This window comes from Marinibactrum halimedae, from assembly GCF_021234875.1.
Classification (GTDB): Bacteria; Pseudomonadota; Gammaproteobacteria; order Pseudomonadales; family Cellvibrionaceae; genus Marinibactrum; species Marinibactrum halimedae.
Map to the genome: position 1 here is coordinate 1 of NZ_JAJQVM010000018.1, position 57,671 is coordinate 57,671.

The following is a 57,671-nucleotide window of genomic DNA, read 5'->3' on the forward strand; positions in this document are numbered from 1 at the left end:
CGAAAGAAAGCTCAAGCAAAGCAAGCTTTTGCAACCGTGGTCGTACAACCCCATAAAGAACCCACACAGCCCCAGCCCTTGGACAAGCTCATCATAGAAATAGGCCAATGCAAAAGAAATTTAGCTTACGTGGAAAAACCAAAGTGAATGGCCAGTGGCAGCTCTTTTGTCTGGTGCATAATATGGAGAAGCTGGTAAATTATGGGAATCTTAAGCCCTAACGGCCCAAATTGCCGTCATTTCGACAAATTGACCGATTGAATAGCTTGTTTGTTGATCAGTTTGTAAAGTGGTGCCAGAATTTTAGTAGTGCTTGACTTTTTTGGCGCAAAAATAAACAAGTTTTGAGAGATGTAGGGGAAGTGTGATTTGGGTTTTTCTACAGTCTTTTTAGGTGAGGGGCAAGGTATGAGTCTTATTTCTAATTTTTGGACAATTCATCAGAGTAAGTTAACTGAGCTTCTGGAAAGCAGTAAGCCTCACGAAAAGAAAATTGGGAAACCGCCCATTTTACCTTTTATCAAACAGAAGTATGAAACAGTATATCCTTGGTATGAATATCTAGAAGCTAATGCACAGAAAGAAATAGAATACAACTATTCAGGTATGGTAATGACGGATTTTGATCTTATTCTGCGAGAGTCGTCCTCTTCAATATTTGATAAAGCTCTGCCGGAATCAGATCTATATTCGGGCTATTGTGGCGGTAGTGCTGCTATTGTAAATCATGAAATTGCCCAAAATATTTTAGACTGTATCTATAAACTAAGCCTTTCAGAAAGTGACGTTGTAGCATTTTACGACGCAGATGAAAAGCCTAGCGAATGGCGGTTTAAATCAGCAGACATTTTAAGTACCTCTGAGCACGTATGGTGTTGGCTTGGTAAAGTCACGGAAGAGAAACTCGGTATTTTAGTAATAGGTTAATTTGCGGGTAATCATATAATAGCTATATGATCGGAATTGTAAAAGAACAATAAAGTACAATGCCACTTATTTTAAATGGCACATTTCAATTTTCCATTCCATTTTTTTGCTGAATGCTTACGATAATTTCAGAATTTAGTTTGAATGACTGCACCAAACACCTATTGAAGGTCTGTTTCATTTGATATTAAATTATGAGAAAAATGACATAGAATTGTGAATACTTGCGGAAATGTGTCACATATAGTGTCAAGAGTTTATTAAAAGTTTAAGGCGGTGTCTTGCCGCAGGCTACTCACTCTTGATTGGAATGGTACTATAATGAATATCTTCCGAAGCTTAATGACGTTGTTTTCCGCAGGGGCTGTTGTTCTTTTGCTGCTGGTGGTTTTGCTGGCTGTTTCATTGGATTTTTCCAGCAATTTGCAATTGCGCTACGCCAATTGGCAGGCCAGTGTCAGTAAAGTTCAAAAGGATTTCGATTCACTCAATCAACAAGCCCAGCATTATAAGCTGAACGCCCCCAGAGACTTCGAAAGTTATAATCGTGATTTAGCGGTTTTTTATACGCAGTTTCAGGAGTTATTGGAGCAAATTGATAAAGAAATTTCCAATAGCGCCGTTTCTGCTCAGAACGTCAATACAAATTTTGGTGGCGATTTGTTGCTGTTACAATCTAACCCTTCATTAACTGAGGCGCTTACCGCTCAAGATGGGGTTGTTGCCGCTTGGAGCTCTTTTAGCCAAGCATTGAGGGATACGTTAGGCGACCCCAAAGAGCCTCGATTGGAATGGGGGGCAGAATATATCATTAAGGAACAACCAGAAATCGCCATATTGGCTGAGCAACTTCGCTCTGAGTTAGCTTTTGCTAAAGTGCAATCTCAACAATTGATAGAGAGAGGCTTATGGTGTTTATTAGGGTTGATAGGCATCTATATTGTTGCTGCGATTACGTTGATTGTGGTGAAAGTGATACGGCCGGTTGTGATTACGACGAAAGCTTGCGAGAAAATTGCGGCAGGGGATTATGGCCTTACTATTGATTTAAATGGCGCAGGTGAAACTCGACGTTTGCAACAAGCGTTTAATGAATTATCTGGTCGCTCTCAGTTAATTATGGATACGCTTGGGTACATTAGCCAGTTAGATAAAACAGACGATAAATTACAGGCAATTCTGAATAGTGGACAAAAAGCGCTCGCGCTGGGTTGGGTTGGTTTGATGAGGGTCGAACGAGAAAGCATTGTATTGACGCATTCAGCACCGAGTGCATTGCATAAACAGTTTCGCCACAAAGATTTCCCAACACAAAAAAGTTTAGGAAAAGCATTAAAACAAAGTTTTGATGAGGGGTGGTTTGAGTTAGATAACATGAGAGATCTTTCTCTGACTCGTTTTGATGAGCGTTTTTTGCGGGAACTACAACGTATTACAGTTGCGACACATTTAGTGGGTTATCCGTTTAAAGGAGAAAATAACCAATATTATGTGTTACTGTTTACCACTAGCCAGCTAGGGGGATTTAGTGCTCAGCAACTTCAGCTCATTCAAGCCCTTGGACGTTTGATGAGTGACTCTATTGCCTTGGATGAGCCTGTTGTTACAGCGCTTAGGCAGGCGGCTGTGTAATGGAATTTAATAAAATTGTATTATTTGGCAGATAAAAAGTGTTAGGTAATGGTTTCCAATATCTTGAACAGATAGTTTCGGAAGAGGAATTACATGCTTCTCGCAAAGCCAAAAAACCTTTTCAACGACGTATACTGCATCTAGAGTACAGCAGTTATGCATTACCTGAGGGCGTTTGTTGGTCATAGCCCTTCCTGCTACCTCCTAGGCCTATTTAAGCCGACTTTTCCCCTCCTATTCATTTTCTTGTTGTGCTGGATCAATATTGAGTATTGGCTCGTGTAGGAAGATAGTAAGAGAACGGCAGTCCGTTAGTTTGACAACAATGGTAAAATATCGATATTGATGTGGGGAAAATGAATTGTCCAGGTTGTTGAACGCTTGGATAGAGAGTAGAGAGGTATTTTATGGTTACACGGCGACAATTGGTTAAGAGTTCGGCTGCGCTGGCATTTATTGGTTTGGCTCAGAGTACATTGGGTAAAACACCTGGTAAAAGCACATTGAGTAAAACGCAGGCGTTGGATGCCAAAGGCCCTCCTTTACGTTCAGTGCAGGGTTATGGATCGCTTATTGCTGACCCGAATAAACTGTTAGACCTTCCTGCAGGTTTTCAGTATGACGTGATTTCGCAATTGGGCGATAAGATGGACGATGGTTTAACGGTGCCGAATCGGGCCGATGGTATGGGGTGTTTCGCATTGGATGAGCATCGTGTTGCGTTGGTGCGAAATCACGAGCTTGATCCATCCCATTTTTCGAAGATTTCAAAAGATTGGCAAACCTTTACCTCCGAACATGCGTTCGATTCCTTCCAGCATCGCTCTCAGTCGGATTCTGAATCTCATCAGAGGGTGGCGTTGCCCGGAGGAACAACCACCATTGTTTACAATACTAAGGATCAAAAACGAGAGAAGGAGTTTGTGAGTTTAACGGGCACGATTCGTAACTGTTCTGGTGGTGTTACGCCTTGGGGCTCTTGGCTGACTTGTGAGGAGTCGGTGGAGACATCAAAGACGACTAAAGGCAAGATTGGTAAGTCGCACGGTTATGTTTTTGAGGTGCCCGCCGATGCTTCTGGCCCGGTTAAACCGGTTCCGTTAAAAGCCATGGGTCGTTTTAATCATGAAGCAGTAGTGGTAGACCCTCGGACTGGCATTGCGTATTTGACGGAAGATCGAAATGACAGTTTATTGTATCGGTTTATCCCTAAAGAGAACGGAAAGTTGTCGTTAGGTGGCCAATTGCAAGCTTTGGTGATTAAAAATACCCCACAATTCGATACTCGCAATTGGTCTGTCGTTAAGATGGCGGTTTCTCAATGGTATGAAACCGAGTGGGTGGATTTGAGTAACCCAGAAAGCCCTGAAGATGATTTGCGCTTGCGTGGTTATCAAAAAGGTGCGGCGGTATTTGCGCGGGGAGAGGGCATTCATTGGGCCGATGATGAGCTGTACTTTTGTTGTACCAGTGGCGGGAAGAAAAAGCTTGGCCAAATTATGCGGTATAGGCCATCTAAATACGAAGGTAGCAATAATGAAGCGAAGGGGCCGGGGCAGCTTCAGTTGTTTTTGGAGAGTACCGATCCATCGTTATACAATTTTGGTGATAATTTAACAGTGACTCCCCAAAATCATCTTTTGGTCTGCGAAGATCAATACACGGACGTGGTCGATAACTACTTGCGTGGCGTAACGCCGAGCGGTGAGGTGTATGCCTTTGCACGATTGCATGAGCAAACGGAATTGGCTGGCGCGTGTTTTTCTCCTGATGGTTCTACGTTATTTGTGAATGTGTATTCTCCGGCAAAGACTTTGGCAATTCGTGGACCATGGGAAAAGTTTATGGTTTAACGTCTTGGTGCCGGTTAACACTAATGCCAATAGGGTTAGTGTTAACCGGCAGCGGTACTCGTCAGACTTCCATTTTATAGCCTGCCTCAGATGTAATCTCTTATCACACTTAAACCCTACTGAAACGGAATTATACCTGCAACTTTCATATCTGAATTCCAGTATAAACAAATAGGCAGTACTGCAGAGTAGATAGGTGATAAGCCTAATTTGGGGCGCATCTTCTTAAAACCCACGAATTTTGAAGTTTATGAAATTAGGGGCTGCCAGAGCTAAATTAAAAAAGCCACTCTTATACGTAAGAGCGGCGTCAATGGGGAGTTTTCTGTGGAAGCTACACATTGATTTGGTTTACGCAGGGGTGTAGGTATTCGGATTCAAGGGAGTCTATCAATGAGCTTAAAAGAATGGATATTCAATATATTAGTTGCTATCGATAAGTTGTGTAACACTTTATGCCGGGGCAGTCATGAAGTCACTGTCTCAGCCCGTATCGGGCATTTTGCTAATCTAGATGGCTTCAGATATCGAGCATACTGGAAGTTGTTAGAGTGGATAATAGACTTTTCGTTTTATCCAGTTGAAGGACCAGGTCACTGCATACAGGCACGAGATACGAATACGCACAAGAAATATGAATTGGGCAATGACATCATGCGAGGTGTATTCGCAATTGCGGTGATTATTGTCTGCACGCTCATATCCATAGTGACGTGGACGCTGTATGCGTTACGTTTGGTAAGGCCAGATTAGGGCCTGTCACCGTTAGTAGCTGTTCTTGTTTGTGCATTTTTGAGAATTAGCGCGTCACATGCACCGCCCGAAATCGTGCTCGATAACTATTGGGTGAGAAATTGGTTTTTCGTTTAAATAATCGAATGAATGAGCTAATGTCTTCATAGCCGACAGCATGGGTAATTTCTTCGATGGTTTTGTTGGTTTTAATTAATAGTTGACTGGCTGCATCCAGGCGCACTTCTTGTAGATAATTTAAAGGTGTGATGCCGGTGGCAAGTTTAAAGCGTCTAACCAGCGAACGATGAGATAAACTAAATTGCGTGCTCATTGCTACGATGGATATTTCATCGCTGTAGTGAGTTTCCATCCAGTGTTGTACCGCTAAAATAACGCGATCACTATGATGCTTTTTACTGGCCAAAGGGGTAAAAGAGCGTTGTGATGAGCGCTCTAGGTCGACCATAAAATATTTTGCTGTATCCATTGCGGTTTGGTGGTCGCAAAATAATTCAATTAAATATAATCCTAAATCAAACCAAGATGTTCCTCCTGCATCACATAAAATATTTCCGTCATGAATAAATAATTGGTCCGTTTGTAAATCAATATCCGGGTAACGAGCGCGAAATAAATTGGCATTGTTCCAAAATGTAGTGGCTTTTTTATTTTGTAATAGTCCTGCTTCAGCCAAGAAAAAGGAACCGTTGCTGTTACTGCCAATTAAACTGTTAGTTTGGTTGGCTTGTTGTAATGTGCGGATTAACCAGAGATTGTCTGCCAATGTTTGTTCTACATCCCCGGCGATGGTGGGGACCAGATAGATGTCACTGCTTTGGATATCGTTAATGCCACAGTGGGGGGTAATGGTCAGTTGGTTCATGGTGTTGACGGGTTTGCTGTCTTTACTGGCCAGTTGTATGCGAAAGCGAGGGGCGGACTCGTTCGGTCGAGCTCGTTGGTAGATGTGACCGGCGAAGTATAAGAGATCATTAATACTCATGACGGCTGCAGCCAATACGTAGTCGTAGACTAAAATTGTCACGTTAATCATGCTGATTCACCTTTCGTGAAAGAATAAGAACAGTATATGGCTAGGTTAACGAAGTGAAATGGCGTAAATCACCAATTTTATGTCTTTTGTTACAATTACACATCGTGCCGCAAGCTGCCAGAATTTTCTGTCTAATAACAATAATTTGATGTAACAACCGTTTAATAAGAGAGTTCGGGCATGAGTGAGATTAAAACCCATTACAGAACCTGTAATATCTGTGAAGCCATGTGTGGCATTGAAGTGAAATACCAAGGTGAAGAGGTGATTTCCATCAAGCCAGATAAGGAAGACCCCTTCAGCCGAGGACACATTTGCCCTAAAGCCGTTGCACTGCAAGATTTTTATCAAGACCCAGAGCGCCTGAAAAAACCTTTGCGTAAAAAGGGTGAGGGCTGGGAAGAAATCAGCTGGGTAGAAGCGTTTGACGAAATTGGCGCCAAAATGCGTCAAGTACAAACCCAGTATGGCTCAGACAGTGTCGGTATTTATTTGGGCAACCCGAATGCCCATAATTTTGGCAACGCAATTTTTTTACCGCAATTTTTTAAAGCCCTTGGCAGTAAGAGTCGCTTTAGCTCTGCCTCCGCAGATCAGTTACCCCATCATGTTGCGGCCAATTATATGTTTGGTGCTGGTATGGCCATTTCTGTTCCAGACATTAATCGCACTGATTTCATGTTGATCATCGGCGGTAATCCGGTGGTCTCCAATGGCAGCATGATGAGCGGCGCGGGTATGCCCGGTCGTATTAAAGATATTCAAAAACGCGGTGGACGAGTAGTGGTGGTAGATCCCCGTCGTACCGAGACGGCAAAAATCGCCAGTGACCATTATTTTATTCGGCCAGAAAAAGACGCTTTATTCTTGATGGCGATGATTCATACGGTGATCAAAGAAGGGCAGATTAAGCTAGGCCATCTTGCCGAGATGATCGATGGCGTTGAAGCGGTGGTGAGTGTCGCGGAACACTTTTCACCGGAAACGGTATCGGAAGCCGTGGGCATTATGGCTTCGGATATCCGCCAGTTAGCTTTAGATTTTGCGAACGCGCCGTCGGCGGTGTGTTATGGACGCATGGGGGTTTCAACGCAATCTTTTGGCGGTTTGTGTCAGTGGTTAATGTTGGTGCTGAATATTCTCACGGGCAATTTTGATCGCGAGGGTGGGGCGATGTTTCCGCAGCCGGCCTTTGATTTATTACGCACTGTGCAGCCCGGTAAACCGAGTTCTTATGGACGCTTTGAATCTCGTGTCAGCGACCTCCCGTTTTTTAATGGCGAATTTCCCATTGCCACCTTAGCCGATGAAATTGAAACAGAAGGTGAGGGCCAAATTAGAGCCATGTTCACCATTGCGGGCAACCCGGTGTTGTCGGCTCCCAACGGTGATCGGTTGGATAAGGCATTTGAGCAACTGGATTTTATGGTATCGGTGGACATTTACCTTAATGAAACCACCAAACACGCGGATATTATTTTACCGGCAACGACCGGGTTAGAAGTCGCCCATTACGATGTGTTTTTTAACAGTTTTGCCGTGAGCAATACCGCTAAATATTCTTCCCCCTTGTTTGAGAAAAAAGAATATCAAAAACACGATTGGGAGATTTTAAAAGGGTTAATCAGTGCGCTTACTGGCAAGCCCGATAATGGCATCACCCCTCAATCCATATTGGATGACACCTTACGCTCTGGGCATTACAAAAAACAGGGTATGAGCTTGCAAAGGCTATTGGATAATCCTCATGGTGTGGATTTGGGCCCGCTTCAACCTTGTATTAGTGAACGGCTGCGTACAGGAGATGGCAGAATTCAGTTGGCACCAGATATTTACCTACAAGATATTCCTCGTTTACAAGCGGCAATTAATGACGATGCCGAGATTAAAAAACAATTTCCTTTCGATATGATCAGTCGTCGTTTGGTCAGAAACCATAACACCTGGACTCATAATTCTTATCGATTAATTAAAGGAAAAAACCCTGTTACTTTACAATTGCATTCCAGTGATGCCAAAGCGCTGGGAGTGGAAGCGGGTCAAACAGTGATTGTGCGTTCTGCTACAGGCCAAGTTGATATCGAGGTGGAAATTAATGATGATATTTTTCCTGGTGTAGTGAGTATTCCTCAAGGGTGGGGGCACAATCATAAAAAGACGGCCATGAGTGTGGCGGCTAAACAACCTGGTATTAGCATTAATAGTTTAACGGATGATCGTCGAGTAGATCCGCTTACCGGAAATGCCGCGTTCAATGGTACGCCGGTTGCTATTGAGGTAGTAGAAGCTGAAATGACGACATTGGCCATTTAGCAAAGAGGCGCTGGGTTATGGGATATATAACGCCTTTATTGCCGTACTTGGCAGGTTGGTTATTGTTGATGTTTACGCCTCCATTTTTTGAATTGGGGTGGGTGAATGGGGTCGGACAATTGACCTTATTCGCGTTTGTGGTGTGCCTACCTGCCTGGAAAACAGGACGATTATCTTATGTAGATATCGGGTGGCCATTGGGGTTGGCTATTATTGGTTTAGTGGCTCTCTTGTTGGCTGAAGGAAATATCTTACGCCAATCTATCATTGGGTTGGTGTATGTCTTTATTGGTTTGCGCATGGGGTTGGTGGCCATCAAATTATGGCGATTGGGTGTATTTCAAAATGAATTTCCCCGTTATCAGTACCAGCGTTTGCGTTGGCAAGAAAAGGGCATCAAAAACATTCCCCTAATGATACAGGTGGAAGCCGTGTTGCAAGGGGTGGCGAATATGTCATTTCTGGCATTTCCGGCGTTTGTGATTGCCGTGAACCCTGTAAGCCAAATTCATATGTTGGAAATGTTTGGACTTTTGATTTGGGTGGGTGCTTTTGCTATGGAAACCATCGCGGACAATCAAAAACGTGTCTTTTTAAAGGAGATGAAAAAGCAGGGCTTAAAAAATCAGGTGTGCAATGTTGGCTTGTGGCGTTACAGTCGTCACCCCAACTATTTCGCAGAATGGATGGTATGGAACGCTTTAGTTATTGCCGCGTTGCCGTCATGGTGGGTGCTTCAAGCACAAATAAATACCGTGTTGTGGTTACTTATTGGCTTGGGGGTGCTTAATGCTTCGAGAGTGATGTATGTTACTTTGGTAGACTATACGGGCGCGAAACCTGCTGAATATTTTTCGGTTCAAAAGAGGCCAAAATACAAAACCTATCAACAAACCACCAACCAGTTCTTCCCAGGCCCCTTTAAATCTGCCAAATAAAAAATACCACTCTCATGAAGGGCTTTCATCGAGAGTGGTATAAGCTAGGCACTAAAAGCAAATTCAAATTTAACGTCAGAGAATATCGATCCTTTCTCAATGAATACATGGCAATCAATACTGCCCAGTCCTTGGGCGTAGTGAGTTAACTGGAGAGATAGCAACTCACAAATCCTGGTCTGATTGCTTGCGTTCATCGATTGCTGTATCGATGGAAATCATTATCGCTTTATTCCCGCAGCGGTGTACATAATCCTAGTGGCCACTTTTTATTTTTCCACGGTGTTTATGCCTAGTACTAAAGGTGTAGATAACGTGAAAACAGTCGATTGTTCGTACAGAAGAAAAGCATTTTATTAACCGGACACTCTTTCTTTAAGCGGACACTTTTTTGTCCGCCGGACACTTTTCTTTTGTTTTTCCTCCCAGTAAATCGGACACTTATTAAAAAATCTTTTTATATCAATGGCTTAGAGTTTTGGCATGGCTTTTGATTAGAATGGGATTGTTGACGAAAGTCATGGGTGTTTAACAATAAAATGAGGAAGTTATGTCCATTCGCGATACGTCCGCTCAGGACACTGTGATAACTCAAAAAAGTTCCAAGCGCTGGTGGCGTGTTGCTGGTGTGGCTTTGGTTGCCGTCTCTGTAATGTCCATCATTGGTATTGTTGGTTTCGATGCGGAGGCTTCGATTAATCGTACTAATCTGCGAACCGCTGTAGTGGAAAGGGGGTTGTTTGTCCGAGATGTGAATGTCACCGGTAGAGTTGTTGCCGCCAATGCGCCCAGAGTATATAGCGCTGCAAAAGGGACGGTGCATATTTTAAAACAACCGGGTGAAACCGTATTGGAAGGGGAAAAAATTGCAGCGCTCCATAGCCCTGAATTAGAAAATCAACTTCAGCAAGCCCAAACAGTACTACAAAGCGAGGAGTTGGAGTTATCTCGTTTGAAATTACAAGGTGAGCAACAAGCATTAAGTTTGAAAAAAAGTGCCGATATGGCTCGAGTGAATCATTTGGCTGCACAGCGAGAATTACGGCGAGCTCAGCAATCGTTTGCCATGAAAGTCATCTCTGATTTGGACTTTGCTAAGGCAAAAGACGATTTAACCACCGCTGAACTGGAGTTGGATAATGCTGAGCAAGAGCGTTCCCTTGCCCTACGAATGGCGGATTTTGAAGTAAAAACCAAACAAGTCGCTATTGCCCGACAACAATTAATTGTGAATGAACTTCAGCGAAAATTTGAACAGTTGGATATCGTCTCTCCGGTGGAGGGCATTATGGGTAATTGGTTGATTGAGCAAGATAGTTCGGTAGAAGAAAACACCGCATTGCTGGTAGTAGTGGATTTGAATGCGTTTGAAGGTGAGGTAGATATTCCTCAGTCTTACGCCAATGAGTTGGCTTCTGGTATGTCCGTCGCTATTCGCCTGGGTACTGAACATTTTTCAGGTGTTCTAAAATCGGTGTCTCCAGAGGTGGATGGTAATATCGTGCGCGGGCGTATTGCGTTTGAAGCTCCAGAGGGAATATCACTACGACAAAAGCAGAATTTATCCGTTCGTATTTTATTGGATGAAAAAGACAACGTGTTGTTTGTGAATCGAGGGCGTAATACGAATTCTCAAAATGAGATATATCGTGTGATTGACGGTATGGCCAAAAGACATCATGTTGAATTTGGAAGTCAGAGTATTAATCAAATTGAAGTGGTTTCGGGTCTGTCTTTGGGGGATGAAATTGTAATCTCCGATATGTCAGATTTTAATGGCCGCGAATTTGTTCGTATAAATAATTAATTTTTGCCTGAATGATTTTTTTAGAATATTACAATGTAGCTAACAATGCGGCTAAAAACAGGAGAGTTTTCGATGTTAAAAATGAAGGGTGTGAATAAAGTCTATACCACAGATATGATTGAAACACATGCGTTACGTGAGTTTGATCTTTCGGTTGAATCTGGTGAGTTTGTTACTGTGACGGGGCCATCGGGTTCGGGTAAAACCACGTTTTTAAATATTGCAGGATTATTGGAAACAGCAACCTCTGGTAGCTATGAATTAGATGGAGTTGATATTTTAGGGCTCAGTGACAGTCAGCGTTCGGTATTAAGAAATCAAAAAGTCGGGTTTATTTTTCAGGGGTTTAATTTAATTCCAGATTTAAACTTATTTGATAATGTGGATGTGCCTCTGCGTTATCGTGGCCTTTCGGCGAAAGAAAGAAAAGCACGTATTGAGGAAGCATTGGCGAGGGTGGGTTTAGCGGCCCGAGCCAAACACGTTCCTTCACAGCTTTCCGGTGGACAACAGCAGCGAGTTGCCATTGCGCGTGCACTGGCCGGAAAACCAAAATTCCTTTTGGCGGATGAGCCTACGGGTAACTTAGATTCCCTTATGGCACGACAGGTCATGGAATTACTGGAAGAAATTAATACTGAAGGCACAACGATTGTGATGGTGACTCATGATCCTGAATTGGCCGCTCGCTCGAAGAGAAATATCCAAATTGTGGATGGTCAGGTGTGTGATATGAATTCTTATTCAGTTTCGTCGACATCTATAGCCACACAGAAAGAATCCACATTGGCTTAATTTCATGATTTGATTTCAGAAATAAGGGGTGAACATGTTTGCATATTATATTCATTTAAGCCTACGGCAGCTGCGGGCTATGCCGGTATTGAATGGGTTTATCGCATTGGCCATTGCCTTAGGTATTGGTGTATCGATGACGATGATGACGCTCTACCAAGCATTGAGCCATAATCCGGCTGGAGATAAAAGCTCAGTGTTATTCAATGTGCAGTTGGCGGCTTATGGGGCCGAGCTGGAGACGTGGGGGGGGCATGATGGTTTGCCCGATCAAATTACGTATCAGGATGCCAAAAATTTACGAAATGCGGATTTACCGTTTAAAAGTTCACCGATGTATGCAATCGGTGAAGTAATAGAAAAGAGTACAGGTACAAAGCGGTTAAGTAATCACTATAAAGGGAGGTTTATCGATTCAGATTTTTTCTCTATGTTCGAATTGGAGTTTATTTATGGCCAGCCTTGGTCTTCTTCTGTTGATGAGCACCCAGAGCGTTTGATTGTGATTGATGAAAATCTTAATCAGTGGGCATTTAATGGCAAGAATAGTGTGGGAGAAACGTTACGCGTCAAAGAAAATCAATTTACCGTAGTGGGAGTGGTAAAAGAGTGGCGGCCTTTGCCTCAATTTCATCATCTAGGCAGTCGTAGCGCTTTTTCACGTAACTTTGATAATTATTTCTTACCCTTTAGCTTGGTGCCGGAGTTAGAGTTGTATGGTCAAGGAAGTATTAATGGTTGGAAGTCAGAATCCATTGTAGAGTTTAAGGACTTTCTTCAGTCAGAATTAATCTGGATGGCCTACTGGGTTGAGTTACCCACCAAAGATGCCGTGAGTGATTATCAAAATTTTCTATCAGCATACGTATCCGAACAACAATCTCTAGGGCGATTTACCCACCCACAAGCCCGTGGTCGTTTACGAGATGTTGCCGAATGGTTGTCCTACAAGGCCGTAGTCAATGAAGATAATCGAATTCTTGTTGGACTTAGTCTGTTGTTTTTGCTGGTGTGTATGGTCAATGCCGTTGCATTGTTGCTGGCAAAATTTATGCGAAAAGCAAACGAAGCTGGAGTACGTCGTGCGCTGGGAGCACGCAGAATCGATATTTTTCAGCAATTTTTATCGGATGTCTCTGTCTTGGGGGGTATTGGAGGTATTGCTGGGTTAATGCTTTCGGTACTGGGCTTATGGGCATTAAGAGTGCTATATCCAGAGTTTCAGAATATTGCCCACTTGGACTTCGGCATGGCTCTAGTTACCTTAGCCGTATCCATGGGAGCAGCCATTATTTCGGGAATATACCCCGCATATCGGGTATGTAAAGCACAGCCATCTCTATTTTTAAAAGCGCAATAGGGGGGAAGTATGACATCACCACAAGAATCATTAAGTATGAATAAGCAAGGCTTCAGTTGGTCTGTTGGCCCTATTTCTCGCAGTCTTCTTAAAAATCCGGTCAGCGCTATTCTGATTATTCTTCAGGTGGCGCTCACCTTATCCATTGTCAGTAATAGCTTATTTATTATTGATGCAAGAATTGAAAAAATGAATCGACCTACCGGTGTGGTAGAGGACGAACTTTTATTTGTTCACCCTTTGTATTTGGGTGAGAAACAAGATCGATTGTTTCAAAGAGATGAAGATTTAGCGGCACTGCGTGCTTTGCCTGGTGTGAAGTCAGTCATGCAAATAAATGCTTCACCATTAGGTGGTAGCAACAATAGTAATACCATTTGTGAGTCAGAAATAGAAAGTACATCGACTTGTCACACGGATGCCAGTTTATTTATGGGTGGGGGGAAAGTCATTCAGTCTTATGGATTAACCTTGCTTGAGGGGCGTGAATTTTTTGAAGAAGAAATCGAAGATGGCCGTTTAATGGGGGGGCTGAAAACCAGTACCTTGATTATTACCAAAGCATTAGCGGAGGCTTTATTCCCAGGTGAAAGTGCCATTGGGAAAGTGGTGTATATGTCTGAAAAGGCTCAAACCATTGTTGGAGTTGTGGAAAGATTACAGCGGCCGGGAGCATTAATTGATGACGATGAGTTTGAATTTTCTGCCATTTTACCGATGAAGCCGTCATCTTATGCGCCGCTTGTGGTTCGTGCAGAGGCTGAGTCGATACCTGAACTGGCGTCTACGGTAAAAAGCGTATTAGAAGCCGAGAATTCAGGGCGGCTCATTAATCATGTGATCACCATGAAAGAACAACGTAAACAAGGGTATGGCGATGATTTTGCTATGACATTAATTTTATCTCTAACGATTGTCTTATTGGTTATTGTGACGGCGTTGGGAATTACCGGCTTGGTGAGTTTTAGTGTTGGCAGCCGTACTAAGCAAATCGGCATTCGTCGGGCATTGGGTGCGCGCAAGGTGGATGTGTTATGTCATTTCTTATTAGAGAATGGCCTTATTGTTATCGTTGGTATTATATTGGGGTTTGCATTGTCTTATGTCTTGAATCAACAGTTGATGACATTCTATGAGCTGTCTAAGCTTGAGGGTGTTTTTGTGCTCGCTAGTGCTCTTTTGGTCTTGATGATTGCTCAATTGGCAACCTTCTTCCCGGCATTGAAAGCCAGTCGAATTTCACCCGCAATTGCGACACGTACCGTGTAGAGTGAAAATAAGCAGCCTATTGGGCTGCTTTTGCACAAATAAACATCGGTATATAAAACAAGCCTATAAAATAGGCATATAAAGCAGAGGTAAAAGGGTGAACAGTAATGGAGCGATTTCTTTGTGATACTGTTGGTTGATGATAATCCGGCTATATTAGAGGCGTTGAGCTTATTATTGGAAATTCATGGTTATGAAGTGTGTACCGCTTCAGGGCCTGAGTCTGCGCTTAAGCGGGTTCAGAGCCAGGAAATTCATTTAGTGATTTCAGATATGAATTTTCAATCTGAAACGACTTCTGGTCGTGAAGGGCGTCAATTATTCTATCAATTGAGAGAATTAAACCCGAATTTGCCTATTATTTTGATGACGGCTTGGGCAAATTTAGAAATGGCTGTGGAATTGGTCAAATCCGGTGCGGCGGATTATCTTTCGAAACCTTGGGAAGATCAAAAATTACTTATTGCTGTTCAAAATTTGTTATCGCTGGGTGAATTAAGTACAGAAAATCAGCGGTTACAACATGTGGAATCTCGCCGATTGGCCATGAAGTTTTCAACGGAAGCCAATTACGACCTCTGTAATACGGTTTTTTTGAGCCCGATGATGCAGCGAGTGGTGGATATGGCGGTGCATGTCGCTCCTGCGGATGTACCGGTGTTAATAACAGGCCCTAATGGTGCAGGTAAAGAAAAAATAGCCGAAATTATCCAAGCTAATTCACGTCGAAAAAGTCAGCCCTTTATTAAAGTGAATGTGGGTGCATTGCCGGCGGATTTACTGGAAGCAGAACTGTTTGGAGCAGAAAAGGGTGCATTTACCGGGAGTGATAAACGGAGAGTCGGTCGATTTGAAGCGGCTAACGGAGGTACTTTATTTCTTGATGAAATGGGAAATCTGTCCCTTGAGGGGCAGCATAAATTACTGCGAGTTTTGCAATCCGGTGAATTTGAGCGTGTTGGTAGCTCACAAACCCAAAAAGTGGATGTGAGAATTATTGCTGCAACCAATGAAAACCTACCAAAAGCGATTGCTGAGCAGCGGTTTCGAGAAGATTTATATTATCGCCTAAATGTCATTGAATTAAATGTTCCACCTTTAAAAGATCGCCCGGAAGATATATTGCCTTTGGCTGAATTTTTTCTATCTCAATCTTCTTCGGCACCGAAAGGCGCATCGGAGAAGTCTTCTGTGAACGCACCCGCTAAATCATTAAGTCGTCAAGCAATATTGAAAATGGAGGCATATCATTGGCCTGGAAATGTGCGAGAGCTACACAATTGCATACAACGAGCCTGTTTATTAAGCCAAGCCAATGAAATCTCCAGTGAGGACTTGGGGCTCACCTTATTGGAGTCACCTTCTTTTTGTGTTGACGGTATAACCAGAGAGGAGGCAAGCCATAATTCTCTTAAACGCAGCTCTGATAATGCTGCGTCTTCTAATCTCCATTTATCTTCTGGTCACAGTCCATCTAAAGACCTTTTATTTAAAGGCAATTTAGCTAAAGGTAATTCACCTAAAGTCAACTCAGCTAAAGGTAAATGCTCAAAAGAAGAAAAACAGGACGTGACACTTGAAGACATTCAACACGCCTTGGATCAAAATGGTGGGGTAGTGGCGCGTGCGGCACGCCAATTAGGGATTAGTCGCCAAGCGCTTTATCGTCGTCTCGCCAAATACGAAGGAGAGAGTGAGTGACTGCTTCTACATCCCTTCAGCGTCGCTTTGCGATCCTTTTTCTGGCCCTTTCTTTACTGTCATCGTTGATTACAGCCTTCATTTTTTTTACTTTTTCTGATCTCAGTATGGATTTATTCACCCGTCACTCTATGGTCTTGCTTATTGCGGCAATATCTTTTGGCATGTTGATCAGTTCTGTTTTAGGAGTATGGCTGGCGGGTATATTAAGCAAAAATATCAAAGCGCTTGAAGTGGCGTTATTTAATCTTAGTGATCAAAACTTCAGTGTGTCTCTTGCGCCACCGAGTCTCGGTGAATTTACCCGAGTTGTTGAGAAAATGAATGAAACCTTCTCTGAACTTCGAGTGGAGCGGCAAAGAATTTATCAAAAAGAGTTAATGCTCGATAAGCTAATGCAAAGTTCTCCCATGGCTGCTGTATTGGTGAACAGTAATGGCCGCGTGATTTACAGCAATCATGCTGCTAGTCGGTTACTGAATTCTGGTCAATCACTTAATGGTTGTGAATTTTTCGAAAGCTTAAAGTGTGTGCCAAGTGTTTTTTATGATTGTGTCAAAAATCAAAAAGAGACATTTTTTCAAGTGGGGTATGGGGATGAGCTTTGCTCTTATCACTACACAATGTCTCGCTTTGAATTGCAGGGGCAGAGGCATACTTTGCATTTGTTTAATGATATTTCGAGAGAGTTAAATCGACAAGAAGCCGCGACTTGGAAGAAAGTTATTAGAGTGATTACTCATGAGTTAAATAATTCGCTTGCACCGATTTCATCGATGGCCCATTCTGCCAAAGTGTTGGCGGATAAGCAGCGAATGGAAATGCTTCAAAAAGTACTGATCCGCATTGAGGATAATGTTAAAAATTTGCATGAGTTTATTCAAAAATACGCTGAATTTTCTCGTTTGCCTATTCCACAAAAAACCAATATCGATTGGCTTGCAATGATGGCTGTATTGCAAGAGCAGTACTCATTTTCGCTCACGGTAGAAGATGATTTACCTGAAATAAACGCTGATCCAATACAGATTCAGCAAGTTATGATTAACCTGTTAAAAAATGCCTATGAATCCTGTGCCGATGAAAGTTCGGTATCTGTAATTTTAAAAAATACTGGGAAGACCTTGCTCGATGTTAGTCAAGCTAACGGCAATGAGGTTGAGGCACAGGGCGGTGTTAAAGTGGAAGTGTTAGATAAGGGGCCAGGAATGACCGCAGATGTGATGAAAAATGCGTTAACGCCTTTTTATTCAACGAAGGCGCTGGGTTCTGGTATTGGCTTGGCTTTATGCAAGGAAATTATTGAGGCTCATGATGGGCGTTTACAGTTAGAGAACCGGCCAACGGGAGGGTTGGCCGTCTCTTTTACGCTATAGGCTTGCGCAACACTGCTTTTAAAAATTCCAACGAGCACCTAAGGACACATTGGATACATCATAGTCATCCGTTTCAGCCGGATTCATTTCCGTTAGCATATATTCAAATGACAAAGAAAAATTATCGCTTAGATGGGCAGTGGCGCCAGCACCTAGGCTAAGATCTGAGCCGCTGTTATCGATTTCAATACTTGACATAAAGTTGCCATCAATGGAGCGACTGTCTAATGAAGTTCGCCAGTGGGTAACGCCAGCTTTAGCAAATAATTCAAATGAATCAGATAGAGGCAAAATTCCTACCGCAGAGAGGTTAATCAATCTGACATCGATTTGGGCTTCTTCCTCAAAGTTTTCGTCAGAGAAAGAAGCTTCAAATTCACCTAGGTCAGAATAGGCAACCTCAACAGCAAAATAATCTGAGAATTTTTTTCCAAGGCTTAGAGTGAATGACGTCTCATCGTCGAATTCACTGATATCAATGCTGGATTGTCCAGCAGATAATCCGAAATACATGCCTTCTGCATGAGTGATACTGGTTGCCATTGCAATGGTTGCGGCCATCAATGCCTTTTTAAACATAGTCTTTTCCTTTCTTTAATGGTTTATTGCTTTTGAGTTCATGAACATGAATTCAATAGGGAGTAACAAGGGTCAACTCTGAACATAGAGTTTATCACTTTCTGGTTTTTATAGAGTCGGTATGACTACCGACGCTATAGAAATGGAGAATTATTGATTTCCGCCTTTCTTAATTTCTTCGGCAAGTGCTTTGGCTACCTCTTTAATGGCATACACTAGGCCAATTTCTTTTTGAGAGGGGTTTGTGCTAAAGCCCGCAATAGAGAAATTGCTTCTGACCTTGTCTGGGGTATCACCTACTTTGCGTTTGATCTCGATAATTGGAGTGTTTGAAGCAATATTGTGCATTGTGAAGGTGTCTACCGTGACACGGTATTTTTCGAAGCTGAACGTTCCCATGATGCTGGATGTTTTACCTGGGGCTAACAATGAGTCCATAAAGATAATGGAGTCTACATTCAAGCTTTTTATCAATTTATCTTTTTGAGCTTTGGTTAACTCACGCATTGGCTTTGCTGGGGCAATACCTTCGGTGGTGACACTACGGCCATTAATCAGTCGAGTTTTGGTTTTTCCTCGAGCAGATTGATATAATTCTTGGTAATAGGGGTTACCTTTCACGCTGTCAATTGAAAGCACTTGCCAACCCATCTCTTTGCCTAGTTGATCACCTAGTGCGATGTAGAATTTTTCACCAAGATTAGAGATGGACTCTTTTGATTTTGTCATATCCATAATTGCGCCTATGGATAATCCTTCACCTGAGGACATTTTGAAAGTGTCAAAACCCACGATAGCGACTCTATTAATACTATTAACTTGTTCTGTATTGATAGAGGCAGACATACAACCTGCTAATGTGAGTAGGCAAAGAATGGGTAATAGGTATTTCGAGTACATAAATTAATCTTCCTGAAGTGTGTGTATTGTTAATATAACGAATTAAATATTAATCCGGTATTTTTGGGCGTCTGATTTTAGAGTTTTTTGTCGTATCCTAAAATATAATTTAGAGACGAAAAAAAGAAGAAATGGCAAAAATTTGCAACTGTTTGATCCTATTTTTTTGGTTTACCATTGATAGTTAAGCCCGGCTGAGATCACTTGAAAGTTAACCAATCCTGGATTTTCCGAACGTGTTCGTTTGTGTGACCAGTTGCGATCTGATTCATAATGTTCGGCGCTTATATTTAATAGCCAATTCTGCCAGGTTTTTTGGACAGAAAGTGTGGTTGAGATAGAGCCAAACGCGGAGAGTCGATAATCACTGGAATGATGTTCTGTAGAGTCATCCGTGAAATAAATACTGTAGAAATCCGCCCGACTCTGGCTGTAAAGCCGAACATTCCCAGACACTTGCCATTCGTTAGGTAGGTTTTGATATAAACCGAGGTTAAATGTGTGGGCATCAATACCCCAGTCATCGGAAAAATAACGATAGTCCGCATGAAGGGTGGAGTTTGTATTGGCCAAATGATGGCGTAAGCGCAAAGATTGCGTGAATTGATCTCTTTTCTCCGGCCTTGAATCGGCAACGGGGGCATTACCGACCCAGACTAATTTATAGGGGTCAGATAAAAAACCTGCATTATGGGTATAACCTAAGTTGGCCTGAATCACCGTGTTTTTGCTTAAAATCTCTGTCCAGCCAATATGAGATTTAATGCTGCTTCGGTCATCGGATTCAATTCGATAAGAAAACTGATCTGTGTCAACGGGCTCTACCGTATCGTCAGAGTAACCGACACCGATGCTGAAGGTACGCATTTTATTCTTTGATTCAATATCAAAACTGGAACTGAGGGTGCGAGAAGTGTAGTCGTCTTCTTGGGAATAGGCGACGCCAATGGCCGTTTTGGTTCGCCCATTATAGATGCCAACCGTTGAGCTGATGTCGGTACGTTGTTCTTCAATGCTGGCACCGCTCATGACTTGGATCGCTTCTCCATCTGCTCCTGGGGCAATAAACCAGGGGCTGGCTCCCGAAAGCACTTCGTGACTGGTTTTAATCGAAAGATCAAGGTTGTCATTAATGCGGGTAGTCATATCCAGTTGACTGATGTCAATGGACATGCGACCGCCTTCACTAATATTCTCACCTACACTGTTAACGTAATTTTTTTGATCCCCTTCAACGTAACGGCTTTGCTGGAACGCAACGGTTGTTCCTTCTGTTGGCTCAATAGCAAGGCAATTATCCATTCCGGGTAAAGCCAATGCTGCTGCCGTTAACGCTGCTAGAGAATGAGAGGTGTTTTTTGTCCTGCTTTGTTTTTTATTTTTAGGTGCTGGATTATCCAATTTAGGCTGTTCAGAAAATGTGTTTTTAGCATATGAGTCATTCATGAGAGTACCAATTTTTATGTCCATTACATGGTTTTATCAAGGGGTAGGTCGTGCCTGCGTAATTGATTAATTACAACCGCAACCGCCTCCACCGCTTCCTTTTCCACCGCTTGCCGCTTCTTTACTGTAATAAATGTGATCATTCAGTGCAGCAGCTTGCTGGTTGACATCCCATGCCATTTCAGATTTGGCAAGATTGCCACGTTGCCATGGTTTCACTTCTTTAACGGAACAGCCTGTTGTGAACAGGGCAAAAAGCGTTAAGGTAAATGTAATTTTCAAAGATCGTTTGATTTTCATAATCCTTTTAATGCCTCTTTGATGTGATAACGAACCACCGATTTATCGTTGTCTTTCATGCCTTTATGGATAAGCCATATTTTTCCCTGAGCATCGATGATAAAACTGGTCGGCATGGCTTCTACGCCGTATTTTTGGGGCAGGTTACTGTCTGCTCCGGCGTACAAAATGGGATAGTTGGTGTTGATTTTTTTTAGGAAATCTTTTCCGTCTTCAGCGCTTTCATCCAGGTTAATTGCCAATATTTCAAAGGGTTTATTCGCGTGTTCTTTTTTTAAATCAGTGAAAAACGGTAAGCTTTTTCGACAGGGGCCACACCATGATGCCCAAAAATCCACAAGAACGATTTTCCCTTTATAGGAATCTAACGTAATTGAGGTGGATTGATGAATATCGGGTAATGTAAATTTGGGTGCTGTCTCGCCCACTTCAACGCCGTGGGTGTAAGGTAAAAAACAACTGCTCAATGCCAATAATATTGTCCGTATTTTTCTTTTTGAATAAAACATCGCATTAAGTCCCTTTTTGGATTTTTGCTTTGGTTTTTAAGGAAAGTGGTCTTTCCGTAGATGCGATGTATTTTTGAACAATATTGCGGGGTGATCAATTAGGCAAAAGGGTAAATTGGTACTAGATGATGGCCTAAGCCATTGGTTGTAGATGGGGCTTGCCCAACAGGCTTATGGTCTTCCTATTGTCCTCTGCATAGAATTTTATTAATTCAGTGTGGAATGGAATAGGTGCAGTATGCTGTCAAAAATTGGATTGAGCGTGACCTTCTTTAAATGTGTTTCCTTAGGAATAATTCTGGCCAGTCTGGTTGCTTGTGGCGGTATAGAGGATGATGTGCCTACGAGTTCATCATCGGATGTGACGCCTGAGGTAATACCGGAAGAGCAGCCAGAGATTGGACCGGAGGTTGAGATTTTTAATGGAAAGGACTTGGAAGGGTGGAGTACATCCGTACAGAGTGACGATATTACGCTTGCACAATCTGACATTTGGTCTGTGACTGAAAAGGGAGAAATTCAAGCAGTAACGGTTGATACCAGAAATAAGGGGCGCATAAACAGCAGCTTATCTACCCTCCGCGATGATTATCAAAACTACGAACTAACGTTCGAATATCAATTCACGGAATCCCACGCTTCCCTCGACAGTGGTGTCTGGTTGCTCGGTGGCCGTGATATGACCGAGCAAGGGGGAATTTATCCAGCCTCCATTCAATTACAGCTTAAGCCTGGCGAAGAAGGGGATTTATTATTGCAATCTGTGGGTATTCTTCCAGAACCAGGCTGCGAGAGCGTCTCTGGTGAGGCGGGAGAAATGGCTCGTGTTCTACGTAGGGTTGATCCAGCTGTTACCCCAACTGGGCGTTGGAATAAGGTAAAAATCATTAGTGAATTGACCGAATTTCAAGGCAGTACAATCAGTGTTTGGATTAATGATGTCTTCGTGAATAGAGGTATTTACGCAGACCATGAAAGGGGCCGAATTACGTTAGGGTATCATGGTTGGGGAATTAAATTTCGCCATTTAACGATGAAAAGTTATCGAGCTGGCGATAACACGCGTGGCAATGGTTGTATGGCTCCCCCGAATGATGGAATTCAAGAAGATGATAATGGTGGTAATACGGATCAAGAGCCTGTACCTGCCGATGAAGCTAAAGGCGATATTAACCGGGGGGCTGACCTTTATACCGAACAGTGTGTATCTTGCCATGGCGAGCAAGGGCGTGGTGGGCCCGGGCGATTTGGTGGGGTATTATTGAATTGTCAATCGTGTAATTCATTTGATGAATTAGCCGGAGTGATAAGAGAGACGATGCCAACAGGCGCTTCGGATTTATGTGGTGAAGAATGTTCCAATGATATTACTGCATTTATGTTTAATGATTACGAGCGAGTTGCCATTATAAATCCGGCTCCGACGCCAACTCCGGCTCCGACGCCAACTCCGGCTCCGACGCCAACTCCGTCTCCGACGCCAACTCCGTCTCCGACGCCAACTCCGGCTCCGACGCCGACGCCGGCTCCGACACCAACGCCGACACCAACGCCGCCCCCTGAATTTGGTGATATTAATCGTGGTGCAGGACTTTACAAGGCGCAATGTATCTCGTGTCATGGAGAAAAAGGTGAAGGGCCTTTACCGTTACAAGCATGCAAAACCTGTGGAAGTTTTGATGTGTTAGCGGAAAGAATTCGCGTTGATATGCCACCTGCAAATACAACTCAGTGTGATGCAGAATGCGCGGCGGATATTGCGATGTTTATTCTCAATGACTTTGATGTGGTAACCGACAACCCCGACCCCACTCCCCCAGACGACACTGAAAAAGTGTCTTTTGAGTTGAAGAGTTATCCAGAAACCCTAAGAAAATTTGCGTTATCTGTCATTGGTCGTGCTCCAACAGATTCTGAATATGCGCAGGCTCAAACCGAAGCTGGTTATGATCAGGTTGTTCTGAATATGATGAATGAATCAGAGTCTGGTTTTGCGCAATGGGTGAAGTTTACATTCAATGATGTGCTGTTAACCGATAAATTTCGAGAAGGCACTACACACAATGCCATTGAGATGCTTGATGTTCAGCGTAATTATTCCAGCGATATGCCGATTGAAGAAGACGGCCCAATGATTGATAAAGCGAACCCCTACTGTATACGTGGCTTAAGAAAGCGAGCCATCGCACAAGAGCCATTAGAATTGATTCGTTTTATCGCAGAGAACGATCGTCCTATCCAAGAAATATTGACGGCCAAATACAAAATGGTGAATAAATATTCACAGGATTATTATCGTGGGGTTCCACTGAATAATGATCGCAGTCAGCCGATACCGTTTAAAAGAAAATTATTTAATAAAGGATGGGATTGCTCGGGCTATCATAAGCCAGATTATAATAAACCGATTCAAGAAAATCTGGCGGATTACATCGCCATTAATGATTACCCAGAAGATCAACGTTGGTATCATGACCCTGATCATTTTATTCCGGTCATTATTCCGCAGTCCGTAACCGGTGTGGAAGGGCGACCAATGAAATACGTTTATGATCGAAATAAACCGTTGCCTTTGGCTGGTGTACTGACTTCAGAAATGTTTTTAGAGCGTTATCCCACCAATGACTCTAACCGTAATCGTACTCGTGCGGTAAATGTATTAAAGGCTTTTTTAGATATTGATATTGGTGCAAGTCAGGTAGACAGCTTTGACTCAGAGGGATATGAACATCCAGAATTGCAAGACCCAAATTGTACGGGTTGTCATGATGTACTCGATCCTGTGGCATCTTCTTTCCGAAATTGGACAGCAACCGGCGATTATTACCCGCTTACGTTTGAGTTTAATGTGGATTCTGGTCAAAGGAAGAGACATGTAGATCAATTCCCACTTTGGAAGGCCGAAGGAATTAAAGCGCCGGGTTTATATATACCCAATGTGTTCAATCAAGACGTTCCGGAATCAGAGCTTGAGACATCATTACAATGGCTGGCGAAAAGTATTGTCAGTAATGAGCGCCTTTATATAGCGGCCATTATTCGCACTTTATACAGTGGGTTGATCGGGGAATATGAAAACCCTGAGTATTATCGTGGTTTGTACGATCAGTTTAAACAAGAAGGCGTGAATACATCAGCAATCAAAAGTCTGGTATTAGCATTAAGTAAGCTCAATGATTACCGCATTGTCGGTGTAAAAGGGTTGAGTGAAAGTGGCCAAGAGCACGTTAATGTTAGGCCGGTTCGTAGATTGTCTCCTGAGCTGTTACAAAGAAAAATCGTGACGTTAATGTCAGTACCTTGGCCTGCGCTATTCAATAAAGAAACACAAGTGTTGGCCGGAGGAATGGATTCCGACTCTTATATAACTCGATCAACCACATTAAATGGGGTGTCAAGTGTGTTAATCGAAGGAATGGCAAATGAAATGACGTGCTCCAGTGTCGCTAATGATTTTATTAAGCCTCGTGATGATCGATTGTTGTTTCCTTTTGTGAACTTAAATACCACACCAACCAGCAGTGCTAATGAACTAGAAATCAAAAATAATATTGTCCATCTGCATAAATGGCTGTTAGGTGAGAATCTTACTGTGAATTCACCAGAAGTAGACGCAAGTTATGAACTTTTCTTGCAGGCATATCAATGGAGTGTGCAAAAAAACAACCGAAATCTACCTGGTCAATGTCAGGCTATTTATGACAAAAGTTGGGCCATGTATCGAGGAAAATATCGAGTGCCTTTGCCTGGTAACCGTCAAATCCAAAGAGACGATCATATGACCATAAAACCATGGATGGCAGTAGTGAATTATTTAATGCTGGATTATAAATTTATTTATGAATAAGCGTTCAGTGGATGAGTTTGTCAAATTGCGGAGAGGGTAAGGAAAGTGAAGAGAAGACAATTTATTAAGTTATTGGCAGCATCGGGTTTTGGCGCGGCTTTACCGGTCGCGGCTGTGAAAGCGAACGCTGCTCCCGGAGCTGGAAATTATCGTTATTTTGTTGCCATCGCCGCAGATGGTGGCTGGGACAGTACATGTTTATTTGACCCTAAAGGGAAAGCCAATGAAATAAATAAAGTTGCATTGGATAATTCATTGAAAACGCCCGAAGGACTTCAATGGAGTGCGGTTCCGGATGTGAAAGATAAGGCCATTATTGAAAACCAATATCGTCAATTTTTTACACGTTATGGAAATAGAATAACGGCCATTCGGGGTGTTGATTCCTTAACAAGCAGTCATCTACTTGGGGCGAAATCCGTTTGGAGTGGGAACTTCGGGACTAACCCTTCTATTGCGGCGTTACACAGTGCGGTTCATGGTCGTAACTTACCGTTACCGTATATTACTTTTGGTGGTCATTACGGTGGAAGTGACTACACTGCAGACCTTGGTGTAGAAAAAGCGCGTTTGGGTGGGGGTGGGTTATTGAAGTTAATGGGTAACCCTGGAGGCAGTCAGGAGTCTGGACTCTATGGCATGATTAAAAATGCCCATCAGGATCGGTTGTCTCGTCAAATTATGGAAGAAAATGGACTGGACTATCGCCTTTCGTCTAGAAGCAAGGGGCTCGATAATTTATTGAATTACCGACTGTCAGAAAATAGATTTGAACAGTTGCATGATAATTTAGCGCAATTAGAAGGGGTGCCTGATTTTAAAGGCGATTGGAACTCAGGTCGTATGCAACATTTTAAATTGCAAGCACGTTTAACGGCAGCCAGTTTTGCCACCGGTACGTCAAATGCGGCCAGTTTAAGTCAGTGGGGGTTTGACACTCATGGTAATAACAATGATCAATATCCTGCATTGGGGAATTTACTGGAAGGCATTCACTATTTGATTGAAGCATTAACTTTTTTTGGCATTGCTGATCAAACAGTGATTATGGTGGCATCGGATATTGGTCGCCGGGCTTTGCATAATGGATCAGGTGGAAAAGATCACCACAATGTAACCGGGCAGATGATCATTCACCCTGAAGGTTCTGGGTCGGGAGGAAAGTATTTTGGGGAAACAACCGATCGCTATGAACAAGTTAAACTCAATCTAGAAACGGGTAAAGCCGATAGAAATGGAACGAACCTAACCATTCGCCACACCCTTTATGGAATGCGTGAGTACTTAGGCCTCAATGATAGTGAACAAGCAAAACGATTTCCTTTAGGGGAAAATTTAATTATGCCTAACTTGTTTTCATGAGTAATAAGATAAAAATAGGTAACAATGAAACATAGAAGGCGCCTTATGGAGAGGGCGTCTAATTGTATTAATCCGATAAAATTTTTTATTGTTTTTTTGACGAAAGCCTTCTTTCCAACGGCATAGTGACTCGATAATTCTCTTGGTGCCATTGTGAGCTCTTTTTTATGTACGCTCTCCTTTTTATGTGCTCTCTTCGCTGGCGTTTGCCCTCGTAAATGTTATGTTATAACATAATAATATTTTTCATTGGTATTTATTAGAGGTTCGCGCGGACATGAAGCATGCTTTTTTTCAGTCGATTGAACATTGCCCGCACAATTCAACGTTACCGTTAGAAGAGATTGTGTCGCAGCTGGCCTTCAATAGTGATGGGTTAATCCCGGTGATTACCCAAGATGCCCAATCGAAAGACGTTTTAATGATGGCTTGGATGAATGAAACCGCCTTAAGGCAAACGTTAACAACCCAGCGAGTGACCTATTGGTCTCGATCGCGTCAGGCACTTTGGGTGAAAGGGGAAACCAGCGGGCATACCCAGTCATTAGTTCAATTGTCGTTCGATTGTGATGGTGATGCCATTTTGTGTTTGGTAACTCAAGAAGGGCCTGCGTGTCATACCGGGCGACCGAATTGTTTTTACCTTCAAGTCAATGAAGAGGGCACCCACGTTGTCGTCAATGGGGACAGCGCTTAATCGTGCCTAAAAAACAACGTGCATAAAGAACGGCGCATAAAGAAAGGTGGTGAAAAGCGTGATGAAGCGGGTTTTGATCAAAAATGCCATTCTGGTCAATGAAGGCAGCGTAAAAGAGGGGGATATTCGTCTTTCTGGAGACCGTATTGATAAAATTGCGGCGGAGATTTCGGCAGAGACGAATGATCAGGTCATCGATGCCCAAGGCGCTTGGCTCTTGCCGGGAATGATTGACGATCAAGTACATTTTCGTGAGCCGGGGTTGGAGCACAAAGGGCGAATTGCGACGGAGTCGTTAGCGGCTGTGGCCGGTGGTATTACCAGTTTTATGGAAATGCCAAATGTAAAACCGTCCACCACAACCGCAGAGGCCTTGGAACATAAGTTTGGGATTGCCGAGGCTTGCTCGGCGGCAAACTATTCGTTTTATCTTGGTGCCACCGAGGACAATCTAGACGAGATTAAAGCACTCAACCCCTCTAGGGTGTGTGGCGTTAAAGTCTTTATGGGTGCCTCTACTGGGGATTTGTTGGTAGAAAATCCACAGGCGCTGGAGAATATCTTTCGTGAAAGCCCAGTCTTGATTGTGACCCATTGTGAGCATGGCAGTGTCTTAAACCGCAACCTTCAGGTTTATCGAGACGCAGGAAAAACGCCTTCTATTATTGATCACCCTAAAATTCGAAACGTAGAGGCCTGCTATGCCTCTTCTTCGCTGGCGGTGGGGCTTGCGCGTAAACACGGCAGCCAATTGCATGTCTTACACATTACCACAGAAAAAGAGCTGAGCTTGTTTGAGGCTGGGCCTGTTGCGAATAAGCAAATTACCGCAGAAGCGTGTGTGCACCATTTATGGTTCAGTGAAGAAGATTACCCCCGTCTGGGTAATTTAATTAAATGTAACCCTTCAATTAAAGCCCCCAGTGATCGTGCTGCTTTGATAAATGCGTTGCACACGCAGCAGATTGATATCGTTGCCACCGATCATGCTCCTCATACCTGGGATGAAAAACAACAAGACTACGAGAACGCACCGGCGGGTTTGCCACTGGTACAACATGCGTTGTTAAGTATGTTAGATCACGTTCATCATCAGCGCTTGTCGATTGAGCAAGTGGTGGAGAAGACGGCGCATAACCCGGCCATTCGTTACGGTGTTCGTGAGCGAGGCTTTCTCCGTGAAGGGTATTTTGCTGATGTCGTGCTGGTCGACCCTGCACAATCGACACCGGTATCTCACGAGAATACCTATTACCACTGCAAATGGACGCCGTTTGATGGGCATTCTTTCTCGTCACAAATAAAAAGTACTTGGGTAAATGGTGTGCAGGTTTTTGATGGATCATCACTTATTACCGGTGTGCATCCCGGAGCGGCATTAATTTTTGATCGCTAAACGCACCCGTTACGTTAATTTTTTGAGCAGTGATTAATATGAATCAAGCAGTATCTCCAACCGACTTTCCATTACCCGATGTGACATCAGAAGAAAGTGGAGAGTTTTCTCATACGTTAAATTGGGTTGGCATGGAGCGTATTGCGCTTCCTTTGCGGTTTCCCGTTTCCCCTTTTGAGTCGGCGAGTTCAGAGTGTCGTGCTGAGCCGATTTCTGCGATGGCGGATGTGTTTGTCGGCTTGGATAAGCCGTCGGTAAAAGGCATTCACATGTCGCGATTGTATTTGATCTTAAACAACATGTTGGCACATCAAGAACTCAATCAATCTAGTATTGAGCGAGTTTTGGCAAGCCTCATTGAATCCCAGCAAGGCATTAGCCGCAGTGCGAAATTGTGTTTGCGTTTTGAGGTTACCTTAAAAAAGCCGGCATTATTGAGTGAGCAATTTGGGTATCAATCTTATCCTGTGCAATGGATTTTTACTCAAAAAGGCGATCAAATTTCAACACAACTTGAACTGACCGTACCTTATTCGAGCACATGCCCGTGTTCGGCGTCTTTATCACGCCAGTTGATGAAACAAGCGATGGATCGCCAATTTACGGGTGAATCCGTGAATAAAGCAGAAGTTTTGAATTGGGTTGAGTCATTGGCTGGTAGCATCGCCACACCACACAGCCAGCGTTCTTACGCGTATCTAAAATTGGATTTTACCTCGGGTGCATTAGCCGATATCACCCAACTCATCAAATCCATTGAAACGGCCATTGGTACGCCGGTGCAAACGGCGGTAAAGCGTCAAGATGAGCAAGCGTTTGCGCAATTAAATGCCGAAAATCTTTTATTTTGTGAAGATGCTGCACGTCGAGTGAAGGCCGCCTTAGAAGCGATGGATAACCTCTCTCACTATTGGTTTAAGGTTGAGCATCAAGAAAGTTTGCATGCGCATAATGCGGTTGTTATAGATCAAAAATCATAAATGTCATCGCCACCTTTTAATCGATTTTTTCTAATAATGAATTCTTTGTCAGAGAAAAATATTTTATTTTATGAACAGTGAAAATAGCCTGATTACAATAACGTTACCAGACGGCTCTCAAAGAGAGTACCCAGCACCGACTTCCATTGCCGATATTGCTGCCTCCATCGGTCCAGGCCTTGCCAAAAATACCATTGCCGGTTGGGTTGATGAGCAACAAGTGGATGCTCATGACCCTATTAATCATGATGCACACATAAAGATTATTACCCCCAATGATGAGGCCGGGGTAGAGATTATTCGCCATTCGTGCGCCCACTTGATCGGCCATGCGGTAAAACAATTGTACCCTACGGCAAAGATGGTGATTGGCCCGGTGATTGAAAATGGATTTTATTACGACATCGCTTACGAAAGAGCGTTTACGGCAGACGACCTCAAAGCGATCGAAGGTCGAATGAAAGAATTAATCGCGAAGAATTATACGGTCGTAAAAAAAATGACGCCCCGTGATGAAGTGATTCAATGCTTCCAAGAAAGAGGGGAGGAATACAAGCTTCGTTTGATTGATGACATGCCGGATGAAACGACCATGGGCTTGTATCACCATGAAGAGTATGTCGATATGTGTCGTGGTCCTCATGTAACCAACACACGATTTTTAAAGCACTTTAAGCTCACAAAGTTGTCAGGAGCGTATTGGCGCGGTGATGCGAAAAATGAGCAGTTACAGCGAATTTATGGCACGGCTTGGGCGACCAAAAAAGATTTGCAGGCTTATATAAAGCGTATTGAAGAGGCGGAAAAGCGCGATCATCGTCGTTTGGGTAAAGAGTTGGATCTTTTTCATTTCCACGAAGATGCACCCGGTTCGGTATTTTGGCACCCTCGCGGCTGGAAAGTATTCCAAGAGTTGATTGCCTATATGCGTCGACGCCAGCAAGCCGCTGACTACGTAGAAGTGAATACGCCGGATTTGATGGATAGAAATTTATGGGAAATTTCTGGCCATTGGCAAAACTACCGTGAAAATATGTTCACTACCACCACAGAAGATGAGCGCACATTGGCATTGAAGCCGATGAATTGCCCCGGTGGTGTCTTGATGTATCGTCACGGGCTGAAAAGCTATCGTGATTTACCGATCCGAATCGCGGAATTTGGCAAAGTTCATCGTTATGAGCCCTCAGGGTCGCTCCATGGGTTAATGCGTGTACGCCACTTTACCCAAGACGATGCCCATATCTTTTGTACCACTGGGCAAATGCAGGAAGAGTGTCGCCGAGTGATTGAACTGGTGTTGGATATTTACGAGCAGTTTGGTTTTGACGATGTTCGGATTAAATTATCGACTCGCCCAGAAAATCGAATGGGCAGCGATGAGGTATGGGACCTTTTAGAAGGAGCTCTAACAGAATCATTGCAGAGCTTGTCGTTGGAGTACGGCGTGAACCCTGGTGAGGGTGCCTTCTATGGGCCGAAGCTGGAATTTGTCCTTCGCGATTCCATTGGTCGAGATTGGCAGTGTGGTACCTTGCAGGTGGACATGAATTTGCCCGAGCGATTTGGTTTGGAGTATGTGGACGAACAAGGTCAGCGTCAGCGTCCAGTGATGTTGCATCGAGCGTTATTTGGCTCTCTAGAGCGTTTTACGGGTATTCTTATCGAGCATCATGCCGGTAAATTGCCACCGTGGTTATCACCCACTCAAGCCATTGTATTGCCCATTTCAGAGCCGTTTAATGACTATGCCACAGAAGTAAAAGCCTTATTAGAAGGGGAAGGCCTTCGTGTGAATACCGATTTAAGTAATGAAAAAATCGGGTATAAAATTCGTCAGCAAACGTTAAATCGCGTTCCCTTTATGCTTATTGCTGGGGGCAAAGAAGCAGAAAGTGGTCAAGTCACCATTCGTTCTCTTAGCGGGGAAGATTTGGGGTGTATGAGTGTGTTTAACGCGATCAGCCTATTAAAAGAAAAGGCGCAAGCGCCGGACAGGGCGATGAGATATATTCGTACCGAGCAGTTGCGAAAACGCTTTCAAGAGAAGTTAGAACCTGCTAATCCACAAGATGCGTCAAGCATGGTCGAAAATTGAATACTTTATGTGTAAATGAGTAAAGTAGAGCGAGCACGCGTAACGGCGTGTTTGATTCAACAAAGGAGTACTTCGGTGCTCCTTTTTTGTTAAAAAAATCTTTTCTATCGTTTCTTCGTATCCTTTTTCTACAAATCTGTCTGCGACGTAGATTGCAGTGTACTGCTTACTTATCTGAAAAATGGCCTAGCCCATTGGTCGTATTCCTAAGCCAAGGCATGGAGTGTATTGTTCTTATGAAGTAGCCTTTATGATTTAGTCTTTATGATTTAGTCTTTATGAATTAGTTTTTATGGTCGAAAAGAGCGTTTTGATTATTTTTGAATAATGGAGATGAAAAACAAGATTTTGAATTATAAGTTGTTCTTTGTTTATTTTTATGTCGTTTTTTGTGTGTATTGAAATTATCTATATGATTTAGGGATAAGGCAATAATGGTTGCCAACTTTTTTCGCCAATCTTCATGATTTCGCCTATTTATAAGAGTAATGCATAGGTTTAGGGATTAACACAATCTAAATAAGACGCTACATTGTACGACGGCAGCCAAATAGTGTCTTTTATGGAGAAGAGAGTCTTTTGAAGTATTTTTTTTGGTTTTTCCTTTTTTTTATACCGTTTCTTTGCTTTGCGCAACATAACATAGATCCCCGAGTCAAGGATATTGTTGTTAATGTCAATACGATTTCTATATCCGGTACGGCCAATACATTAACTGACGATTTGTCATTAGAGTCGATGATGCAATTGGCAAATCGCCTGCGTCAGAAATATCCGGCTAAAATGCGTTTTGATCAAATCCAAGAAATATCAGACACCTTAACGCTGCACTTACGTGATGCCGGTTATAAATTTCATTATGCGTATATCCCTCCTCAAAAACCGCACGAAGGTAATATTACGATATTTATTGCTGAAATTGTATTAAGCGATATTAGCGTGATGAATGATACGTTTTATTCCAGTGATCATATTCAAAAGCAATTTAAAACCCTTTTGAATGAACCTTTGTATCAGCCACGCATTGACCGAGTGTTGCATTCGTTAAAAAACATCGGCTCGATGAATGTTTTTGCCTACTACTCCCGAGGCAGTAAACCAAATTCTGTACGACTGAATTTAAAAGTGTCTGCCAGTGAGCGATGGAATATGTCGGTTTCTTTCGATAATTATGGCCCTGTCGAATCAGGTGGAGAGAGAGGCTTGGCGCAATTTACAATGAACGATCCACTTAATCGCTTTGATCGTTTGGGCTTGGGGGTGTTGCAGTCTTACGGTGAAGAAAAAAATCAGTATGGCTATTTGTTTTATCAAACACCGATAGGCAATTTGCACCACGAATTGGGGCTGTATTTAAGTAATAGTGCATTTGAGATTGGGGGTGAGTTCGCCAACTTAGAGTTAGAGGGTGAGGCATCATTTGAAGAAGTCAGTTATACCAATTACGTGTATTACAGCCAATATACCAAACATTTTTTCGAGTTAACGTATGCGGATAAAGCCAATGATTTTTCATCGGTGTTTGAGAGTGATGATGTTGAGCCCGATGAAAGTACAACGGTAACGGGAATTTCATGGAATACACAATATTCTGGGAAACGCAGCTATCACCGATTTCTCGGGCGTTGGAATTCGGGTGACTTCTCACTTAATGGCTATGTGGACAGCGAAACTGGCGACACGACGGTGTTTGAATCTGACTTCGACTATTTTAATCTTTTTTATCAATATTACCGCCGCTTTACTTTGGCTTCCACTGCTTGGGCATTGGAAGGCGAATTGCGTGCCCAAGCTAGTAGTAACACGCGTTTACCTTCGTTTGAACGAATGTCTCTAACGGGAGCCCGAGGCATTCGAGGATTTGAGGCGGGACAATTTTCTGCGGATGATGCGGTTATTTCTTCTTTTGCACTTCATTTACCTCGATATCAGTTTGGTGGAGGCGAAACGAATAAACCCTTTTCGATAAATACTCAGTTATTTGTGGAAGGTGCTACAGGTGCTCAGTTTGATTTGGACGGAAATGAAGTCAATAACGCTCAGTTTATTGGTGCTGGTGCCGAATTGTCTGTTTTTTGGCAACAACACTTGGGGTTAACCGTTACCTATGCTTTTCCCGTGAGTTCGTCCTCTGATTTACCCATTGAATTTAAGGAGCAACCCTTAACTTTTTCGTTAACCGCTAAATGGTAAGGATGTTGAGAAGAATGAATTATTTAGATTGCATAAAATATAGCGGTTGCTTTTTCTTGGGTGGTTTTATTGTTGTTAATACCAAAGCATTACCTCAAGGGCATCAAGTTGTTGTAGGGGATGTTCAAGTTACTATGCAACAAAATCAAATGCAGGTTGAGCAGTCGTCTCAACATGGCATCATTGAATTTACTGACTTTGATATTGCGGAAAACGAACTGGTTCGATTTCAACAACCGAATAGCCAGGCGATTACATTAAATCGCGTAGTAGGAAATAGCCCCTCAGATATTTTGGGACAACTGCAATCCAATGGGCAAATTTTATTGGTCAATCCAAATGGCGTGTTTTTTTCAGAAACCGCTCAGCTAGATGTAGGCAGTTTAATTACCTCTACCTTGGATATTCGTAACGATGACTTCCTTCAAAATCAGTTAACCTTCGAAGGTGATGCTACGGCCACTATTGAAAACCGAGGTGTTATCCGTACTCGAGGTGAAGGGTTTATTGCGCTTGTGAGTAATAACATCCACAACTCAGGCGAGTTGCAAGCCGAACGGGGTTCTGTTGGTTTGCTGGCGGGGGAGCGTGTTGTTGTGGGGTTTGAGGGGGAGTCGGTGGCATTTGATGTTACGGCTGCATCCACTACGGCGGATATTCACAATACCGGCAATGTGATTGGTGGGGTAGGGGTGACGGTTGATGCGAACTCTTTCGATGCCATTGAAAATGTCGTTATTAATAATGAAGGCGTTATTCAAGCAACGGGGTTTGAAGTACACAATGGCGAAATTGTCATTTCTTCCAGTGCCGGCGCGATTATTAATTCCGGTGTTGTGAGTGCAGATGGGGATGCGCTGACACAAACATCGACAGGTGTGATTGATATTGATTCGGAGCGTTTTGCCAATCTGGGGGAGATTACTGCAGATGCACAGGGTAATGGTGCGGGTGGAAATATTGATATTTATACCACCGATGCCTTGTATTTGGCGGATGGGTCATTGACCTCTGCAAATGGCGCTGGTTTTGGTGATGGTGGAAGAGTTATTCAATACTCTGAGGGTGCTGCTTGGTTTGCACCAGAGGCATATTCAACCGCTATGGCTGGTACTGAAGGTGGGAATGGTGGTTTTATTGAAGTCTCTGGTCGGCAGTTTGTAAGCTTTGAAGGAATGATAGATACCACTTCCGAGAATGGTGAGAATGGTACGGTATTTATTGATCCTGTGGATATTTCTATTATGTCAGCTGGTATATCAACAACTCCGCCGGCTATCCCTGGTGGAACGATAGAGTTGCCAATTGCAACTTCTTTTCCAGGAATCACAACGATATCTCCCGGTAGTTTAAATAGATTATTAAGTGGCGGTAGTAATGTGATTATATCTACGGCCGTTGTGGATGTGGCGGGCAATTCAGGGGTCTTATCAATTGACGAAGATATTGACCTAACTGGCATTTCCGGCCAAACACTGACCTTTCAATCTAACGGTGATATGAATATTAACGCCAATATTTGTGAAGTGGCTGCAGGCGGCGGATGTGCTCGTGGTGGGGATAATGTCAATTTATTTTTTGAAACGATTGCTGGGGATGGTGGGTCTATTTCGGTAGCTGATGGTACTTTGATTCTTTCTGATGGCGGTACCATTGATTTTAACTCCGATGCTGATATCACACTGGGAAGAAATTCACTGATCTCGTCGGCTGGCGGAAATCTTAACTTTACCGCAAACAATACCCTAACGTGGTCAGAAACGGGAAACGCCTCGTTGGCAGATTTAACCATTCGTGCCGGTGACCTTAGAGATGCTTCGGATCGTCTATTAAACATAATTTCTAACTCGATCGACATTGCCCTTAGTAACCCGTCGGCAGACCTTTCTATACAAGGCTCCACGGATGACCTGAATGTTTCTTTTGGTGTAGATCGTAATTTTACTTTTTTTTATATACCGGCATTTTTAAGTACGGGTAATACTTTTAATCTAAATAATATTGATTTGGCCGGTGGTGATTTTTCTGCTTTTATCACCCCAACGGCTGGTATTGGTACATCTGATTTTAATTTGGTAAATGTGAGTAACGTTACCAATCTGAGTTTAATTAATTCTAGTGATTCAGGCAGTATCTTCCTACCGGGTGGAATCAGTGTTCCGGGTGATGTGGTGCTGCAAAGTGCGGCAATACAAAATGCGAACATTGCAGGTTCAAGGTCGTATTTTGTTCAAGCCGATTCTCTTGACTTAACAACCCAATCCTTAAATGGGCAAGAAATTGCCTCCTTAAATGTTAATGAGCTTGCTTTGAATTTTAGCGCAGCGGCTATAGCTGATCGGCTTGTAATTAATGAAGCCAACGACATTGTTATAATCGGGCTTGTGCAAGACGGTGTAAATGATTTAAGTATTAACGCCACTGGGGATATTACGTTTGCTACCCAAGTAGATTTAAGTAACGTCGGTGATGCGGCGGTATCTCACCGTTTTTCCGTAGAGAGTACATCAGGCTCTATTTTTATGAACGCCGACTTAGCGGATACATCGGCGACTCAAAATACCAATACAGAAATTACCTTAGACGCTGCAAATAATGTGGTCATTTCGGACAATGTGAATGTAGATTCTGGAGGCGCTTCTATTGAGGTAACCTCCGGTGGGGATTTATCGATAGGTCAAAATGCATTAATCGATTCTGGCGATGCGGTGCAATCATTAACGGCAAATCGTATTGTTAATAATGGAACCCTACGAACCGCTGCGACGGATGAGGCCATTCGTTTAACCAGCGCAACTTCTCTCGTTGGTGGTAATGGTAGTGTGATTCAAGCTGAAAATGGTCGTGCTCGCATTCGCACCCAAACAGGCGTTGATGTCATCACTTCAGTCAATGCATTGGATATTGAAAATTCGGTATCGGGTGCTGTGGTGATCAACGAAACGGATTCTCTTGTACTCACGAATATGTTGTCTGCAGGAGATACAACGGTTTCGATTAATGCCGGTAGTGATATTAATATTAACGCGGATTTACGCTATTCATCACCATCACAAACCGTCGGGACATCCGTTGTTTTTGATGCAGGGCGTAATTTATCGGTAGCAAACGGCGTTTCTGTTTCGTCACAAGGTGGAGATATCCGTATATCTGCAGACGATGTAACGGTAGGGGAATCGTCGACGGTTGATACGGGCAGTGGCCTTCTTTCTATAGAAGCGAGTCAACTTATTCATAACGGTACATTGAACTCTACGTCGCAAAGTAATCGTGCGATTGCGATAACCAGTGCTTCAGACATAACGACAGGCAACACTGGCGTTATTCAAGCCCAAAATGGTGGTGCGCAAATTCGCTCTCAAACGGGGGTGGATATCATTACCAATGTGGATGTGCTTGATATCGAAAATAGTGTGTCTGGTGATATTAATGTTAATGAGATGGACTCTCTCACGTTAATGAATATGCTCGCTTCAGGAGACGCTTCGTTTTCGATCAGTACGGGTGATTCGTTAAATGTGAATACCAATTTACGTTATGCATCGCCAACTCAAACTTCTGGTTCGACAATTACATTTAATACCGGAGGTGATCTAGCGGTTGCTAATGGTATTGCCTTGGCATCAGAGGGTGGGAATATCAATTTTACTGCAGGTGGCACTATTTCTACGGGTGAATCTGCTTTAATTGATGTGGGTAATGCTTCTTTATCGTTGAGTGGAAATGAAATTATTCATAATGGAATACTAAATAGCACTTCGCAAAATGCCAGTGCCATCCTGTTAAACAGCAATTCAGCCATTAGCACTGGCACAGATGGGATTGTTCAAGCGCAAAATGGCGGTGTTCAGGTTCAGGCGCAAACGGGTATTAACCTTTCCACGAATGTCGCCGTACTGAATGTTGAAAATACGACGTCAGGCATCGTTCGTATTAATGAGGCAAGTGATGTCCGCCTAGAGAATCTTCTCTCACCGGGCGATACCGCTTTAATTCTGGAATCTGGCACCCTCACATTACCCGACGACGGTATTTCGACCCCAGGTCGCTTAACCCTATCTGCCGACTCAATCGTGAGTGATACCAGTAATTCGCTTTTGGTTGCGGCCAATGAGCTAATTTTATCTGCTAACGCCGCTACCAATACTATTGGCTTAAATTCATCGGTCAATACATTGGATGCAACGGTATTGGGTGCCGGTTTGAGTATTCAAAATTCGGGCTCACTCCGTATTGCCGACTTGAGTGGAGACGGTAATGCACTGGTTCTAGAGGATGGCAATCTGGATGTGCTGTTAAATAGCGGAGATTTAGCACTGGATGACCGTCTTGCGGTGACGGATATGAGTGCGGATGGTGAGCGAACCGGTATGATGCGTTTTAGAGTGGATTCTGGTGATATCACTTTAGGTGGGTCGGGCACGGCGTCATTGGAAGCCAATAGTACTCTGGATAGCACTTTGCCTGGGCTGACGAACGGCTATTCCGACAATGCCATTATCGTTTTCGATAATAATGATACGACGTCGCCTACGGCTTTTACGATTGGAAGCGTTGGTCAGGGGAGTGTTGATATTCGACTTTTGGGGGGAGACTTTGTAGCGGATCTTTATAAAGAAAACCCTGCGGAAGGTGAAATGACCGAATCTTTAAGCAGTATTACTTTACAGCCTGGCACAACCTTCCGTGTAGAGCGCAGCAATGGAAATATCGCTAAGCCAACTAATGTCAACAATAGCGATGCAAACCATAGCCTAAACCAGAACTTATTGAATGAACCAGGCTCTGCCAATGTGAGCACCGGTATTTTATTGGCGGATGGCGTTGATACAAGCCCCGCTGAGTTTTCGATTGCTGATGGTTCTGGCGTGTATTTAATCGTTAAAGCACAATCTACCGACCCTTTGACACCTGATCTTAGCGATATTTTAAGCGATGTATACCCTGCTAATATCATAGGTGGCAGTAGTGTGGCCGTGAGTAGTATCAATCGTCAGTCAGGAATAGATGGGGTAGATGCGGTCTTGGGGTACGGAGTTGAAAATTGTGACGTATTAAAAGAAGAAATAGAGAAGAATCAGTGTCGTGTTGATCAAACGTTTCATCGCTTTTTTAATACGTTTTTAATCTCCGGGCAGTTGCCATCCATGGTTTTGGAAACGCTTTAGTGGAATTATGCGAGCACTATTTATGTCCCCTTTGAAAACTTGGTTAGTGATGTTTTTTTTCTGCGTCTTCTGTGGCAATACGTGGGCAGACATTCAGCAAGAAAAAGCATTACAAGCGAAAGCCATTTTTATTTACAACTTTGCTAATTTCGTAGAGTGGCCGGACGACGCCTTTTTATCGACGAATTCACCCCTAAAAGTGTGTTTGTATGGCAGTGTGCCCTTTGGTATTTTTCTTGATGCCGTAAACGGAACCCTGATTGGTCAACGGCAATTGATGGTGGTAAGAACGGCGAATATTGAAACGCTTGAAGACGGCTGTCAAATCTTATTTGTTGGTCAGGATAAGCGAGCGCAGTTACCTGATTTTTGGTCAAACATTAAGTATGTGTATGTATTGAGTGTGGGTGAGCAAGAGGGGTTTGTGGACAATGGTGGGGTGATTAATATTTTACGAACCACAGATCGTGTGCAGTTTCAAATTAATATCTCCAATGCGCTGGAACAAGGACTGTTTTTAAGCTCAGATTTGTTGAGCTTGGCAAGAGAGGTAAAAAGGAATACCACAAAGAACACTGAATAACCTAAATGCCAAAAGGTATTTAAATGCAGCTCGCAGGCTTTCATTCTCATAAAAATTTTAAACGTAATAAAAGATTTTATCGGTCGTTGCGATATAAATTAATGTTTATCATCGTAGTGGCGCTGAGCCTTGCGATGTTTATTGCATCGCTTTTCTTCGTTCTGTACGACCGTAAAGAAGCGAAAAATGATTTGCAGGAACACATTCAGGCTATTGCCAAAATTACGGCAGCTCGAAGTGTGGCGGCGATGGCGTTTCTCGATCAAGGTGTGGTTGATCAAAATCTTAAAGCCTTATTGAGTATTGAAACTGTGCATATGGGATGTTTGTACAATCGCACCGGTCAATTGTTTTCCAGTGTAACTCGAGAGCCCAACACGCTTATTGAATGTTATGAGCAGTTCGATAAAACGATTGAAGCTTTTTCAGAGGTGAATCGCTATCTCGTTGTTACCTTACCCGTTGCCAAGAAAAACACCGTTTATGGCACGTTAATGATCGCCGCTGATTTATCTCAGCTTTATGATCGAATGCTGAACATAATTGGTATTTCTTTGATCGTTTCACTTATATCGAGCTTTATCGCTTACGTGTTAACCATGAAGCTTCAGCATCGTCTGGTGAAACCCATTGAATCTTTGGGGCGCGCAGCAGATTACGTAACCAGTACGCAGGATTATTCCATTCGTGCAGAACGAATCAGCGATGATGAAGTGGGTCAGTTGGTGGATTCGTTTAATGGCATGTTACGGCGAATCGAAGGCGCACAAGATCAGCTCTATGAAATGGTGACTGAGTTGGAAGAGCAAGGGCTTAACCTGAAATACCATGCTCAACGTTCAGAAATGCATCGTGAAGAAACTCAGGCAATGTTGGCTGCGGCGAGCCATGATTTGAAGCAACCATTACAAGCGATGGTGATGTTTGTCTCCGCCATGCGCAGTGAGCCTGAAAAGAATGAAGAGCTGATCGATAAACTTGAGCGTTCCATCGAGAATATGAGGCATTTGTTTACCGATTTGATGGATGTGTCCTCACTGGAAAAGCGGGTAAAAACCAAACAGCTTGATGATAAAGTGTCGTTGTTGGAACTATTTGATCATTTAGAGGCGGAATACCAAGCCGTTGCCTTACAGAAAGGGTTGGCTTTCAATGTTAAAAAATACGACGCTACAATCATTACTCATGCTTCAACTTTGCAGCGGATAATTCGAAACCTGTTGGACAATGCTTTTCGCTATACGTATTTTGGTGGTATTACGCTCGCTTGCCGAATGAAAAATGGCGCTTTGTGCATTGAGGTTTGGGATACTGGTGAAGGAATTCGACGAAATGTATTGGATACGGTTTTTAAAGAGTTTGTTCAAGTCAGTGTCGATTCGAAAGTATCTTCACAGGGCATGGGATTGGGCCTCTCCATTGTAAAACGTAGTTGTGAGTTGTTGGATTACACCATAGACGTTAAATCTAAATATGGACGAGGGAGTGTTTTTAGAATTTTAATTCCTCTTGACCGAATCGATAAATTACCAGAGGTAAAAGAAAGTCATAAAGAAAATGATAAAGAAAATGATAAAGAAAGTGATCAAGTAAATGTAGGTCAACCGGGCAGCAAGACTTTGAATCTTGAGGAAAATAGCGCTCCTTCCTCCCAGCCCGAGTTCGAGGATGGGGGAAGTGTACATCAAGAGGATGTGCTTAAAACGTCAATCTCCGCTTTTTTCAATCAGTTAACCAATAAACGTGTCTTTCTTATTGATGACGACGATTCGGTTCGTGATGCTTTATCCCTCTTACTCGGTCAATGGGAAATGGATGTTCGCGTCTTTAACTCTATTGCAACATGCATGGAATTTGCGAAATCGGACGCCGATTGGATTCCGCAAGCGATCGTTTCAGATTACCAATTAGGAGACAAAGATCTAGGCACAGACCTTATCAAAGGGCTGGGCCATTTTTATCAACAAGAGATTCCGGCATTAGTGATTACGGGTATGGAAGATGAAGCAACACTGGAGCAATTAAAACATGAAGGCATTAAAGTGTTACGAAAACCTGTCAAACCGGCAAAACTGAGAACGCTTCTGCAAAATATTCTTTAACGATAGCGATAGTTGTATTTGATTTAAGCTGTTTTTAAGGATCGATTAACCGGTGTTGTTTGGCCTTTGCAATAGCTTGTACTCGATTACCCACTCCCAATTCCCGAAAGATAGCACTCACATGAACTTTTACGGTGCTGGGTGACATGTGCAAGTGTTTGGCAATTTCTTTATTGGAAAAGCCATTGCTCATTTGTACCAAAACCTGCTTTTGACGACCCGTTAAGGAGTGCTCACTATTTGTAGAGCTTTCTTGCACTTCGGGTGTATTTCTTTGGTTTGGATCTGGAAGAGAGGAAGGGGTTTCAGTGGTTTGGGCGTTGGATTGTCGAGTGGATTTTGGATTATTAAACAGTAGTTGTGGTGGTAAGTACATGCCCCCAGAGAGGACGAGCCTAACGGCACTGACCATCACTTCAGCAGAAGAGCTTTTCGTAATGAATCCATTCGCACCAGCCTGCATGGTTTCCTGAATACGTTCAGGGGATTCTTCTGCAGAGAGCATAACAATAGGCACCTCTGGAATATCATTCTTAAGTAGTTTGAGTGTGTCAATCCCCGAGCAGTTGGGCAAATTATAATCTAGCAAGACAATGTCAAATTCGATAGAGCCCTGTATTGTGACAAGTGCTTTCTCTCCTGATTCGACAGTGTAAACTTCCTTTACTTCATCCAGCTTTTGCAGCACAAGTTTAATGCCGTCTCGGAACAATTCATGATCGTCGATAACGAGTATGTTCAAATTCTTTTTTCTCCGTTCTTACGACTGAGTATTTTTGTTTTATCGATACTATTTGTTTTATCGATACTATTTGTTTTATCGATACTATTTGTTTTATCGATACTATTGTATTGCCAAGTGTTTGTCGTATTTTAGTATAGTCTTTGGGGGTTACCCCGTTATCTTGTCGAGTACAGTTGGAAAGTAAGTTGATGAAGCGGTAATGGGTAACTATATGAGAAACCAAGCTAAGGGTTATCAGAACTTCACCCGGATTATCAGCTAACGATGTTTTAAGTGTAAAAGTGGCACAAAAAACTACCCCGCTGCTTGCGGCGGGGTAGTTGATTCAATGGCGTTAACAATATTATTGGACTTCTATCCTCAATGTAATCGGTTGTTGCGGTTGGTTAGCGCTGTTGTTTTCAATGGTTAATGTTTGTTCGTAAAGGCCGATGGGCAAATACTGGGCGTTAATGCTAATCGGGAGAGTGGTTGAATTACCCGCCTCAATGTTTCCTTGCTCATTGATGCTTGGTAACCATAAACCATTGACAAGAAGAGTATGGATTGCCAAGTATCTTTCAAGAAAATCATCATTGTAAGACCAATGATGAGATTGTGGTTGTGTGTTGTCGGCAGTATTGGTTTGGTAACCTGCGGTAACGTTCTGAATTGACGTTGTTAACTCTCCATATAAGAGCGAAAATTGGCCATTGCGATGTAATTGCAATTGAAAATTGAGGCGCGCGTTGCTGTCGTGGTATTGAGCAACCTCTTTGAATTGCACGATCAAGGTATCATCAATCACTTTTGCAAAAATATCGCCGTGTCGTCTGGGGTTTAAATCGCTCCAGTAAAGGGCGATGGCGTTGTTAGGCAGGTTTGGTGTCGGCAGTGCTTCGTTCCAATAATTAGAGTTTGGCTCTCCGAAGGTAACGACACCATTGGTGCTGATATAGACCAAGCTGTGGGGCTGCCCGAAGTACGTCACATCAAAATTGAATTCATACACATTGTCATCATTGTCACTGATGGATAGCCGATTGTTGTTATCTGAGATATCAATCCATGATGCATTGAATTCGGTTTCTTCTCTCGTGAGGGTTTCAGAATGAGAAATACCCGGCTGCTCCAGTGACCACTCCAGCGGTAAGTCTCCGGTGTTGGTGAAACCGATATTGATTGTCTGTGCCTCTTCGGTTGTGGTAGTAGCGGTATCCCTCGTGATGAGAGCATTGAATACCCCGTTATTGTTAACGGTAATCACAGGCCCCTGTTTGACTTCTGCTTCAAACGCAACATCAATAATTGGGTTGTCGTCGGCATTTGTGACAATACTGGTCTCGGTTTGAATGATTCCGGGCGGCGTGTCTGGGTTCGGTTGATAGCTTACTTTGACGGTGCGCTCTGTAAAGGCGGGAATGGACAGCTCCGGAAGAGATGGAGTTGCATAAATAGCCCCGGCTTCGAAGTTGGTGTCAAAGTTTTGTACTACAACTGTCGCATTACAGCCATTTCGGAAGGTAAGGCTACTCTCTGAACCGTTGTCTCGCCGGGTGAGACCGAAGTCCAGTTGATGTCCAGACGGAGTGTTGGAGGTGTTGACCAATTCGAGCGTTCGGCAAGGTAACGCAGACACAGAGAGGTCGATATTGGCAATCTCTGAAGCCGATGTTGGTGTATTCTCACCGGGCATTTCTGGTGTTGATTCGATGCTAAGAGAAGACCGAACAAGGTAATCTCCAGCGACCATAGTATTTGGGTCGACAGTATGATGAATGGCCGTAAATTCACCTGGTGCAAGTGTGGGCGTTTCAATTTCAGTCGTGATCCAGGTTGGGATCATGGCCGCCATGAGTGCTTCAGCATTCACTTTTCCCCCCGAAACCGTCAGACCATCTAGACTCTCCAGAGGGGTTACGGTATTCATCAGTCCGGCTTTGAGCTCTGCGGGGCTCATGGTTGGGTTAAAGGAAAGGGCTAAACCTGCAACTCCTGTTACATAGGGTGTCGCCATGGAGGTGCCGGTGCTGCGGCCGTATCGATCAGCTGGTAGCGTGCTATAAATGCTTGTGCCATATGCGGCAATATCAATACTATTGATACCGTAAGCGGAATAATTGGCCAGCTCTTCTTGCCCAGTGATGGAGGCAACAGCGAGAATATTTGGGCTGTCGTAGGAGGCAGGGTACTCCTCAATGAGATCGCGGTTTACCCCATCGTTACCGGCTGCGGCGATAAACAGGCTGGTGTCGATACCCGCTTCAATAGCATCGCGTAAGCCTTGGCTATAACCGTCTAGAATGCGCCAACTGTTATTGGTAATGGGTAGCCCCAGTACATTGGCGTATTCCACTGCGGCAATGGCATTTGCTGTACCCGTGCCATTACCAATCCAGCGAATGGCCACTAACTCAGCATCCCACATCACACCGGTCACTCCGATGCCATTATTGCCTTTCGCTGCTACCACGCCGGCAACATGGGTGCCGTGACCGTCATCATCCATAGGGTCGCCATCATCGTCCAGTACATCGTAACCATGCACATCATCAATGTAGCCGTTACCATCGTCGTCAATCCCGTTATCGGGGATTTCGCCAGGGTTTATCCACATATTGTCAATAAGGTCGGGGTGGGTGTAATCCACGCCAGTATCGATAATGCCGATTCGAATGCTCTTGTTTCCAGTGTGGTTTGATATTTCCCAAGCTTCGGGTGCGTTGATATCGGCATCGATATCATGGAAGCCATTACCCACACTGTTCAAGGCATCCAACAAGCCAAAATCAGGGTCGTTAGGGGTGATACCGAGCGTGGCTACTTTGAAATTGGGCTCAGCATAGACCACATTCGGTAAAGTATTCAGTTGTGCAATGGTGGCTCGAAGGGACTTTTCATCTTTCCCAGGAATTCGCGCCAAAATAATTACGTCTTCATTAGCCGTTGCTTGAGTGCTTTTTTCCAGTGCTTTTTGCGTTTTATTTTTCAACCGAGCCAATAGCTTGGTTTCGCTGATGCCAAAGTCAGTTAAATCAGGTTGAGCTGACGTTTTTTGAGATAGGTTGTGTTGAGAGAGATTGTGTTGAGATAGCGCTGTTGTAATGTCGAAAGATTTCAGCATTGTGGCTGAACGGACCGTTTGTGTCGGTGCTTTGAGTTTAAGAACGATCTCACCGGGAATGACATTCTTGAAATCAAAGTCATCAGGTGTTGCCACAGTTGCTTTTGCCGCAGGAGTAGATCGCGGTGACGATTGGGTGACAGGTTGAAAGGTTTTGAGGTGGGATAGAGACATGCCAGCCTGAGTTCCCATCAGAGAGTCGGTTTTGTTGTTGATACCCTGAGTGTTTTGTGCTCGGTGCAATCGTGCCGGAGCAGCAGACAGTGTTTGTGTTGTATCAGAGGTGTTGTAGTAGTAGGAGGTGAAGGTGTTCGGTTCATCGCCAAAGTTCACGACACCAGAGAATTGGCTTTGGTTGAGCCCTGGGGTTAATACATTCAGAGTGAGAGTACTTACTTCAGAGTACTCATCATCACGTCGAGCCACAGCTTTGAGTGTGATGGTTTCATTGTTCGCTTCAAAAGTAATCGGCTGTGTATACAGTGTGCCCTGCACCAGTGGGTCTTCGCCATTAAGGGCGAACAACACGTCTGCTGTATCAATATTGTAAGATAGCTCGACGTGCTGATCTTCAATATAGACGCCGCTTTCTACACTAAATGTTGGGCTACCGTTTAGAGGTGGCGGCGTTGGAGTGCTCGGCGTCTCTGGTGGAGTCTCTGGTGGAGTCTCTGGCGGTGGAGTACTGGAAGTTTCTGGTGGTATGTTCGTGGCGGAGTTGTTGGAGTTATTACCGCCACCGCCACCGCCACCGCCACCGCAACTGGCTAATGCGATCAGCAGGGTTAAAACCGATATTTTTTTAAATTTGTCCATTTTTTAGACAGCTTCCTGTGGGGTAATTGCACGTCGTCGCACAATGAATGTTCGTGTGGTTGCTATTTGTACGATTGATGTCTGTGCAATTTTGAATATGTGATGTGTGTTGAATATACATAATGATTGCGTTGGCAATTTTAAGGGATATGTCATTAGTGTCGAGGTCATTTTTGAAAAAATGGCGTCAAAGATAAAATATGTATAAAAAATCTACGATACCTAATTAAATGGATTGAAAGAATTAACGTATTGAATATTGAGGGCAGTCAACATTGAGCGTGGTGAAATTGAGGTGGAAAAATATAGGTCGGTGGTATTTGAGGTTTATGGTTTTTGTCATTTTGATCATATCGAATTGGGTGGTGGCAAGTGGTGTGCAAGGTAAGTCAATATACCCCGTTCATTACAATGTGATCTTGTTGCCCGAGAAGGACTTAGCCAAGGTTAAGATTTCTATAGAAAAATCGCATTTAGTGAAATCAATTACCTTTCGATTAGACCCGGATGTCTTCAGTCATCTGGAGGCCAATGGTGAGTTAACCATCAAAAATAATCGAGCAAAATGGACACTACCGAAGAAAAATGCGGAATTAACTTTAGAGGCAAAATTGACCCACGAGCGCGACCCTGGAGAGTTTGATGCGCTTGTGACGAAAGATTGGGCTATTTTTCGAGGGGATGACCTAATTCCCCCTGCGTCGGTGAAAGCAAAAAAAGGCGCGCAATCTCAAGCGTATTTATCTTTTGAGTTGCCTCAGCATTGGCCTTCGGTAAATACCGGTTGGCAACGTGATGAAAAGGCCCCTTTAAAAGACAACCAGACTTTACCTCCTCATTTCATTATTGATGACCCTGAGCGAAAATTTGATCGGCCCACGGGCTGGATGATTGCAGGAAAAGTAGGCACAAGAGCTTCTTTTTTAGGAAAAACAAGAATTGATATTAGTGCGCCTATGGGTGAGTCTTTTCATCGAATGGATGCACTTGCTTTTATTAATATTGTTTGGCCACATGCCAAGGCGGCTTTTTCTGAAGAGAATAACATTGAATTTTTTGGCCCAGATAAATTATTAATTTTAGGCGCGGGTGACCCGATGTGGCGGGGGGGGTTGTCGGCTAGTAATTCTTTTTTTATGCATGCAGATCGACCTTTGGTGAGTGAAAATGGCACCAGTACGTTAGTGCATGAGTTGGTGCATATGCTGACGAGAATTAAAGCAAAAGGTAATGCCGATTGGATTGTGGAGGGCATTGCTGAATTTTACGCGGTGGAATTACTTTACCGTGCTGGCGCTTACGGAAAAGATCGGCGTGACATTGTGTATTCGAAATTAAAAAAATGGGGTAAAGAGGCAAAGACCTTAAACGTAAAACGTTCATCAGGCCCGGTAACCGCCAAAGCTGTGGTGTTGTTGGATAAAGTGGATCAAGAAATTCGTAAAAAAACGGATAATCAATTCTCGTTAGATCATGTCACTCGTAAATTAATTGAGAAGCGAAAAATTACTGTGGATGATTTAAAAAAGGCATGTCATGAATTGGTGGGTGAACCGTGCGCAAGTTTGAATAATATTCCCTGAGTTTAGGTTAGTCCGATCTTTCTTTAGGTAAGTTGTGCTGTATTGAACTCATCATTACTCCTTATTATTAAGACCACAAGGGGTGAGTGGGTATGTCATTTGAGGTCATAAAATAATAAAAATAGAGGCCCACAGCGGAGATTGACCTTTGGTGAGCTTTTGTTTTGAATACGCTCAAAATGTCCATATAAAAAGGCTAAGTTTTGACCTCTCTCCCGCAGCTCCCTATTTCTGATGTCCTCACTTCAATTGAGGCGTTTTTATCCGGTGGTGATGAATTGGTACTGGAAGCGCCGCCCGGTGCCGGCAAAACCACCATTGTACCTTTATCACTTTTAGGGGCTTCGTGGTTAAACAATCAAAAAATTGTGGTACTCGAACCAAGGCGTCTAGCGGCGAAAGTCGCGGCAGAGCGTATGGCGGATATTCTTGGAGAGTCGGTCGGGCAAACGGTGGGTTATCGGGTGCGTTTTGAGAGCAAGGTTAGCCAGAAGACAAAAATTGAAGTGGTCACCGAAGGGATTCTAATTCGGCAATTGCAAGATGACCCTGCACTCAGTGGTGTCGGTGTCGTGATCTTTGATGAGTTTCATGAGCGCAGCGTGGATGCCGATTTGGCATTGGCGCTGAGTCTTCAAGGACGCGATTTATTTGGCGATGTGCGGGAGGTGCCGTTAAAAATAGTGGTGATGTCTGCCACATTAAATGGTCAGGCGGTGAGTCAATTATTGAGTGAGGCAAGTGGCCAGTTGGTACCTGTGGTGACCAGTGAAGGGCGCGCTTTTCCCGTTGATGTGCAGTATTGCGGGGCGTATGAGTTTGGGGAGGATATTCGACCCAAGGTTGAACGTGCTGTCAATCAGGCTATTGCTCAGGATAGCGGCAGTATTTTGGTTTTTTTACCCGGCGTTGGAGAAATTCGTTCCATCGCGGAGCGTTTAGAAGACGCATTTTCAAAAGAGGCCGGTATTGTTGTTTGCCCGCTCTACGGGGATCTTACTTTGGCTGCACAGCACGCGGCCATTCGGCCAGCTCCGGAGGGGGTACGAAAAATTGTTTTGGCCACCAATATTGCTGAAACCAGCTTGACCATTGAAGGTGTTCGAGTCGTTATTGACGGCGGTTTGGTGCGGTATGCCGAATTTGATCCGGTCAGTGGTGTGAATAGATTGGTCACCGGACGCGTTTCGCGGGCAGAGGCCGAGCAGCGTGCTGGTCGTGCTGGGCGAATGGAGCCCGGTGTGTGTTACCGTCTTTGGTCGAAATCTCAGCACGACAGTTTGGCCGAACAGCCCTGTCCTGAAATTTTACAATCAGATTTAGCACCGCTGGCAATACAGCTTGCCCGTTGGGGAGTGAGTGACCCCAGTGAGCTTCTTTGGTTGGACCCGCCGGCAACAGGGGCTTGGCAGCAAGCTTGTGAACTGCTGAAAACGTTGGATGTGCTCAAACCGGCGGGCTTTCAGTTGAGCACGTATGGTGAGTGTTTATCTTCGTTTCCATTGCACCCTCGGCAGGCTCATTTGCTGGCTATGTCGCATTTGTCTGGTCATGGTGAATTGGGTGTGGCGCTGGCGGCGTTGCTTGAGTCGGGTGATCGACTTCCTTCTGGCCAAGCGGATTTGGCATCCTCTGTTTTTGGTTTAATGGGGCAGGGGGAAGAAAAAGGCGGGAAACGTTTCGGCAGCGTGCAGTCTCGTAAAATGCACCAACAGTTGGATCGATTGCGTCACCGGCGGCTGTCTGCCGAAAAGATTGTTAAGACCGATGTACCGTTATTGAGCGCGTTTGAAAAGAATGCTTCTGATGATGATGCACTGGGTGTGTTATTGGCCTTGGCTTACCCTGATCGAATTGCCCAGCGACGGAATACTTCCGGTGAAGGGGCCAGTTATAAGCTCAGTAATGGTCGTGGTGTGAGGCTTAAAAAGGACGATCGACTGAGTCGCAATCATTATTTGGTGGTGGCTGAGTTGGGCGGAGGACAATCTTATCGTTCCCCTGGGCGTGACGCTCTGGTCTTTGCCGCGATACCATTGAGTGAGAGTGTTTTTCAAACAGCCTTATCTCACTTAGTCAAAGAGAAAACCGATGCCTATTGGGATACCCATAAACAACGCTTTTGTGCCCAGCGGCAGTGGTGTATTGGTGAGTTAGTCATTCGCTCTGAGCCTATTGCAGAGATATCCAATGAAATTCGTCAGTCGGTATTGCTGTCTTTGATTCGAAAAGAAGGGTTATCGATATTAAGTTGGTCTCCGTCGGCGATTCAATGGCGCGCACGGGTGGCCTTATTGAATCATATTGAGCCTGACGGCGCGTGGCCAGATGTGAGTGATAAAGGGCTTCTATCGAGTTTGGAAATATGGTTTGGGTCATCTCTGACTGCCGTTAGTACGCTTAATCAATTAAAAGACATCGACCTTCTTCCTTTACTAAAAACGTTATTGCCTTGGCCTTTGCCGCAACAGTTGGACGACCAATTGCCTGCTCAATTATCGGTGCCTTCTGGTCGGAGTCATACAATCGATTACACACAATCACCTCCGGTATTGGCAGTTCGAATGCAAGAAATGTTTGGATGCGCAAACACCCCCAGTGTGGCGGGCGGTCGGATTCCGCTGATGCTGCATTTGCTCTCGCCGGCCCAGCGACCGTTGCAGGTCACCCAGGATTTGTCGGGATTTTGGGGGGGTGTTTACCGTGAGGTGGCAAAGGAAATGCGTGGTCGTTATCCTAAACATTATTGGCCAGATAATCCGTTGGAATCGGAAGCGACCGCTCGGGCAAAGCCGCGAAAATAATCGCCTTATTTTTCAACTATTCTCTAGGCTTTCGTATGGAAGCCATTCAATTTGAATCGCCTTTCTTAAAGCGGCTTATCCCTGTACCCTCACTGGCGCCTGAGTTACAATCCGCGCCTATTTTTGCCGGGTTTTCAGGGCATTGATGACTAAAATAAACCTGTTTTTGCGGTTATTTTGATCGATTCAGAAAACGTTCGGCAAGGATGTTATGTGTTATGGCACAGACTTAAATAAGATTCAGTCAAAAAGGTTAATCAATCGATTATGGAAGTGGCTCCTTATCAAAATACATTAAAAGACCTGAAAGAGCGCACGGACGTTCTTAGGGGGTATCTTTGACTACGCTCATAAAAAAGAGCGTTTAACCGAAGTCGAGCTAGAACTGGCAGAGCCAGATGTCTGGAATGATCAAGAGCGTGCTCAGGCGTTGGGTCGGGAGCGTTCTTCTCTCGAAGTGGTGGTGAAAACCATCGACAATTTAGATCAAGGTGTTGAAGACGGTCATGAGTTACTGAACATGGCCGTGGAAGAAGATGACGAAGCTTTGTTGGTGGATGTGGATGCGGAATTAAACCAGCTTAAAGCACATCTTGAAAAACTCGAATTTCGTCGCATGTTTTCAGGTGAGATGGATGAAAACAACGCGTATCTTGATATTCAGTCGGGCTCTGGTGGTACAGAAGCGCAAGACTGGGCGGAAATGTTATTGCGCATGTATTTGCGTTGGGGCGCAGATAAAGGCTTTAAAACCACGCTGGAGGAATGCTCTGCGGGGGAAGTGGCAGGTATTAAAAGTGCCACTATTCGTTTTGAAGGCGAATATGCCTTTGGGTGGTTGCGTACCGAAACCGGAGTGCATCGTTTAGTACGAAAATCACCGTTTGATTCGGGCAACCGTCGTCATACCTCTTTCAGTTCCATTTTTGTCTCCCCCGAAATTGATGACAATATCGACATTGAAATTAACAAAGCGGACATTCGTGAAGACACTTATCGAGCCTCCGGTGCGGGTGGTCAGCACGTTAACAAAACCGATTCTGCGGTGCGTTTAACCCACGAACCTACCGGTATTGTTGTATCGTGTCAGAGTGAGCGTTCTCAGCATCAAAACCGTGATAAAGCGTGGAAAATGTTACGGGCAAAAATGTACGAACAAGAAATGCTAAAACGCAATGCTGAAAAGCAAGCCATGGAAGACAGTAAATCAGACATTGGTTGGGGGAGTCAGATTCGCTCTTATGTTCTGGACGACCAGCGAATTAAAGATTTGCGCACCAGCGTGCAAACCAGCAACTGTCAAGCAGTACTCGACGGTGACTTAGATATGTTTATCGAAGCGAGCCTAAAAGCCGGCGTGTAACGTGTCAACGTTACCGCGCTACCTAATATTATTTATTCAATGAATTTTGGATTGTTATGACTGACAAGCAAACGCCTTCTTCGACCAATGTCGATAAAAATAAAGTTGATGAAAACAAAAACGATGAAAATAAATTAATTGCAGAACGCCGAGCAAAACTTTCCGCTTTACGTGAATCGGACGACGTTGTGTTCCCAAATGATTTTCGTCCAGAAAATAAAGCACAAGTGCTGCAATTAGAATTTGGTGAAAAATCCAAAGAAGTATTGGAAACGGAAGCCAATGTGGTCAGTGTTGCCGGTCGTGTGATTCGTTCGCGCGGTGCGTTTATGGTATTGCAGGATGGCTCTGGCACTATTCAACTTTACGTCACAAAAGCGGCTCGCCCTTTTGCCAAAAGTTTGGATTTAGGTGACATTATTGGTGTGAAAGGCGTGTTGCATAAATCCGGCAAGGGTGATTTATACGTGAATTTGGATGAGTATCAATTACTCACTAAATCGTTGCGTCCTCTGCCGGATAAATTTCATGGCCTTGCTGATCAAGAGTTGCGTTACCGTCAGCGTTATGTGGATTTAATCGCGAATCCTGAAGTGCGTGATACGTTTGTCAAACGCACTCAGATTGTGAATTTTATTCGTCAGTATTTAAATGAAAAAGCGTTTTTAGAAGTAGAAACGCCCATGCTTCAGGCTATTCCTGGGGGGGCAACGGCACGTCCTTTTGTGACTCATCATAATGCTTTAGACATTGATATGTTTTTGCGTATTGCCCCAGAACTGTATTTAAAGCGTTTGGTGGTGGGTGGCTTTGAACGAGTGTATGAAATTAATCGTAATTTCCGAAATGAAGGGCTTTCAACTCGCCATAATCCAGAATTCACCATGCTGGAATTCTATCAGGCGTATGCGGATTATCATGACCTGATGGATTTGACCGAAGATATGTTGCGCCAACTTACCGAGCAGGTATTAGGTAGCACGACAGTGGTCAATACGGTAAAAAATGCAGATGGTGAAGTGGTCGAGCAAAAAGAATATGACTTTGCCAAGCCATTTAACCGCATCAGCGTTTTTGATTCTATCTTGCACTTTAACGAGGATTTATCTGCCGATCAGATCAATAATATTGAGTCGGCCAAAGCAGTTGCAGAAAGGCTGGGTATACCTGTAAAAGATATCTGGGGCTTAGGTAAGTTACAGATTGAAATTTTCGAAAAAACCGTTGAGCATCGTTTGGATGAGCCGACGTTTATCACTGAATATCCAGCAGAAGTTTCTCCATTGGCTCGACGTAATGACGAGAATCCTTTTGTGACCGACCGCTTTGAATTTTTCGTCGGTGGACGTGAAATTGCTAATGGGTTCTCGGAGTTGAATGACGCTGAAGATCAGGCTGATCGCTTTAAAGCACAAGTGGCAGAAAAAGACGCCGGTGATGATGAGGCCATGCATTACGATGCGGACTATGTTCGTGCATTGGAATATGGATTACCGCCAACCGCCGGTGAGGGAATTGGTATTGATCGATTGGTCATGCTGTTGACGGATTCGCCGTCTATTCGCGATGTTTTGCTTTTCCCGGCAATGCGTCCGAGTGTGGATCAAAAATAAGATGACACAATTTATCCATTCTCACCGCTTGTCTGGTTGAAATGCGCGTGTGTTTTGAATAATGGTTAATCGTTCACCCCTGTTGATTGAATTACTTTGTGAATTGGATTGATGGGGGCATTTCCTGCCGCAGTTATGCCCATCTATGTCCATCAATAAGGGAAAATGCGCATTTCTCATTTTGTCCTCTCATACCATTTTTTCATCGAAACACACATTGACCATCATTTTTTAATTTTTGTGGTGTTTTTTAGCGCGTTATCGTCTATAAGAATATAAAATTTATTGTATTTTTTTTGTATTCAGTCTGTGTAAACGTTTTCAATTTGATTTTTATTGAATTATTTTTGTATTGTCGTGAAATTCATTTTATTAGCGCAGATCAGGGCTTCGATTTTCAAGTGAATTTTGGCATAGTGGACTGCCACCCAAAATGAGTAGAAAGTGACTTTGCTGGGCACGTAGTTTCTCATTAGCAGAAGGTTGATTACCTGATTGCAGATTAACGTTGTTGCATCGTTAGGTTGTTACATCGTTTAGGTTGTTACATCATTTAGGTTGTTACATCATTAAGAGTGCACTCAGCAGTGGTTATTTTGCTTCATTATGGTGTGGTGTTCTTACGTAAAACAGGCGTAGTGTAGTAAAGGCGTAGTAGTAAAGGCATTGATCATAAAGATGCCCAATAAAATAATTGAAAAGCAAATATATAATCGATACAGGCTGATGGTGTGCGCGTGTGAGTAGTCTGCTTTCGCAAAGGAGATTCTTTCAAGAGAGCTGCTTTTGCAGAGGTGGTCTAGGTAGGTTAGTAATAATGCGCGAGTAACCGAAAATTTCTGTCACAAATCTCAAGGATGATGAAATAGACCGGATGTCTATGTGTGCAGTCGGTACCGGGGTTTATCAACGCCATTTTTCTGTGGCGCTCCAACACATGCCTAACAGCTTTTGATCCTCGTTCCTTAACGCGGCTGATGGTGTTTATTCGCTCATTAAAGCCGCTATAAGACGACATGACTTAGGTCTTTGGAGGCGCAAATGCTACTAAAAATTAAAAAAACGGGTCTTTTGGTTGAAGTTAGTGACCTTCTTGTACTAACTGATCCGCGTTGTAGTGTGGTAACCGCTAAAACACTGCGGGGTTACAATGAGGCAAAGCCCACGACGCTAGAAAAAGAGGAGCTGGTGTTTGTCTCTGGAGAGTCATTACCTGGTTGTTGGTTCCGTTTTCAAGCGGCCCATTATCGATCAGAGGCAGAACGGGAGAGCGCGTAGTGGTTTTGGTGTTGTAAAGCCGTTGATGTAACTGTGTTGTAAAGTATTTTGTTATCTGTTGTAAATGAATGTTTGACGTTAGCAGGTTGAAGAACCATCCTGCTAACGGCCTCTCGATGAAATCGTTCACATGCCTTGCTGTATACTTTATTCCCTTCCTTAATGATTTTTTAAATAAGTCAAATCTTTCTTTGTCGTCAATAACTTTATTGTTTTTTCTTTTTGCATGGCGTTGTGCCAACCTGTTGTCTATGACGAAGTCAAACTGTTGCACTTGCTACGATTGGCTATACTCAGTTTGACGATACTGAGAGTGGCCTTGGTAAGTAGGTGACACTCGGTATTGTGAACTACCGCAGTGGAGGTAGCACCAAACCGTCTTTAAAGAGGTGCGCTTTATGCTAATGATGTTGAAAGAAGATGCGGGATTGGTTGAGGTGGAGTCTATTCGCCAACTATCTGATCCGTATTCCGATTATGTAATGGCTTCTAAACTCCGGGGTGAGGAGCAACAAGAGCCAGAACCTGTTCCTAAAAAGTCGCTGGTATTTGTTTCCGGTGAGCGTCTTCCTGCATGCTGGGTAAACGTCAACTATCGAGAACACTCCTATGGGAGCCGTTTTAAATTGGTGAGCGAGCGTAACGGGGGGTTTGTATATTACGGGAGTTGATGCGGGTTGTTCGTATTGTATAAATGCTTACAGAAAAAGTGGTTATAAATGGGTTGCAGTGATCTTTTCAAACAAGGCCGGCTTGGTGGAATCGAACGGTGTCATGTCTATCAAGTCGAGCCCAACATGGAATTCCCTTTCTTAAATCATCCTTTCTTACAGTACCTTTTCTTAAAATATTCTCCACAAGGGTATACATCTTAGGTCTATACGCTATCTAAATTCTGGTTTTATGGCCTAACGCTCGAAAACTTTTTGCAGACTCTTTACCATAGTGTTGTCTATTGAATGAATAACGTATGCAAAATGCGTTGATTGGAAAAGCGCCTTATAACAAAGAGAAGTACTTTGAATACACGATCCGTTGATTTACACCCATCTTGGTTTGCGCAATTGGAGCCAGAGTTTCACCAACCTTATATGAGCCAACTTAGGGCTTTTTTGCAGCAGGAAAAGTCAGCCGGTAAGATAATTTACCCGCCAGGCAAAGAAATGTTCAATGCCTTAAATAGTACGACTTTTGATTCGGTGAAAGTGGTGATGTTAGGCCAAGACCCTTATCACGGGCCTAATCAAGCCCATGGCTTGAGTTTTTCCGTCAAGCCTGGCGTTAGAATACCGCCTTCTTTGTTGAATATTTATAAAGAAATCGAGCGAGATCTGGGGATTCCCATACCCAACCATGGTTACTTACAAAGCTGGGCAGAACAAGGCGTGTTGTTGTTAAACGCGACACTGAGTGTTCAGGCGGGAGTGGCAGGTTCTCACCAGAATCAAGGCTGGGAGGTGTTTACTGATAAGGTGATTTCGCTGCTCAGTGAAAAAAGAGAGGGGTTGGTATTCTTGCTGTGGGGTAGCTATGCCCAAAAGAAAGGCCGTGTGATTGATTCAAATAAACATTGTGTCTTGAAGTCACCGCACCCTTCTCCTTTGTCTGCCCATCGTGGTTTTATGGGGTGTGGTCACTTTTCAATAACAAACGACTATCTATCTCGTCGTAATGAGACTCCCATTGACTGGTCGATCCCGCCGCTTTCTTAGTGGTATTACCCTCTTCTGGAAGGTGGAAATCACCATAAACAGAAGGCAAAACCACTACAGGTCAGTGAAGTCGTTTATGGCGCAAGTAATTGCATAGCGGCTTCCATTTCTTCGCTTAAGTCTTCCCCTTCTGATGAGTCCATATCTGGGTCTAGCCCTAGCCGATAAAAGGCCGTGACTTTTTCACAATTTATTTTTGCCATCGGGTGATTGCTGCCCATATAGCTTTGCAGCATGGCCACCGTGACAATGTCCGCGTAGTCAGCTTCTTTCGTGTCCCGAGCAAAATTCAAATGGTCTGTTGGTACATTGCAAATTTCGGGTGGAAACTCCCAGGTTTTTAAGATTTTTGCTCCGAGTGCAGGGCCGAGCTGATCTATGACTGTATCCAGTGTAATGCTGTCTTTCAGTAATGATGGGTGTTCTTCGGCAAAGGTGAGAATAGGTAAGGTCCCAATACGGTGGACAAGGCCCGCTAAAGTGGCTTTGTCGGGTTGCAAGGTGGTTCGGTGTTTGCACATCACGTGACAGATGCCCGCAATTTCGCTGGAGCGACTCCACACTTCCCGCATACGGCTGTCGACCAAATCCGATGTGGCTTGGAACATTTGCTCCATGGCAAGGCCGGTGGCAATGTTGCAGGTGTACTGCATACCCAGTCGCATTAAGGCCATTTTTAGGTCTTCAATTTGTCGTGATGCCCGTAAGAGCGGGCTGTTAGCGACTTTAATGAT

37 protein-coding genes and 1 pseudogene (1 of these 38 running past the window's edge) are annotated in these 57,671 nt (G+C 43.7%); 29 read left to right on the forward strand and 9 right to left on the reverse strand.

Features of this window, described 5'->3' with window-relative positions:
- Positions 1-116 precede the first annotated feature (116 nt).
- The 4 genes and pseudogenes from LU351_RS21045 to LU351_RS11475 form a co-directional block, all read left to right on the forward strand.
- Positions 117-221, forward strand: a pseudogene (locus LU351_RS21045) (hypothetical protein); the annotation flags it as partial.
- 148 nt (positions 222-369) lie between these two features.
- A complete protein-coding gene (locus LU351_RS11465; protein ID WP_232594212.1) occupies positions 370-927 on the forward strand; it encodes a hypothetical protein in 558 nt (185 codons plus the stop codon).
- A gap of 321 nt (positions 928-1,248) precedes the next feature.
- Positions 1,249-2,559 carry a methyl-accepting chemotaxis protein gene (locus LU351_RS11470; protein ID WP_232594213.1) on the forward strand — a complete coding sequence of 437 codons (1,311 nt, stop codon included), beginning with the start codon at positions 1,249-1,251 and terminating at the stop codon, positions 2,557-2,559.
- A 407-nt stretch (positions 2,560-2,966) separates the two neighbouring features.
- Entirely contained in the window at positions 2,967-4,412 is a 1,446-nt protein-coding gene (locus LU351_RS11475; RefSeq protein ID WP_232594214.1) for an alkaline phosphatase PhoX, read from the forward strand.
- Between the two features lie 799 nt (positions 4,413-5,211).
- Here LU351_RS11475 and LU351_RS11480 read toward each other — a convergent pair.
- Positions 5,212-6,201 carry a GlxA family transcriptional regulator gene (locus tag LU351_RS11480; protein WP_232594215.1) on the reverse strand — a complete coding sequence of 330 codons (990 nt, stop codon included), beginning with the start codon at positions 6,199-6,201 and terminating at the stop codon, positions 5,212-5,214.
- A 180-nt stretch (positions 6,202-6,381) separates the two neighbouring features.
- Between LU351_RS11480 and LU351_RS11485 the strand changes: the two genes are divergently transcribed.
- The 8 genes from LU351_RS11485 to LU351_RS20935 all read left to right on the forward strand — a co-directional run bounded on the left by LU351_RS11485 (position 6,382) and on the right by LU351_RS20935 (position 17,760).
- On the forward strand, positions 6,382-8,514 hold the full coding sequence (locus LU351_RS11485; RefSeq protein WP_232594216.1) for a molybdopterin-dependent oxidoreductase: 2,133 nt from the start codon (positions 6,382-6,384) through the stop codon (positions 8,512-8,514).
- A gap of 17 nt (positions 8,515-8,531) precedes the next feature.
- Complete coding sequence (locus LU351_RS11490; RefSeq protein WP_232594217.1) at positions 8,532-9,452, forward strand: DUF1295 domain-containing protein; 921 nt, start codon at positions 8,532-8,534, stop codon at positions 9,450-9,452.
- Positions 9,453-10,002: 550 nt separating this feature from the next.
- Positions 10,003-11,259, forward strand: a complete 1,257-nt coding sequence (locus LU351_RS11495; RefSeq protein WP_232594218.1) for an efflux RND transporter periplasmic adaptor subunit — start codon at positions 10,003-10,005, stop codon at positions 11,257-11,259.
- Between the two features lie 72 nt (positions 11,260-11,331).
- Positions 11,332-12,054, forward strand: a complete 723-nt coding sequence (locus LU351_RS11500) for an ABC transporter ATP-binding protein (RefSeq protein WP_232594219.1) — start codon at positions 11,332-11,334, stop codon at positions 12,052-12,054.
- 34 nt (positions 12,055-12,088) lie between these two features.
- Complete coding sequence (locus tag LU351_RS11505; RefSeq protein ID WP_232594220.1) at positions 12,089-13,414, forward strand: ABC transporter permease; 1,326 nt, start codon at positions 12,089-12,091, stop codon at positions 13,412-13,414.
- Positions 13,415-13,423: 9 nt separating this feature from the next.
- Positions 13,424-14,683: an ABC transporter permease gene (locus LU351_RS11510; RefSeq protein WP_232594221.1), complete on the forward strand. Its 1,260-nt coding sequence runs from the start codon at positions 13,424-13,426 to the stop codon at positions 14,681-14,683.
- Positions 14,684-14,806: 123 nt separating this feature from the next.
- Complete coding sequence (locus LU351_RS11515; RefSeq protein WP_232594222.1) at positions 14,807-16,384, forward strand: sigma-54-dependent transcriptional regulator; 1,578 nt, start codon at positions 14,807-14,809, stop codon at positions 16,382-16,384.
- On the forward strand, positions 16,381-17,760 hold the full coding sequence (locus LU351_RS20935) for a sensor histidine kinase (RefSeq protein WP_232594223.1): 1,380 nt from the start codon (positions 16,381-16,383) through the stop codon (positions 17,758-17,760). The genes LU351_RS11515 and LU351_RS20935 overlap by 4 nt, the downstream gene beginning before the upstream one ends.
- A gap of 18 nt (positions 17,761-17,778) precedes the next feature.
- Here the strand turns inward: LU351_RS20935 and LU351_RS11525 are convergent, their stop codons facing one another.
- The 5 genes from LU351_RS11525 to LU351_RS11545 all read right to left on the reverse strand — a co-directional run bounded on the left by LU351_RS11525 (position 17,779) and on the right by LU351_RS11545 (position 21,494).
- A complete protein-coding gene (locus LU351_RS11525) occupies positions 17,779-18,339 on the reverse strand; it encodes a porin family protein (protein ID WP_232594224.1) in 561 nt (186 codons plus the stop codon).
- Between the two features lie 150 nt (positions 18,340-18,489).
- A complete protein-coding gene (locus LU351_RS11530; protein WP_232594225.1) occupies positions 18,490-19,185 on the reverse strand; it encodes a hypothetical protein in 696 nt (231 codons plus the stop codon).
- 225 nt (positions 19,186-19,410) lie between these two features.
- Positions 19,411-20,685, reverse strand: coding sequence for a DUF3570 domain-containing protein (locus LU351_RS11535; protein ID WP_232594226.1), 1,275 nt, complete (start codon positions 20,683-20,685; stop codon positions 19,411-19,413).
- A gap of 66 nt (positions 20,686-20,751) precedes the next feature.
- Positions 20,752-20,985 (reverse strand): DUF4266 domain-containing protein, encoded by a 234-nt coding sequence (locus LU351_RS11540; protein ID WP_232594227.1) that lies wholly within the window; start codon positions 20,983-20,985, stop codon positions 20,752-20,754.
- Positions 20,982-21,494 (reverse strand): TlpA family protein disulfide reductase, encoded by a 513-nt coding sequence (locus LU351_RS11545; protein ID WP_232594228.1) that lies wholly within the window; start codon positions 21,492-21,494, stop codon positions 20,982-20,984. Before LU351_RS11545 ends, LU351_RS11540 begins: the two co-directional genes overlap by 4 nt.
- A gap of 238 nt (positions 21,495-21,732) precedes the next feature.
- On the opposite strand from LU351_RS11545, the gene LU351_RS11550 reads away from it, so the two are divergent.
- From LU351_RS11550 to LU351_RS11595, 10 genes are all read left to right on the forward strand, one after another.
- On the forward strand, positions 21,733-25,341 hold the full coding sequence (locus LU351_RS11550) for a 3-keto-alpha-glucoside-1,2-lyase-like domain-containing protein (protein ID WP_232594229.1): 3,609 nt from the start codon (positions 21,733-21,735) through the stop codon (positions 25,339-25,341).
- Positions 25,342-25,386: 45 nt separating this feature from the next.
- On the forward strand, positions 25,387-26,703 hold the full coding sequence (locus LU351_RS20940; protein ID WP_232594230.1) for a DUF1501 domain-containing protein: 1,317 nt from the start codon (positions 25,387-25,389) through the stop codon (positions 26,701-26,703).
- Between the two features lie 277 nt (positions 26,704-26,980).
- Positions 26,981-27,400: a phosphoribosyl-AMP cyclohydrolase gene (gene hisI, locus LU351_RS11560; protein ID WP_232594231.1), complete on the forward strand. Its 420-nt coding sequence runs from the start codon at positions 26,981-26,983 to the stop codon at positions 27,398-27,400.
- 61 nt (positions 27,401-27,461) lie between these two features.
- Positions 27,462-28,796 (forward strand): dihydroorotase, encoded by a 1,335-nt coding sequence (locus LU351_RS11565; RefSeq protein WP_232594287.1) that lies wholly within the window; start codon positions 27,462-27,464, stop codon positions 28,794-28,796.
- Between the two features lie 38 nt (positions 28,797-28,834).
- A complete protein-coding gene (folE2, locus tag LU351_RS11570; RefSeq protein ID WP_232594232.1) occupies positions 28,835-29,776 on the forward strand; it encodes a GTP cyclohydrolase FolE2 in 942 nt (313 codons plus the stop codon).
- A gap of 70 nt (positions 29,777-29,846) precedes the next feature.
- Complete coding sequence (gene thrS, locus LU351_RS11575; RefSeq protein ID WP_232594233.1) at positions 29,847-31,874, forward strand: threonine--tRNA ligase; 2,028 nt, start codon at positions 29,847-29,849, stop codon at positions 31,872-31,874.
- 579 nt (positions 31,875-32,453) lie between these two features.
- Positions 32,454-34,067, forward strand: a complete 1,614-nt coding sequence (locus LU351_RS11580) for a ShlB/FhaC/HecB family hemolysin secretion/activation protein (RefSeq protein ID WP_232594234.1) — start codon at positions 32,454-32,456, stop codon at positions 34,065-34,067.
- 14 nt (positions 34,068-34,081) lie between these two features.
- Positions 34,082-39,235: a beta strand repeat-containing protein gene (locus LU351_RS11585; protein WP_232594235.1), complete on the forward strand. Its 5,154-nt coding sequence runs from the start codon at positions 34,082-34,084 to the stop codon at positions 39,233-39,235.
- Between the two features lie 22 nt (positions 39,236-39,257).
- A complete protein-coding gene (locus LU351_RS11590; protein WP_232594236.1) occupies positions 39,258-39,818 on the forward strand; it encodes a YfiR family protein in 561 nt (186 codons plus the stop codon).
- Positions 39,819-39,919: 101 nt separating this feature from the next.
- Positions 39,920-41,920, forward strand: coding sequence for a hybrid sensor histidine kinase/response regulator (locus LU351_RS11595; RefSeq protein ID WP_232594237.1), 2,001 nt, complete (start codon positions 39,920-39,922; stop codon positions 41,918-41,920).
- A 34-nt stretch (positions 41,921-41,954) separates the two neighbouring features.
- On the opposite strand, the gene LU351_RS11600 is transcribed toward LU351_RS11595, so the two are convergent.
- On the reverse strand, positions 41,955-42,662 hold the full coding sequence (locus LU351_RS11600) for a response regulator transcription factor (protein WP_232594238.1): 708 nt from the start codon (positions 42,660-42,662) through the stop codon (positions 41,955-41,957).
- A 346-nt stretch (positions 42,663-43,008) separates the two neighbouring features.
- The gene (locus LU351_RS11605; RefSeq protein WP_232594239.1) at positions 43,009-46,584 is read right to left on the reverse strand and encodes a S8 family serine peptidase; all 3,576 of its coding nucleotides are present in this window, start codon (positions 46,582-46,584) and stop codon (positions 43,009-43,011) included.
- A 329-nt stretch (positions 46,585-46,913) separates the two neighbouring features.
- Here LU351_RS11605 and LU351_RS11610 point away from each other — a divergent pair, with 329 nt between their 5' ends.
- The 7 genes from LU351_RS11610 (at position 46,914) to ung (ending at position 56,937) form a co-directional block, all read left to right on the forward strand.
- Positions 46,914-48,167, forward strand: a complete 1,254-nt coding sequence (locus tag LU351_RS11610) for a M61 metallopeptidase family protein (RefSeq protein ID WP_232594240.1) — start codon at positions 46,914-46,916, stop codon at positions 48,165-48,167.
- Positions 48,168-48,370: 203 nt separating this feature from the next.
- Positions 48,371-50,971 carry an ATP-dependent helicase HrpB gene (gene hrpB, locus LU351_RS11615; RefSeq protein ID WP_232594241.1) on the forward strand — a complete coding sequence of 867 codons (2,601 nt, stop codon included), beginning with the start codon at positions 48,371-48,373 and terminating at the stop codon, positions 50,969-50,971.
- A gap of 267 nt (positions 50,972-51,238) precedes the next feature.
- Positions 51,239-52,334 (forward strand): peptide chain release factor 2 gene (gene prfB, locus LU351_RS11620; RefSeq protein ID WP_232594242.1). Its coding sequence is split into 2 segments (ribosomal slippage): positions 51,239-51,310 and positions 51,312-52,334, totalling 1,095 coding nucleotides; the frame shifts between segments, so codons are not numbered across the junction.
- Positions 52,335-52,390: 56 nt separating this feature from the next.
- Positions 52,391-53,947 carry a lysine--tRNA ligase gene (gene lysS / locus LU351_RS11625; RefSeq protein WP_232594243.1) on the forward strand — a complete coding sequence of 519 codons (1,557 nt, stop codon included), beginning with the start codon at positions 52,391-52,393 and terminating at the stop codon, positions 53,945-53,947.
- Positions 53,948-54,988: 1,041 nt separating this feature from the next.
- Positions 54,989-55,225 carry a hypothetical protein gene (locus LU351_RS11630; RefSeq protein ID WP_232594244.1) on the forward strand — a complete coding sequence of 79 codons (237 nt, stop codon included), beginning with the start codon at positions 54,989-54,991 and terminating at the stop codon, positions 55,223-55,225.
- A gap of 398 nt (positions 55,226-55,623) precedes the next feature.
- Positions 55,624-55,896, forward strand: a complete 273-nt coding sequence (locus tag LU351_RS11635) for a hypothetical protein (protein ID WP_232594245.1) — start codon at positions 55,624-55,626, stop codon at positions 55,894-55,896.
- Positions 55,897-56,244: 348 nt separating this feature from the next.
- Entirely contained in the window at positions 56,245-56,937 is a 693-nt protein-coding gene (ung, locus tag LU351_RS11640; protein WP_269783438.1) for a uracil-DNA glycosylase, read from the forward strand.
- A gap of 74 nt (positions 56,938-57,011) precedes the next feature.
- On the opposite strand, the gene LU351_RS11645 is transcribed toward ung, so the two are convergent.
- Positions 57,012-57,671, reverse strand: partial view of an HDOD domain-containing protein gene (locus LU351_RS11645; protein ID WP_232594246.1) — the 3' portion only. The gene runs 180 nt beyond the window's last position; the window shows 660 of its 840 coding nt (coding positions 181-840); the start codon falls outside the window, past its right edge; its stop codon occupies positions 57,012-57,014.

What these genes read in the sequence shown, in the direction of transcription:
- LU351_RS11470 (WP_232594213.1), top strand. Translation starts at nt 1,249, where the DNA reads ATGAATATCTTCCGAAGCTTAATGACGTTGTTTTCCGCAGGGGCTGTT.
- LU351_RS11475 (WP_232594214.1), top strand. Translation starts at nt 2,967, where the DNA reads ATGGTTACACGGCGACAATTGGTTAAGAGTTCGGCTGCGCTGGCATTT.
- LU351_RS11480 (WP_232594215.1), bottom strand. Translation starts at nt 6,201, where the DNA reads ATGATTAACGTGACAATTTTAGTCTACGACTACGTATTGGCTGCAGCC.
- LU351_RS11485 (WP_232594216.1), top strand. Translation starts at nt 6,382, where the DNA reads ATGAGTGAGATTAAAACCCATTACAGAACCTGTAATATCTGTGAAGCC.
- LU351_RS11490 (WP_232594217.1), top strand. Translation starts at nt 8,532, where the DNA reads ATGGGATATATAACGCCTTTATTGCCGTACTTGGCAGGTTGGTTATTG.
- LU351_RS11495 (WP_232594218.1), top strand. Translation starts at nt 10,003, where the DNA reads ATGTCCATTCGCGATACGTCCGCTCAGGACACTGTGATAACTCAAAAA.
- LU351_RS11500 (WP_232594219.1), top strand. Translation starts at nt 11,332, where the DNA reads ATGTTAAAAATGAAGGGTGTGAATAAAGTCTATACCACAGATATGATT.
- LU351_RS11505 (WP_232594220.1), top strand. Translation starts at nt 12,089, where the DNA reads ATGTTTGCATATTATATTCATTTAAGCCTACGGCAGCTGCGGGCTATG.
- LU351_RS11510 (WP_232594221.1), top strand. Translation starts at nt 13,424, where the DNA reads ATGACATCACCACAAGAATCATTAAGTATGAATAAGCAAGGCTTCAGT.
- LU351_RS11525 (WP_232594224.1), bottom strand. Translation starts at nt 18,339, where the DNA reads ATGTTTAAAAAGGCATTGATGGCCGCAACCATTGCAATGGCAACCAGT.
- LU351_RS11530 (WP_232594225.1), bottom strand. Translation starts at nt 19,185, where the DNA reads ATGTCTGCCTCTATCAATACAGAACAAGTTAATAGTATTAATAGAGTC.
- LU351_RS11535 (WP_232594226.1), bottom strand. Translation starts at nt 20,685, where the DNA reads ATGAATGACTCATATGCTAAAAACACATTTTCTGAACAGCCTAAATTG.
- LU351_RS11540 (WP_232594227.1), bottom strand. Translation starts at nt 20,985, where the DNA reads ATGAAAATCAAACGATCTTTGAAAATTACATTTACCTTAACGCTTTTT.
- LU351_RS11545 (WP_232594228.1), bottom strand. Translation starts at nt 21,494, where the DNA reads ATGTTTTATTCAAAAAGAAAAATACGGACAATATTATTGGCATTGAGC.
- LU351_RS11550 (WP_232594229.1), top strand. Translation starts at nt 21,733, where the DNA reads ATGCTGTCAAAAATTGGATTGAGCGTGACCTTCTTTAAATGTGTTTCC.
- hisI (WP_232594231.1), top strand. Translation starts at nt 26,981, where the DNA reads ATGAAGCATGCTTTTTTTCAGTCGATTGAACATTGCCCGCACAATTCA.
- LU351_RS11565 (WP_232594287.1), top strand. Translation starts at nt 27,462, where the DNA reads ATGAAGCGGGTTTTGATCAAAAATGCCATTCTGGTCAATGAAGGCAGC.
- folE2 (WP_232594232.1), top strand. Translation starts at nt 28,835, where the DNA reads ATGAATCAAGCAGTATCTCCAACCGACTTTCCATTACCCGATGTGACA.
- thrS (WP_232594233.1), top strand. Translation starts at nt 29,847, where the DNA reads ATGAACAGTGAAAATAGCCTGATTACAATAACGTTACCAGACGGCTCT.
- LU351_RS11585 (WP_232594235.1), top strand. Translation starts at nt 34,082, where the DNA reads ATGAATTATTTAGATTGCATAAAATATAGCGGTTGCTTTTTCTTGGGT.
- LU351_RS11590 (WP_232594236.1), top strand. Translation starts at nt 39,258, where the DNA reads ATGTCCCCTTTGAAAACTTGGTTAGTGATGTTTTTTTTCTGCGTCTTC.
- LU351_RS11595 (WP_232594237.1), top strand. Translation starts at nt 39,920, where the DNA reads ATGTTTATCATCGTAGTGGCGCTGAGCCTTGCGATGTTTATTGCATCG.
- LU351_RS11605 (WP_232594239.1), bottom strand. Translation starts at nt 46,584, where the DNA reads ATGGACAAATTTAAAAAAATATCGGTTTTAACCCTGCTGATCGCATTA.
- LU351_RS11610 (WP_232594240.1), top strand. Translation starts at nt 46,914, where the DNA reads ATGGTTTTTGTCATTTTGATCATATCGAATTGGGTGGTGGCAAGTGGT.
- lysS (WP_232594243.1), top strand. Translation starts at nt 52,391, where the DNA reads ATGACTGACAAGCAAACGCCTTCTTCGACCAATGTCGATAAAAATAAA.
- LU351_RS11630 (WP_232594244.1), top strand. Translation starts at nt 54,989, where the DNA reads ATGCTACTAAAAATTAAAAAAACGGGTCTTTTGGTTGAAGTTAGTGAC.
- LU351_RS11635 (WP_232594245.1), top strand. Translation starts at nt 55,624, where the DNA reads ATGCTAATGATGTTGAAAGAAGATGCGGGATTGGTTGAGGTGGAGTCT.